59 protein-coding genes and 1 pseudogene (1 of these 60 cut by a window edge) are annotated in these 54,900 nt (G+C 73.7%); 34 read left to right on the forward strand and 26 right to left on the reverse strand.

Annotated features, from left to right (window positions below):
• Nucleotides 1-55 precede the first annotated feature (55 nt).
• Entirely contained in the window at nt 56-403 is a 348-nt protein-coding gene (locus NFX44_RS07860) for a co-chaperone GroES (RefSeq protein WP_262282837.1), read from the reverse strand.
• Between the two features lie 171 nt (nt 404-574).
• Here NFX44_RS07860 and NFX44_RS07865 point away from each other — a divergent pair, with 171 nt between their 5' ends.
• Nucleotides 575-1,855 carry an AI-2E family transporter gene (locus tag NFX44_RS07865; RefSeq protein WP_315974583.1) on the forward strand — a complete coding sequence of 427 codons (1,281 nt, stop codon included), beginning with the start codon at nt 575-577 and terminating at the stop codon, nt 1,853-1,855.
• Nucleotides 1,856-1,907: 52 nt separating this feature from the next.
• Here NFX44_RS07865 and NFX44_RS07870 read toward each other — a convergent pair whose 3' ends face one another.
• Nucleotides 1,908-4,046 carry an ATP-dependent DNA helicase gene (locus NFX44_RS07870; protein ID WP_262282839.1) on the reverse strand — a complete coding sequence of 713 codons (2,139 nt, stop codon included), beginning with the start codon at nt 4,044-4,046 and terminating at the stop codon, nt 1,908-1,910.
• A gap of 124 nt (nt 4,047-4,170) precedes the next feature.
• Between NFX44_RS07870 and NFX44_RS07875 the strand changes: the two genes are divergently transcribed.
• Nucleotides 4,171-4,677 (forward strand): DUF402 domain-containing protein, encoded by a 507-nt coding sequence (locus NFX44_RS07875; RefSeq protein WP_262282840.1) that lies wholly within the window; start codon nt 4,171-4,173, stop codon nt 4,675-4,677.
• Between the two features lie 7 nt (nt 4,678-4,684).
• Here the strand turns inward: NFX44_RS07875 and sigJ are convergent, their stop codons facing one another.
• Nucleotides 4,685-5,641, reverse strand: a complete 957-nt coding sequence (gene sigJ, locus NFX44_RS07880; protein WP_262282841.1) for an RNA polymerase sigma factor SigJ — start codon at nt 5,639-5,641, stop codon at nt 4,685-4,687.
• Nucleotides 5,642-5,754: 113 nt separating this feature from the next.
• Here sigJ and NFX44_RS07885 point away from each other — a divergent pair, with 113 nt between their 5' ends.
• From NFX44_RS07885 to NFX44_RS07895, 3 genes are all read left to right on the forward strand, one after another.
• Nucleotides 5,755-6,744 (forward strand): PPK2 family polyphosphate kinase, encoded by a 990-nt coding sequence (locus NFX44_RS07885; RefSeq protein WP_262282842.1) that lies wholly within the window; start codon nt 5,755-5,757, stop codon nt 6,742-6,744.
• Nucleotides 6,745-6,864: 120 nt separating this feature from the next.
• A complete protein-coding gene (locus tag NFX44_RS07890) occupies nt 6,865-7,491 on the forward strand; it encodes a DUF47 domain-containing protein (protein ID WP_148431186.1) in 627 nt (208 codons plus the stop codon).
• Between the two features lie 4 nt (nt 7,492-7,495).
• Nucleotides 7,496-8,500: an inorganic phosphate transporter gene (locus NFX44_RS07895; RefSeq protein ID WP_262282843.1), complete on the forward strand. Its 1,005-nt coding sequence runs from the start codon at nt 7,496-7,498 to the stop codon at nt 8,498-8,500.
• 43 nt (nt 8,501-8,543) lie between these two features.
• Here the strand turns inward: NFX44_RS07895 and NFX44_RS07900 are convergent, their stop codons facing one another.
• Nucleotides 8,544-9,512, reverse strand: a complete 969-nt coding sequence (locus NFX44_RS07900) for a Gfo/Idh/MocA family protein (protein WP_262282844.1) — start codon at nt 9,510-9,512, stop codon at nt 8,544-8,546.
• Nucleotides 9,513-9,572: 60 nt separating this feature from the next.
• A complete protein-coding gene (locus NFX44_RS07905; RefSeq protein WP_262282845.1) occupies nt 9,573-10,157 on the reverse strand; it encodes a DinB family protein in 585 nt (194 codons plus the stop codon).
• Between the two features lie 114 nt (nt 10,158-10,271).
• On the opposite strand from NFX44_RS07905, the gene NFX44_RS07910 reads away from it, so the two are divergent.
• Nucleotides 10,272-11,099, forward strand: coding sequence for an NUDIX domain-containing protein (locus tag NFX44_RS07910; RefSeq protein WP_262282846.1), 828 nt, complete (start codon nt 10,272-10,274; stop codon nt 11,097-11,099).
• A gap of 3 nt (nt 11,100-11,102) precedes the next feature.
• Here NFX44_RS07910 and NFX44_RS07915 read toward each other — a convergent pair whose 3' ends face one another.
• Nucleotides 11,103-12,059: a YafY family protein gene (locus NFX44_RS07915; RefSeq protein ID WP_262282847.1), complete on the reverse strand. Its 957-nt coding sequence runs from the start codon at nt 12,057-12,059 to the stop codon at nt 11,103-11,105.
• Between the two features lie 63 nt (nt 12,060-12,122).
• Here NFX44_RS07915 and NFX44_RS07920 point away from each other — a divergent pair, with 63 nt between their 5' ends.
• A complete protein-coding gene (locus NFX44_RS07920; RefSeq protein WP_262282848.1) occupies nt 12,123-13,316 on the forward strand; it encodes an epoxide hydrolase family protein in 1,194 nt (397 codons plus the stop codon).
• Nucleotides 13,317-13,393: 77 nt separating this feature from the next.
• Here NFX44_RS07920 and pstB read toward each other — a convergent pair whose 3' ends face one another.
• The 7 genes from pstB to NFX44_RS07955 all read right to left on the reverse strand — a co-directional run bounded on the left by pstB (nt 13,394) and on the right by NFX44_RS07955 (nt 20,538).
• On the reverse strand, nt 13,394-14,170 hold the full coding sequence (gene pstB / locus NFX44_RS07925; RefSeq protein ID WP_262282849.1) for a phosphate ABC transporter ATP-binding protein PstB: 777 nt from the start codon (nt 14,168-14,170) through the stop codon (nt 13,394-13,396).
• A gap of 20 nt (nt 14,171-14,190) precedes the next feature.
• Nucleotides 14,191-15,279: a phosphate ABC transporter permease PstA gene (gene pstA / locus NFX44_RS07930; protein ID WP_262282850.1), complete on the reverse strand. Its 1,089-nt coding sequence runs from the start codon at nt 15,277-15,279 to the stop codon at nt 14,191-14,193.
• Nucleotides 15,276-16,361 (reverse strand): phosphate ABC transporter permease subunit PstC, encoded by a 1,086-nt coding sequence (gene pstC / locus NFX44_RS07935; RefSeq protein ID WP_262282851.1) that lies wholly within the window; start codon nt 16,359-16,361, stop codon nt 15,276-15,278. Before pstC ends, pstA begins: the two co-directional genes overlap by 4 nt.
• Before the next feature lie 41 nt (nt 16,362-16,402).
• A complete protein-coding gene (gene pstS / locus NFX44_RS07940; RefSeq protein ID WP_262282852.1) occupies nt 16,403-17,506 on the reverse strand; it encodes a phosphate ABC transporter substrate-binding protein PstS in 1,104 nt (367 codons plus the stop codon).
• Nucleotides 17,507-17,805: 299 nt separating this feature from the next.
• Nucleotides 17,806-18,732 carry a mycothiol synthase gene (mshD, locus tag NFX44_RS07945; RefSeq protein ID WP_262282853.1) on the reverse strand — a complete coding sequence of 309 codons (927 nt, stop codon included), beginning with the start codon at nt 18,730-18,732 and terminating at the stop codon, nt 17,806-17,808.
• Nucleotides 18,733-18,798: 66 nt separating this feature from the next.
• Nucleotides 18,799-19,668, reverse strand: coding sequence for a polysaccharide deacetylase family protein (locus tag NFX44_RS07950; RefSeq protein ID WP_262282854.1), 870 nt, complete (start codon nt 19,666-19,668; stop codon nt 18,799-18,801).
• A 156-nt stretch (nt 19,669-19,824) separates the two neighbouring features.
• Complete coding sequence (locus tag NFX44_RS07955; protein WP_091267462.1) at nt 19,825-20,538, reverse strand: response regulator transcription factor; 714 nt, start codon at nt 20,536-20,538, stop codon at nt 19,825-19,827.
• 250 nt (nt 20,539-20,788) lie between these two features.
• On the opposite strand from NFX44_RS07955, the gene NFX44_RS07960 reads away from it, so the two are divergent.
• The 6 genes from NFX44_RS07960 (at nt 20,789) to NFX44_RS07980 (ending at nt 25,239) form a co-directional block, all read left to right on the forward strand.
• Nucleotides 20,789-21,835, forward strand: a complete 1,047-nt coding sequence (locus tag NFX44_RS07960; protein WP_262282855.1) for a hypothetical protein — start codon at nt 20,789-20,791, stop codon at nt 21,833-21,835.
• 82 nt (nt 21,836-21,917) lie between these two features.
• The gene (locus NFX44_RS07965; RefSeq protein WP_262282856.1) at nt 21,918-22,703 is read left to right on the forward strand and encodes a DUF2993 domain-containing protein; all 786 of its coding nucleotides are present in this window, start codon (nt 21,918-21,920) and stop codon (nt 22,701-22,703) included.
• Nucleotides 22,704-22,786: 83 nt separating this feature from the next.
• Entirely contained in the window at nt 22,787-22,864 is a 78-nt protein-coding gene (locus tag NFX44_RS33230) for an Ms5788A family Cys-rich leader peptide (RefSeq protein ID WP_311202345.1), read from the forward strand.
• Nucleotides 22,865-23,067: 203 nt separating this feature from the next.
• A complete protein-coding gene (locus NFX44_RS07970) occupies nt 23,068-23,916 on the forward strand; it encodes a sulfurtransferase (protein ID WP_262282857.1) in 849 nt (282 codons plus the stop codon).
• Between the two features lie 5 nt (nt 23,917-23,921).
• Nucleotides 23,922-24,245: a DUF1416 domain-containing protein gene (locus tag NFX44_RS07975; RefSeq protein ID WP_262282858.1), complete on the forward strand. Its 324-nt coding sequence runs from the start codon at nt 23,922-23,924 to the stop codon at nt 24,243-24,245.
• 133 nt (nt 24,246-24,378) lie between these two features.
• Nucleotides 24,379-25,239: a hypothetical protein gene (locus NFX44_RS07980; protein ID WP_262282859.1), complete on the forward strand. Its 861-nt coding sequence runs from the start codon at nt 24,379-24,381 to the stop codon at nt 25,237-25,239.
• A gap of 9 nt (nt 25,240-25,248) precedes the next feature.
• On the opposite strand, the gene NFX44_RS07985 is transcribed toward NFX44_RS07980, so the two are convergent.
• The 3 genes from NFX44_RS07985 to NFX44_RS07995 form a co-directional block, all read right to left on the reverse strand.
• Nucleotides 25,249-27,303 carry a glycogen debranching N-terminal domain-containing protein gene (locus tag NFX44_RS07985; RefSeq protein WP_262282860.1) on the reverse strand — a complete coding sequence of 685 codons (2,055 nt, stop codon included), beginning with the start codon at nt 27,301-27,303 and terminating at the stop codon, nt 25,249-25,251.
• On the reverse strand, nt 27,300-27,680 hold the full coding sequence (locus NFX44_RS07990) for an SCP2 sterol-binding domain-containing protein (RefSeq protein WP_262282861.1): 381 nt from the start codon (nt 27,678-27,680) through the stop codon (nt 27,300-27,302). Before NFX44_RS07990 ends, NFX44_RS07985 begins: the two co-directional genes overlap by 4 nt.
• An 85-nt stretch (nt 27,681-27,765) precedes the next feature.
• The gene (locus tag NFX44_RS07995) at nt 27,766-28,140 is read right to left on the reverse strand and encodes a DsrE family protein (protein ID WP_262282862.1); all 375 of its coding nucleotides are present in this window, start codon (nt 28,138-28,140) and stop codon (nt 27,766-27,768) included.
• 12 nt (nt 28,141-28,152) lie between these two features.
• On the opposite strand from NFX44_RS07995, the gene mtfM reads away from it, so the two are divergent.
• Together mtfM and NFX44_RS08000 are read left to right on the forward strand one after the other, a co-directional pair.
• On the forward strand, nt 28,153-28,257 hold the full coding sequence (gene mtfM, locus NFX44_RS33235; RefSeq protein WP_046570768.1) for a small membrane protein MtfM: 105 nt from the start codon (nt 28,153-28,155) through the stop codon (nt 28,255-28,257).
• A gap of 55 nt (nt 28,258-28,312) precedes the next feature.
• On the forward strand, nt 28,313-28,900 hold the full coding sequence (locus tag NFX44_RS08000; protein WP_262282863.1) for an FABP family protein: 588 nt from the start codon (nt 28,313-28,315) through the stop codon (nt 28,898-28,900).
• Nucleotides 28,901-29,018: 118 nt separating this feature from the next.
• On the opposite strand, the gene NFX44_RS08005 is transcribed toward NFX44_RS08000, so the two are convergent.
• The gene (locus NFX44_RS08005) at nt 29,019-29,867 is read right to left on the reverse strand and encodes an aminotransferase class IV (RefSeq protein WP_262282864.1); all 849 of its coding nucleotides are present in this window, start codon (nt 29,865-29,867) and stop codon (nt 29,019-29,021) included.
• A gap of 68 nt (nt 29,868-29,935) precedes the next feature.
• Between NFX44_RS08005 and NFX44_RS08010 the strand changes: the two genes are divergently transcribed.
• The 4 genes from NFX44_RS08010 (at nt 29,936) to NFX44_RS08025 (ending at nt 33,472) form a co-directional block, all read left to right on the forward strand.
• Nucleotides 29,936-30,364: a Fur family transcriptional regulator gene (locus NFX44_RS08010; RefSeq protein ID WP_262282865.1), complete on the forward strand. Its 429-nt coding sequence runs from the start codon at nt 29,936-29,938 to the stop codon at nt 30,362-30,364.
• Nucleotides 30,361-31,473, forward strand: coding sequence for a folate-binding protein YgfZ (locus tag NFX44_RS08015; RefSeq protein WP_262282866.1), 1,113 nt, complete (start codon nt 30,361-30,363; stop codon nt 31,471-31,473). The genes NFX44_RS08010 and NFX44_RS08015 overlap by 4 nt, the downstream gene beginning before the upstream one ends.
• 117 nt (nt 31,474-31,590) lie before the next feature.
• Complete coding sequence (locus NFX44_RS08020; RefSeq protein ID WP_262282867.1) at nt 31,591-32,418, forward strand: 3-keto-5-aminohexanoate cleavage protein; 828 nt, start codon at nt 31,591-31,593, stop codon at nt 32,416-32,418.
• Nucleotides 32,419-32,512: 94 nt separating this feature from the next.
• Nucleotides 32,513-33,472 carry an asparaginase gene (locus tag NFX44_RS08025; RefSeq protein WP_262282868.1) on the forward strand — a complete coding sequence of 320 codons (960 nt, stop codon included), beginning with the start codon at nt 32,513-32,515 and terminating at the stop codon, nt 33,470-33,472.
• 9 nt (nt 33,473-33,481) lie between these two features.
• On the opposite strand, the gene NFX44_RS08030 is transcribed toward NFX44_RS08025, so the two are convergent.
• Nucleotides 33,482-34,279, reverse strand: a complete 798-nt coding sequence (locus NFX44_RS08030) for an alpha/beta fold hydrolase (protein ID WP_262282869.1) — start codon at nt 34,277-34,279, stop codon at nt 33,482-33,484.
• Nucleotides 34,280-34,390: 111 nt separating this feature from the next.
• Between NFX44_RS08030 and NFX44_RS08035 the strand changes: the two genes are divergently transcribed.
• From NFX44_RS08035 to NFX44_RS08060, 6 genes are all read left to right on the forward strand, one after another.
• On the forward strand, nt 34,391-34,993 hold the full coding sequence (locus NFX44_RS08035; RefSeq protein WP_262282870.1) for a helix-turn-helix domain-containing protein: 603 nt from the start codon (nt 34,391-34,393) through the stop codon (nt 34,991-34,993).
• Complete coding sequence (locus tag NFX44_RS08040; RefSeq protein WP_262282871.1) at nt 34,990-35,697, forward strand: hypothetical protein; 708 nt, start codon at nt 34,990-34,992, stop codon at nt 35,695-35,697. Before NFX44_RS08035 ends, NFX44_RS08040 begins: the two co-directional genes overlap by 4 nt.
• Nucleotides 35,698-35,769: 72 nt before the next feature.
• Nucleotides 35,770-36,090, forward strand: coding sequence for a DUF2516 family protein (locus NFX44_RS08045; protein ID WP_262282872.1), 321 nt, complete (start codon nt 35,770-35,772; stop codon nt 36,088-36,090).
• The gene (locus tag NFX44_RS08050) at nt 36,087-36,974 is read left to right on the forward strand and encodes an alpha/beta fold hydrolase (protein WP_262282873.1); all 888 of its coding nucleotides are present in this window, start codon (nt 36,087-36,089) and stop codon (nt 36,972-36,974) included. Before NFX44_RS08045 ends, NFX44_RS08050 begins: the two co-directional genes overlap by 4 nt.
• Before the next feature lie 11 nt (nt 36,975-36,985).
• The gene (locus NFX44_RS08055; protein WP_262282874.1) at nt 36,986-37,723 is read left to right on the forward strand and encodes an alanyl-tRNA editing protein; all 738 of its coding nucleotides are present in this window, start codon (nt 36,986-36,988) and stop codon (nt 37,721-37,723) included.
• A 75-nt stretch (nt 37,724-37,798) separates the two neighbouring features.
• Entirely contained in the window at nt 37,799-38,713 is a 915-nt protein-coding gene (locus NFX44_RS08060; protein WP_262282875.1) for an SDR family oxidoreductase, read from the forward strand.
• Here NFX44_RS08060 and NFX44_RS08065 read toward each other — a convergent pair.
• Entirely contained in the window at nt 38,704-39,696 is a 993-nt protein-coding gene (locus NFX44_RS08065; protein WP_262282876.1) for a YafY family protein, read from the reverse strand. The genes NFX44_RS08060 and NFX44_RS08065 overlap by 10 nt on opposite strands.
• Before the next feature lie 102 nt (nt 39,697-39,798).
• On the opposite strand from NFX44_RS08065, the gene NFX44_RS08070 reads away from it, so the two are divergent.
• From NFX44_RS08070 to mca, 8 genes are all read left to right on the forward strand, one after another.
• Entirely contained in the window at nt 39,799-40,542 is a 744-nt protein-coding gene (locus tag NFX44_RS08070; protein ID WP_262282877.1) for an ABC transporter ATP-binding protein, read from the forward strand.
• Entirely contained in the window at nt 40,539-43,073 is a 2,535-nt protein-coding gene (locus NFX44_RS08075; RefSeq protein WP_262282878.1) for an ABC transporter permease, read from the forward strand. The genes NFX44_RS08070 and NFX44_RS08075 overlap by 4 nt, the downstream gene beginning before the upstream one ends.
• Before the next feature lie 62 nt (nt 43,074-43,135).
• The gene (locus NFX44_RS08080; RefSeq protein ID WP_262282879.1) at nt 43,136-44,359 is read left to right on the forward strand and encodes a sensor histidine kinase; all 1,224 of its coding nucleotides are present in this window, start codon (nt 43,136-43,138) and stop codon (nt 44,357-44,359) included.
• Complete coding sequence (locus NFX44_RS08085; protein WP_262282880.1) at nt 44,347-44,991, forward strand: response regulator transcription factor; 645 nt, start codon at nt 44,347-44,349, stop codon at nt 44,989-44,991. Before NFX44_RS08080 ends, NFX44_RS08085 begins: the two co-directional genes overlap by 13 nt.
• Nucleotides 44,992-45,015: 24 nt before the next feature.
• Nucleotides 45,016-45,810, forward strand: a complete 795-nt coding sequence (locus NFX44_RS08090; protein WP_262282881.1) for an EI24 domain-containing protein — start codon at nt 45,016-45,018, stop codon at nt 45,808-45,810.
• A 1-nt stretch (nt 45,811) separates the two neighbouring features.
• On the forward strand, nt 45,812-46,324 hold the full coding sequence (locus NFX44_RS08095; protein ID WP_262282882.1) for an O-acetyl-ADP-ribose deacetylase: 513 nt from the start codon (nt 45,812-45,814) through the stop codon (nt 46,322-46,324).
• Between the two features lie 148 nt (nt 46,325-46,472).
• The gene (locus NFX44_RS08100; protein ID WP_262282883.1) at nt 46,473-47,090 is read left to right on the forward strand and encodes a TetR/AcrR family transcriptional regulator; all 618 of its coding nucleotides are present in this window, start codon (nt 46,473-46,475) and stop codon (nt 47,088-47,090) included.
• A 53-nt stretch (nt 47,091-47,143) separates the two neighbouring features.
• A complete protein-coding gene (gene mca / locus NFX44_RS08105) occupies nt 47,144-47,998 on the forward strand; it encodes a mycothiol conjugate amidase Mca (RefSeq protein ID WP_262282884.1) in 855 nt (284 codons plus the stop codon).
• Here the strand turns inward: mca and NFX44_RS08110 are convergent.
• The 7 genes and pseudogenes from NFX44_RS08110 to NFX44_RS08140 all read right to left on the reverse strand — a co-directional run bounded on the left by NFX44_RS08110 (nt 47,991) and on the right by NFX44_RS08140 (nt 54,510).
• Entirely contained in the window at nt 47,991-48,896 is a 906-nt protein-coding gene (locus NFX44_RS08110) for a GNAT family N-acetyltransferase (protein ID WP_262282885.1), read from the reverse strand. The two genes, mca and NFX44_RS08110, sit on opposite strands and share 8 nt — an antisense overlap.
• Before the next feature lie 49 nt (nt 48,897-48,945).
• A complete protein-coding gene (locus tag NFX44_RS08115) occupies nt 48,946-49,953 on the reverse strand; it encodes a LacI family DNA-binding transcriptional regulator (protein ID WP_262282886.1) in 1,008 nt (335 codons plus the stop codon).
• A 19-nt stretch (nt 49,954-49,972) separates the two neighbouring features.
• Nucleotides 49,973-50,308 (reverse strand): annotated as a pseudogene (locus NFX44_RS08120) (family 1 glycosylhydrolase); the annotation flags it as partial.
• A 47-nt stretch (nt 50,309-50,355) separates the two neighbouring features.
• Nucleotides 50,356-51,189 carry a carbohydrate ABC transporter permease gene (locus tag NFX44_RS08125; protein ID WP_262282887.1) on the reverse strand — a complete coding sequence of 278 codons (834 nt, stop codon included), beginning with the start codon at nt 51,187-51,189 and terminating at the stop codon, nt 50,356-50,358.
• Nucleotides 51,186-52,175 (reverse strand): carbohydrate ABC transporter permease, encoded by a 990-nt coding sequence (locus NFX44_RS08130; protein WP_262282888.1) that lies wholly within the window; start codon nt 52,173-52,175, stop codon nt 51,186-51,188. Before NFX44_RS08130 ends, NFX44_RS08125 begins: the two co-directional genes overlap by 4 nt.
• A 71-nt stretch (nt 52,176-52,246) precedes the next feature.
• The gene (locus NFX44_RS08135; protein ID WP_262282889.1) at nt 52,247-53,557 is read right to left on the reverse strand and encodes an ABC transporter substrate-binding protein; all 1,311 of its coding nucleotides are present in this window, start codon (nt 53,555-53,557) and stop codon (nt 52,247-52,249) included.
• A 197-nt stretch (nt 53,558-53,754) separates the two neighbouring features.
• Complete coding sequence (locus NFX44_RS08140) at nt 53,755-54,510, reverse strand: maleylpyruvate isomerase family mycothiol-dependent enzyme (protein ID WP_262282890.1); 756 nt, start codon at nt 54,508-54,510, stop codon at nt 53,755-53,757.
• Nucleotides 54,511-54,580: 70 nt separating this feature from the next.
• Between NFX44_RS08140 and NFX44_RS08145 the strand changes: the two genes are divergently transcribed.
• A protein-coding gene (locus NFX44_RS08145) for a UDP-N-acetylmuramate dehydrogenase (RefSeq protein WP_262282891.1) crosses the window boundary here: on the forward strand, nt 54,581-54,900 show its 5' portion. The gene runs 772 nt beyond the window's last position; the window shows 320 of its 1,092 coding nt (coding positions 1-320); its start codon is at nt 54,581-54,583; its stop codon lies beyond the right edge, outside the window.

The raw sequence follows: 54,900 nt of genomic DNA on the forward strand, positions 1-54,900 counted from the left end.
CGCGGTCGTGCCTGGGGCTTCCCGCCGGGCGGCGGTGCAAACAGCGGGGCCGCGCCTACAGGTAGAGGCCGGTCGAGCCGGTCGGCTCCTTCTCCACCCGCTCGGCCGCCACGGCGTGCACGTCGCGCTCGCGGAGCAGGACGTACGCCCGGCCGTGCAGCTCGACCTCGGAGCGGTCGTCGGGGTCGAAGAGCACCCGGTCCCCGGAGACGATGGAGCGGACGTGCGGGCCGACGCCCACGGCGGTGGCCCAGGCCAGCCGCTTGCCGACGGCTGCGGTGGCCGGGATGACGATGCCGGCGGTGGAACGGCGTTCCCCCTCGCCGTTCTCGGTGCGCACCAGCACGCGGTCGTGCAGCAGGCGGATCGGCAGGCCGGCGTCGAGGCTCTGGTCGGCGGTCACGCGAAGACGCTACCGCGTGCCCGCCGGTCGATCCCGGTGTGGTTGGGCGGTGCGGCAGGGGGGCAATGTGTGGCGGTGTCGCCCTAGGGTGGGGCGGACGGACGTATCCTGTCCCCCCTGTGTCGTGGGCGGACCAGTTTGCGGGAGGTGCGCTTGAGCCGCTTCGAGCGGATGCGCGGACGGCTCCGCCGCGCGTACGAGTCCGGCCGCGAGTCGGCGCGGGCCCGGCGGGCGGATCCGGACCGGTCGGCGGACGAGTCGCGCCTCGCCTCGCCCTCCTCGCCGGGCCCGGCGGCGCCTCCGTCGGCGACCGTGGTGGGCGCGGAGCCCTCGGCCCCCGTGCACGGCTCGACGAGCAGCCAGGACGACGTGGAGGTGCCGCACGCGCTGCGGATCGCCGCGGCCTGGTGCTGGCGGCTCATCGTCGTCGGCATCGTCACCTGGTCGCTGCTCAAGATCGTCGGCACGATCCGCATCGTGATCATCCCGCTGGCGGTCGCGCTGCTGCTCTCCGCGCTGCTCGCCCCGGCGGTCGGCTGGCTGCTCCGGGCCCGCCTGCCCCGCTCGCTGGCCACCGGCGTGGTGCTGGTCGGCGGCCTGGCCGCGGTTATCGGCACGCTGACCCTGGTGGTGAACGAGTTCATCCAGGGCGTACCGGAGCTGAGCGAGAAGTCGTCCGAGGGCGTCCGGCAGATCCAGAACTGGCTCAAGACCGGCCCGTTGCACCTCTCCGACAGCCAGCTCAACCGCTACATCGACGAGGCGCAGAGCTGGATCAACGACAACACGGAGAGGTTCACCAGCGGGGCGCTCAACACCGCGGCGACCCTGGCCGAGGTGCTCACCGGCACGGTCCTGGTGCTCTTCGCGACCTTCTTCTTCCTCCGGGACGGCAGCAAGATCTGGCGGTTCCTGGTCCGGCTGCTGCCGGTGAACGCCCGTTGGAAGGTGGACGACGCGGGCCGGGCCTCCTGGTCGACGCTCGGCGCCTACGTGCGGGCCACCGTGCTGGTCGCCTTCATCGACGCCGTGGGCATCGGCATCTTCCTGGTCATCTTCGACATCCCGTTCGCGTTCCCGCTGGCCGCGCTGGTCTTCCTGGGCGCGTTCATCCCGATCGTCGGCGCCTTCCTGTCCGGCGTGGTGGCCGTGCTGGTGGCGCTGGTCGACAGCGGCCCGGTGACCGCGCTGATCATCCTGGGCGTGGTGATCGGTGTGCAGCAGGTCGAGGGGCACGTGCTCCAGCCGTTGATCATGGGCCGGGCGGTGGCCATCCACCCGCTCGCCGTGATCATCGGCATCGCCGCCGGGGTGGTGCTGGCCGGCATCGCGGGCGCGCTGGTCGCGGTGCCGCTGATCGCCGTGCTCAACACCGCGGTCCGCCGGCTGGCCGCGCGTACCGTGCCGGACACCCCGCCCGACGCCGTGGTGGTGGCCTCCCAGGCGCCCTGATCGGCCGAGCCCTGGACGCCCGCGTCGCCCCCGCCCGGGGGAGGCGCGGGCGTCAGCTCTTTCCGAGCCGTTCCAGCGCGCCCCGGGCCACGTCGGGGCGGGTGGTGTACCAGAACGGGGGCAGCGAGCGGCGCAGGAACGGGCCGTAGCCCCGGGCGGTCTCCAGCCGGGAGTCGAGCACCGCCACCACGCCGCGGTCGCCGGTGGCCCGGATCAGCCGCCCGACCCCCTGGGCCAGCCGGACGGCCGCGATCGGCACGCTCACCGCCGCGAAACCGGAGCCGCCGCCGGCGTCCACGGCCGCCGCCCGGGCCGCCGCGAGCGGCTCGTCGGGGCGGGGGAAGGGCAGCCGGTCGATCACCACGAGCTGGCAGGAGTCGCCCGGCACGTCCACCCCCTGCCACAGCGACATCACGCCGAACAGGCAGCTCTCCCGCTCCTCGCGGAACCGGCGGACCAGCAGCGGCAGCGACTCCTCGCCCTGGAGCAGCACCGGCAGGTCGGTGCGCGCCCGCAGCAGCTCCGCCGCCTGCTGGGCGGCCCGCCGGGAGGAGAAGAGCCCGAGGGTACGCCCACCGAGCGCGCCGACCAGCGCCAGCAGCTCCTCGCCGGCCGCCTCGGGCAGCCCGGAGACGCTGGGCCGGGGCAGGTGCGCGGCGACGTACAGGATGCCCTGCCGGGCGTAGTCGAAGGGCGAGCCGACGTCGAGCGACGTCCAGCCGGGGCCCTCGGTGGCCGGGACGGTGCCGATCGCCGCCCGGCTGCCGTCGGTGCTCGCCACCGGGGGTGTGGTGCCGGCGCGGCCGGCGGCGGCCGCCGTGGCCAGCGCGGCGGCGGCCGGGGACGGCGGGGCGGGCGGCGGCGCGTCCAGCCCCAGCGCCCGGGCCACCGTGTCGAACCGGCCGCCCAGCGCCAGCGTGGCCGAGGTGGCGACCACGGTGCGTTCGTCGTAGAGGTGGGTGGCGAGGGTGCCGGCGACCGAGAGCGGCGCGACCACCAGCGCCCGGCGGCTGCCGTTGTCCGGCTTCTCCACCCAGGCCACGTCGTGGTCGGCCTCCTCCAGCAGCCGCTGCGCGGTCTTCGACAGCTCGTCCAGCACGGCCTTGGCCTGCTGCTTGCGCACCGGGTCCGGGTCGTCGGCCTTGACGTCGCCGATCGCCTCCAGCGCGGCCCGGGTGGCGGCGTCGAGCAGGGTGCACGCCTCGCGCAGCGCGGGCGGCAGGCCGGCGGTGAGCCGCCCGGCCGGCGCCTCGGCCAGCCCCACGGCGAGCGCGTCGCCGGCCTCGGTGAGGCGTTCGGCCACCTCGGGGCGGAGCAGCGGCCGGGCCCGGCGGGCGGACCGGTCGATGAGCTGGGGTTCCAGCTCGGCCTGCGCCGCCGAGGAGACCCGGTCGGCCAGCTCGTGCGCCTCGTCGACCACGAGCAGCTTGTGCGGCGGCACGATGTGCCGGCCGGCGAGCATGTCGACGGCGAGCAGGCTGTGGTTGGTCACCACGATGTCGGCCTCGCGGGCGCGGGCCCGGGACGCCTCCGCGAAGCACTCCTGGCCGAACGGGCAGCGGGTGGCGCCCACGCACTCCCGGGCCGGCATCGAGATGCTCCGCCACACCTGGTCGTCCACGCCCGGGTCCAGCTCGTCCCGGTCGCCGGTGGCGGTCTTCTCGGCCCAGTCGCGCAGCCGCTGCATCTGCTTGCCGAGCCGGCCCGCCTCGCCGAGCCACTTCGTGCCGCCGGCGGGGCGCGGCGCGTCGAAGAGGGTGTCCTCGGGCTCCTCCTCGACCGAGCTGTCCAGCCGGGCCAGGCAGAGGTAGTGGTGCCGCCCCTTGAGCACGGCGAAGGTGGGACGCCGGCCGAGCACCGGCTCGACCGCGTCGGCCAGCCGGGGCAGGTCGTGGTCGACCAGTTGGGACTGCAGGGCCAGGGTGGCGGTGGAGACCACCACCGGGCCGTCCACCGTCAGCGCCGGGGCCAGGTAGGCCAGCGACTTGCCGGTGCCCGTGCCGGCCTGCACGAGCAGGTGTTCGCCGGAGGCGATGCTCCGCTCGATCGCCTCGGTCATCTGCTGCTGGCCGGGGCGGGCCGCGCCGCCGGGGACCGCGCCGACCGCGGCCGCCAGCAGCTCGCCGCCGCCGGGCCGGCCGCCCCGGCGCTTCTTCGGGACGGGGCCGGTGGCGGTGCGGGGCGCGGTCACCGTGCGACCGTACCCGCCTCCGCCGACAGGGGACCTGTCGCTCCGCCGCGTGGCGTGGCCGGCAGGTCGCGTCCGGTTACCCGCCGATCGCGTCGCGTGGCCGGAATCGGTTAGGGTGCCAGTCATGCCGAGCGACGTGGTCCGCGTGATCTACCGCAAGTACGACGGCAGCGCACACCGCGACTACCCGGCCCGCCGCCTCGCCGAGGACGACCTCGGCGTCTGGCTCGGCGTCCCGGCCGGCACCGAGTCGGTCTACCACGGCCGGCCCTCCGTGGAGCAGATCCCGTTCGTCCTGCTGGTGCCCCGGCAGGGCTGGTGGACCGGCATGTTCAACCCGCCCCCGCGCACCAGCGAGGTCTACTGCGACATCGCCACCCCGGCCCGCTGGGAGGGCGAGGAGACGGTCCACCTGGTCGATCTCGACCTGGATGTGGTGCGCCGGCGGGAGACCGGCCTGGTCGAGCTGCGCGACGAGGACGAGTTCGCCGAGCACCGGGCCCGCTGGGGTTACCCCGACGACGTGGTGGCCGAGGCGGAGGCCGCGGCCCGCTGGCTGCTCGGCGCGCTCGACGACGGCACCGAGCCGTTCGCCACCTCCTACCGGAAGTGGCTGGCCCTGGTGGTCTGAGCCGGCGTCAGTAGCGCGGCGGCCAGTCCTCGTCGGCGCCCACACCGTCCAGGTGGGCGACCTTTTCGGGGTTGAGCTGGTTGAATACGCCGGTGATCCGCCCCTCGTGCACGGCGAACGAGGTGATCATCCGCAGCGGCCGCCCGTCCCGGAACGCCGTCTCCGCCTGCCAGCCCAGCGTGCCGTCGACCAGGACGGGACGGGCGTGCAGCGGGCCGCCCCAGCGGGCGGCCTGACCGAAGAGGCCGAGGATGAACCGGCCCGCCAGCTCGGCGCCGACCACCGGCCGGCGGGCGGCCGGGAAGTGGCCGCCGCTGTCGCCGATCACCACCACGTCCGGGGCGAGCACCTCGACCAGCCGGTCCAGCTCGCCGGACTCGACCGCCGCCACGAACGCGGCGAGCACCTTGTGCTGCTCGGCCAGGTCGGCCGTGTGCCGGGGGACGTCCGGCGCGGTGACCGCGCGGCGGCCGCGCGAGGCGAGCTGCCGGGCCGCCGCCGGGGTGGTGCCGAGCACCTCGGCGACCGTGGCGAACGGCACGGCGAAGACGTCGTGCAGCACGAACGCCACCCGCTGCTCGGGGGTCAGCCGTTCCAGCACCACGAGCAGGGCGGTGCCGAGCTGGTCGGCCCGGACCGCCCGCTCGGCCGGGTCGGGGGCGAACCCGTCCGCGGCCGGCGCCGCGCTCACCACCGGCTCCGGCAGCCACTGACCGGGGTACGCCTCGCGGCGCACCCGGGCGGACCGGAGCACGTCGAGGCAGATCCGCGAGCAGGTGGTGGTGAGCCAGCCGCGCAGGTCACGGATCTGTTCCCGGGCGGCCGGGTCGCCGAGCGCGCCCGAGTAGCGCAGCCAGGTCTCCTGGACCGCGTCCTCGGCCTCGCTCCGGCTGCCCAGCATCCGCTGCGCGACCGCCAGCAGGTGCCCGCGTTCCGCCTCGAACTCCGCCGCCCGCTCGTGCACGTCGCACTCCTCCCGCCCGGGGCTCCATTCTCCCCGTACCTCCGGATGCCCCGCCGCCCCGCCGTGACATCGCTCGGGAGGCGGGGGCGGGCGGGGTGGGTGAGGATCGTGGGATGAGCGGTGTGGACGACGTGGTGCGACCCGAGGGCGGGTCGATGCGGGAGCTGCTCCGGGCCGGCCCGGGCGCGGTGGACCTGGCGGCGGTGGATCCCCGGTCGACACCGGGGCTGCCCGCGGCGGCGGGGCACGGCAAGCGGCGCAAGGAGTGGGCGCGCGGGCAGGTCGAGCTGCTCGGCGCGGAGCTCGGCCGGCAGCAGGAGATGCTGTACGCGGCCGCGAAGGGCGCCGCCGGCCCGGACAGCGCGACCAGCGCACCCACCCAGGCCGGCGCCCACCTGGCCGGCGACCGCCCGCGCCGGGTGCTGCTGGTGCTCCAGGCCATGGACTGCGGTGGCAAGGACGGCACGGTCAAACGGGTGGCCGGGGCCATGAACCCGCTCGGGCTGCACATCCGCTCCTTCGGCCCGCCGACTGAGGAGGAGCGGCGGCACGACTTCCTCTGGCGGGTCCGCCGGGCCCTCCCGCCGCCCGGCTACGTGGGCGTCTTCAACCGCTCGCACTACGAGGACGTGCTGATCGCCCGGGTCGAGCGCCTGGTCGACGAGGCCACCTGGCGGGGCCGCTACGACCTGATCAACGACTTCGAGCGGGAGCTGGCCGGCAGCGGGGTGACCGTGGTCAAGGTCATGCTGCACATCTCGCACGGCGAGCAGGGTGAGCGGTTGATGGAGCGCCTCACGGACCCGACGAAGTACTGGAAGTACAACCCCAGCGATCTGAACACCCGGGCCCGTTGGGACGATTACCAGGCCGCGTACGCCGAGGCGATCGAGCGCTGCGGCCCGGACGACGCGCCCTGGTTCGTGGTGCCGGCGGACCGGAAGTGGTACCGCGACTGGGCGGTGGCGCACCTGCTCAAGGAGACGTTCGACGGGTTGGATCTCGGGTATCCGCCTGCCGATTTCGACCTCGCGCGGGAGCGGGACCGGCTGCGGAGCGAGGGCGGGACGGGTGAAGGTGAACGGAAGGTGAACGAGCGGTGAATCGGGCCTGACCAGGGGTGGGCCGGGCGTTGCCCGGTTCCACGGGGTACCTAGCATGCGCAGAGCAGACGCCTTCCGGGGCGACGGCCACCCTTCCACCGACACGACGAGGTCCGTGCTGTGAAGTTTTCCTTCCGTCCCACCGAGGGCGCCTTCTACGAGCTCTTCACCAGGGCCGCGCAGAACCTGGTGAAGGGGACCGAGCTGCTCAACGAGCTGGGCCTGCCGGATGTTGAGGTCCAGTCGGTGAGCGAGCGGCTCACCGAGGTCGAGCACGACAGCGACCAGATCACCCACGAGCTCTACAAGAAGATCAACTCCACCTTCATCACCCCATTCGACCGGGAGGACATCTACCGTCTGGGCTCGCTGCTCGACGACGTGATGGACCACCTGGAGGCGGTCGGCAACCTGCTCTACCTCTACGGCCTGACCAAGCTGCCGTCGCTGCCCCGCGAGATGCACGAGCTGGTGAACGTCCTCGACCAGCAGGCCAAGCTGACCGCCGAGGCGATGCCCCGGCTCAAGTCGATGAAGGATCTTGAGGACTACTGGATCGAGTGCAACCGGCTCGAGAACGACGGTGACCAGGCGTACCGGATGCTGCTGGTCCGCCTCTTCAGCGGCGAGTACGACGCGCTCACGGTGCTGAAGATGAAGGAGGTGGCCGACGAGCTGGAGGCCGCCTGCGACGCCTTCGAGCACGTCGCCAACACCGTCGAGACCATCGCGGTCAAGGAGTCCTGATCCCGTGACCCCCGAACTCATCGCCGTGTTGGCGGTGATCGTGGTCGCCATGGCGTTCGACTACACGAACGGCTTCCATGACGCGGCGAACGCGATCGCCACCAGCGTGTCCACCCGGGCGCTGACCCCCCGGATCGCCCTCGCGCTGGCCGCCGTCGGCAACTTCGTCGGCGCGCACTTCGGGGCCGGGGTGGCCAAGACGGTCGGCGACGGCCTGGTCACCCTGCCGCCCGGGGTGGCCAGCCTGGGAGTGGTCTTCGCCGGCGTGCTCGGCGCGATCGCCTGGAACCTGATCACCTGGTACTTCGGCCTGCCGTCGTCCTCCTCGCACGCCCTCTTCGGTGGCCTGGTCGGCGCCACCCTGTTCGCCGCCGACGGCGTCGTGCAGTGGGGCAACATCGTCGAGAAGGTCCTCATCCCGATGGTGCTCTCCCCGGTGGTCGGCCTCGTGCTCGGCTTCCTGGTGATGCTGGCCATCCTGTGGCTGTTCCGGAAGGGGCAGCCCGGCAAGCTCAACCGGGGCTTCCGCTGGGCGCAGACCGCCTCGGCCGCCGCCATGTCGGTCGGCCACGGCATGCAGGACGCCGCGAAGACCATGGGCATCATCGTGCTGGCCCTCTACACGGGCGGCTACCAGGACAACAAGACGCACATCCCGCAGTGGGTGTTCTGGACCTCGGCCGCCATGCTGGCGGCCGGCACCTACGCGGGCGGCTGGCGGATCATCCGGACCCTGGGCCGGAAGATCATCGACCTGGGCCCGCCGGAGGGCTTCGCGGCCGAGACCGTGGCCAGCGCCGTGCTCTACTTCAACGCCCTGGTGCTGAAGGCCCCCATCTCCACCACCCACACGATCACCTCGGCGATCATGGGTGTGGGCGCGACCAAGCGGCTCTCCGCGGTCCGCTGGAACGTGGCCGGCAACATCGTGATCGCCTGGATCATCACGTTCCCGGCCTCCGCGGCCATCGCCTGCCTGGCGTACCTGCTGGTCCGCCCGCTGTTCTGAGCGCCTGACGCCTGAGGGGTCCCCCGCCGTCGCGGGGGACCCCTCACGCGTAGGAGACGCCGATCCGGTCCTTGATGTGGTCCAGCAGGCCCATCACCTCCAGGGTGGCGGCGTGCGGCACCAGCGGGCTCTCGATCAGCCCGGCCGCCAGGCAGCGCTGCACCTCGATCGCCTCGTGCTGGTAGCCGCCGCCCGTCAGGTCGGCGGGGATGGTCTCCGGCTCGGCGCCGAGCCGGTGCAGCACCGCGGCGCCGGGCCGGTAGAACGGCTCCGGCAGGTCGATCCGCCCGGTCGTGCCGGTGATCGCGGCGGTGATCGCCGTGGCCCCGACCATCCCGCAGCTCAGCGTGGCCACCGCCCCCGAGTCCCAGCCCAGGACGATGCCGGTGTTCTCGTCCACCTTCTCCGGGCTCAGCTTGGCCCAGGCCTGCACCTGCTGCGGCACGCCGAGCACCAGGTGGGCCAGGCTCAGCGGGTAGACGCCCAGGTCGAGCAGGGCGCCGCCACCCAGCGTGCGGGCCCGCATCCGGTGCTCCGGCGGGAACGGGCCGGCCGCGCCGAAGTCCGCCCGGATGTGGGTCACCTCGCCGATCGCGCCGTCCGCGATCAGCTCCAGCACCCGGAGGATCAGCGGGTTGGTCCGCATCCACATGGCCTCCATGAGGAAGAGGCCGCGGGCGCGGGCCGTCTCGACCAGCTCCGTGGTGGTGGCCAGGTCGAGCGTGCAGGGCTTCTCCACCAGCACGGCCTTGCCGCCGGCCAGGCAGGTGAGGGCCGCCTCGTGGTGTGCGGCGTGCGGCGTGGCGACGTAGACGACGTCAACGTCCGGGTCCGCGGCCAGTTCCGTCCAGGAGGCGTACGCCCGGGGGATGTCGTGCCGCCGGGCGAACAGCTCGGCGCTCTCCCGGGTCCGCGAGCCGACCGCCACCAGCTCGGCCCCGGGGGCCAGCCGCAGGTCCCCGGCGAAGCGGGCGGCGATGTTTCCGGTGGCCAGGATTCCCCAACGCGTCATGCCGGCACGCTATCCCGGACCGTCGCGCGGGCGGGACGAAGATCCACCCGTCGGGAAAGCTCAGTGCTGTGCGCCGGCGGCTGCTCGGGCGGCCGCCTCGATCGCCGCGCACCGCGCCGCCCAGGTCGCCCGGTCGGGTTCCAGGTGCGCGTACTCGGCTGCCGCACCCGTGGCGCCGTCGAGCTGCTCGCGCAGGATGTCGGCGTGGCCGGCGTGCCGGCTCGTCTCGCTGAGCACGTGGACCAGGATGTTGAACAGCTTCACGTTCGGGCGTGGCCACCAGGGCACATGGCCGGGCGCGTCGATGGCGAGAGCCTCGATCGTCGCGTCCGAGTGCTCCCACACCCGCCGGTAGCGCTGGATGATCTCCTCGCGCGTCTCGTGCTCGTTCGCCCACATGTCGGTGCCGTCGTCGTCGGCGTCCCACCGGGGCAGGGGCTCGGGGAACGGCCGGTCGAAGACCGCGCCGAAGTACCTGGCCTCCGTGATCGAGAGGTGCTTGACCAGGCCGAGAAGGTTGGTTCCGGTCGCGGTCAGGGGGCGGCGTACGTCGTACTCGGACACTCCGTCGAGCTTCCACAGCATCGTCCCGCGGATGTGGCGCAGGTCGCTGTGCAGATACTCCTTCGCGAACTCATCGATCATGGGTCACGACCCTGCCATGCGCGGTGGGCGACCGCAGTCCCGCGAACCGGTCCACCCGCGACGCCGGCCCGCCGCCGGAGGCATGATCCATTGGTCGGGAACTAGGCTCGGCTCATGACGATCGACGGCTTCGCCGCACCCCCCGCCCTGGTGGAGCACGCCCGCCGGTTCCGCGCCGAGGGTGGTGTGCCGGCCGTGCCACGGGTCGCCGCCACCGTGCTGCTGCTCCGCCCGGCCGGCGCCGACTTCGAGGTGTACCTGATCCGCCGGGTGGCCGCGATGACCTTCGGCGGGATGTACGCCTTCCCCGGCGGCGGCGTGGACCGCTCCGACTCGCAGGCGCACCTGGACTGGGCCGGCCCGGCGCCGGCCGGGTGGGGCGAGCGGCTCCACCTGGACCCGGCCGCCGCGCAGGCGGTCGTGTGCGCCGCCGCCCGGGAGGTCTTCGAGGAGGCGGGCGTGCTGCTGGCCGGCCCGGACGGGGGGACCGTGGTGGGGGACGTGAGCGGGGACGACTGGGAGGCGGCCCGGCAGGACCTGGTTGCCCGGCGTACCGGCTTCGCCGACCTGCTGGCCGGGAAGGGGCTCACCCTCCGGTCCGACCTGCTGCTGCCGTGGAGCCGGTGGATCACCCCGGAGTTCGAGCCGCGCCGCTTCGACACGTACTTCTTCGTCGCCCTGCTGCCGGACGGGCAGCGGACCCGGGACGTCTCCGGCGAGGCCGACCACACGTTGTGGCTGCGCCCGGCGGACGCCCTGGCGCGGGCGGAGGCCGGCGAGCTGACCATGCTGCCGCCCACGATGGTGACCCTCGGCGAGGTCGCCGCCGCCGGCGACCTGGCCGGCGTGGGCCGCGCGGCGGCCGGGCGCGACGCGGGCGCCCCGGTCACCCCGCATCTCGACCTCTCCGACGCCGAGGCGCCCCGCTTCCGCCTCTCCTGAGGGTCAGCCGGCGGCGCGGAGGTAGCGCTCCGCGAGGGAGCGCAGGAGGTCGGCCAGCTCGGGCGGGTCCTCGACGGTGAAGTCGAGGTCGAGCAGGCCGAGCCAGACCGCGATCGTCTCCAGCCGGTCGGCGCCCGTGTGCAGGAGGCAGGCCGCCTCGCCGGCCGGCTCGACGGTGCCGACGGCCGGGTTGATCCGGTCGGCCACCACCTCGGCGGGGGCGTGCACCCGGACACGTGCCCGGTGCCGCCACGCGGCCGACGAGACCCCCTGCCGCACGCGGTCCACCACGTCACCGGGCAGCTCGCGCGCCGCGAACCGCGGGCCGGTCGGGGTACGCGGGGTGAGCCGGTCCACCCGGAAGGTGCGCCAGTCGTCCCGCGCCGGGTCGAAGGCCACCAGGTACCAGCGCCGCCCCCAGTTGACCAGCCGGTACGGCTCGACGTCCCGCCGGTCCGCGGTCCCGTCGTGCCGGACGTAGTCGAACCGCAGCCGCTCCCGGTCCCGGCAGGCCGCCCCGATCGCGCTGAGCGTCCCGGCGTCCACGGTTGGGCCGGGCTGGTCGTGCGGCACGCGGACGGTGTGCGTGTGCAGGGCGGTGACCCGGCGGCGCAGCCGGTGGGGGAGCACCTGCTCCAGCTTGGCCAGCGCCCGCAGCGAGGTCTCCTCGATGCCGGCGACGCTGCCGCCGGCGGCGGTCCGCAGCCCGACCGCCACCGCCACCGCCTCCTCGTCGTCCAGGAGCAGCGGGGGCAGGGCCGCGCCGGCGCCCAGCCGGTAGCCGCCCACCGCGCCCCGGGTGCCGTGCACCGGGTAGCCCAGCTCGCGCAGCCGCTCCACGTCGTTGCGCACGGTCCGGGTGCTCACCGCGAGGCGCTCGGCCAGTTCGGCGCCGGTCCAGTCGCGCGGGGTCTGCAGCAGCGACAGCAGGCGCAGCAGCCGCGCCGAGGTCTCCAACATTTCCCGGATTCTGCCAGCGTATTAGGAACGGAGTGTTCCTAATAGCTTCCTACGCTCAGGGGCATGGCAGACAACACCGCGATCGTCCCGTTCCGTATCGACGTCCCGCAGGCCGACCTGGACGACCTCGCCGACCGGCTGGCCCGGACCCGCTGGGCCGAGGAACTGCCCGCCGATCCCGAAGCGGCGGCCGCCCCCGCCGGCCCGGTCCCGCCCGGCTGGGAGTACGGCGTCCCGCTGAGCTGGGTGCGGCGCCTGGCCGAGCGCTGGCGCACCACCTACGACTGGCGGGAGTGGGAGGCGCGGCTCAACGCGTACCCGCAGTTCACCACCGAGATCGACGGGCAGCGGGTGCACTTCCTGCACGTCCGCTCGCCCGAGCCGGACGCCACCCCGCTGGTCCTCACCCACGGCTGGCCGGGCACCGTCGCCGAGTGGTTGGACGTGATCGGTCCGCTGACCGACCCGCGGGCGCACGGTGGCGACCCGGCCGACGCCTTCCACCTGGTGATCCCGTCGGTGCCGGGGTTCGGCTTCTCCGGGCCGACCCGGGAGCGCGGCTGGAACCGCCACCGGGTGGCGCGCGCCTGGGCCGAGCTGATGCGCCGTCTCGGCTACGAGCGGTACGGCGCGGCCGGCAACGACCTCGGCGCGTTCGTGTCGCCGGAGGTGGGCCGGGCCGACCCGGAGCACGTGCTGGGGGTGCACGTCACGCAGGTCTTCTCCCTGCCGTCCGGTGACCCGGCCGAGCTGGCCGCCCTCACCGAGGAGGAGCGGGGCAAGGTGGCGTTCGCCGACTGGTTCGTGCAGCGCCGGGGCGGCTACGACAAGCTGCACTCGACCGAGCCGCAGAACGTGGCCCACGCGCTGGCCGACTCGCCGGTGGGCCTGCTCGGCTGGCTGGGCCAGCTCATGGGCGACCAGATCGACGCCGACCACGTCCTCACCAACACGACCATCTACTGGCTGACCAACACGGCCGCCTCGGCGGCCCGCTACTACTACGAGGACGCCGAGGCCGTGCACCCGACGCAGAAGGTCAACGGGCGGGGCACGGCGGCGCCGGAGCCGACGACGGTGCCGCTCGGCCTGGCCAACTTCGCCTGGGACTTCCAGTCGATCCGCACGCTCGCCGAGCGCGACCACAAGAACATCGTCAGCTGGCACACCTACGACCGGGGCGGCCACTTCGCCGCCCACCAGGTGCCCGACCTGCTGGCGGCGGACCTCCGGAAGTTCTTCGCCGCGCTGCGCTGAGCGGGAGCCGGTACGCGGACACACCGAGGGCCCCGGTCGGGATCGACCGGGGCCCCGCGGACCGGGACGGCAGCGGCTCAGCCGAAGCGGCCGGTGATGTAGTCCTCGGTCTTCTTCTGGCTCGGGTTGCTGAAGATCTTCTGGGTGTTGTCGTACTCGATCAGCCGGCCGGGGTCACCGGTCTTCTCGATGGAGAAGAAGGCGGTCCGGTCCGACACCCGGGCGGCCTGCTGCATGTTGTGCGTGACGATGATGATGGTGAACTTGTCCTTGAGCTGGAACATCAGGTCCTCGATGGCCAGCGTGGAGATCGGGTCCAGCGCCGAACAGGGCTCGTCCATCAGCACCACCTGCGGCTCGACCGCGATGGTGCGGGCGATGCAGAGCCGCTGCTGCTGACCGCCGGAGAGGCCGGCGCCCGGCTTGCCGAGCCGGTCCTTGACCTCGTCCCAGAGGTTCGCCGAGCGGAGCGCCTTCTCGGCGGCCTCCTCCAGGATCGACTTGCGCCGCACGCCGTTGAGCCGCAGGCCGGCCACCACGTTCTCGAAGATGCTCATGGTGGGGAACGGGTTCGGCCGCTGGAAGACCATGCCGATCATCCGCCGGACCGCCGTGACGTCGACGTCCCGGTCGTAGATGTCCTGGTTGTCGATCGTCAGGCTGCCCTCGACCCGGGCACCCGGGAGCACCTCGTGCATCCGGTTGACCGACCGCAGGAAGGTGGACTTGCCGCAGCCGGACGGGCCGATCAGGGCGGTGACCGTCTTCGGCTCGACGGTCAGGTTGATGTTCTCGATCGCCTTGAACCCGCCGTAGTAGGCGGAGACGCCGGTGGCTTCGATGCGCTTGGCCATGGTGGTGGTACCTCCGGGGTTCATCGGCCGAGCCGGTTACGACGGGCCAGCAACTTCGCCGCGACGGTCAGGACGAGGACGAGGGCGACCAGGGTCAGCGCCGCGGTCCACGCCCGTGCCGGCGAGTACTTCGAGGCCTCGCCGGCCTGCTGGTAGACGAAGAGGGCCAGCGACGACTGGTTGTTCTCGAACGGGTTGAAGTTGATCGCGGCACCGCCGCCGGCCACGAGCAGCACCGGCGCGGTCTCGCCGGCCGCCCGCGCGATGGCGAGCATGATGCCGGTGACGATGCCGGGCAGCGCGGTCGGCAGCACGACCCGCAGGATGGTCTTCCACTTCGGTACGCCGAGGGCGTAGGCGCCCTCGCGCAGCGGGGCCGGCACGAGGCGGAGCATCTCCTCGGTGGACCGGACCACGGTCGGCAGCATGAGCACGCTCAGGGCCAGCGCGGCGGCGAAGCCGGAGAAGCCCGGCCGGCCGTCGTTGAACCACGGCGACACGATCAGCACCCAGAAGGCCAGCACGAACAGGCCGGTGACGATCGACGGGATGCCGGTCATCACGTCCACGAAGAAGCGGATGGTGAAGGCGAACCGGCCCCGGCCGTACTCGACCACGTAGATCGCGCAGAGCACGCCGAGCGGGACGGTGACCAGCGTGGCGATGCCGACCTGCTCCAGGGTGCCGATGATGGCGTGGTAGGCGCCGCCGTTGGCGTCCCGGGCCCCGATGTTGTTCATCGAGGTGCCGAAGAAGTTGCCGTCCAGCCGCTCGGAGCCCTTGCTGACCAGCGTCCAGACCACCGAGGCCAGCGGCAGCACCGCCAGCACGAAGGCGGAGTGGATGAGCGCGCTCCAGGTCCGGTTGCGGGCGGCCCGGCGGCCCTCCACCGCGTTCGCGGCGGCGTAGAGGCCGGCCAGGTAAAGCAGCGCGCCGAGGACCACGACCAGGACCGGGCCGCCGATGCCGGCGCCGTAGACGATGCCGGCCGAGGCCAGCAGCGCCACCACGGCGATGACCGGCGCGGCGTACGCCGGAAGTCGCCGGGCCCGCAGCGTGAGCGGCTGGGCCGGGGGCTGCGGGCGGTGGGAGGTGACGGTGGTGGTCATGCGGCCGACTCCGTGAACTCGCGGCGGCGGTAGATGATCGCCCGCGCGGTGATGTTGACGATCAGCGTGATCGCGAAGAGCACCAGGCCGGAGGCGATCAGCGCGCCCCGGCCGGTGTCGTTCGCCTCAGCGAACCGGTTCGCGATGTTCGCGGCGATCGAGTTGCCGCCGCTCTGCAGCACGTTGAACGAGATGGCGTAGGTGGAGCCGAGGGTCAGCGCCAGGGCGATGGTCTCGCCGAGCGCGCGGCCCAGGCCGAGCATCACCGCGGCGATCACGCCCGGCCGGCCGTAGGGCAGGACGGCGGTGCGGACCATCTCCCAGCGGGTGGCGCCCAGGGCGAGGGCGGCCTCCTCGTTGGCGGTCGGGGTCTGCCGGAACACCTCGCGGGAGAGCGAGGTGACGATGGGCAGCACCATGATCGCCAGCACCACCGAGCCGAGCAGGATCGAGTTCCCGTACGGGCCGTCGCCGAAGATCGGGATCCAGCCGAAGTACCGGTGCAGCCAGGCCGACAGGTCGGCGACCGGCTGGGCGAAGTAGTCCCGGCCCCAGAGCCCGAAGACCACGCTCGGCACGGCGGCCAGCAGGTCGATGAGGAAGCCGAGGGTGCTGCCCAGCCGGCGCGGGGCGTAGTGCGACAGGTAGAGGGCGATGCCCAGCGCCACCGGCACCGCCATGAGCAGGGCGAGCAGCGCGGTGAGCACGGTGCCGAAGGCGAGCGCGCCGATGCCGAACTTCGGCGGATCGTCGTTCGGGAACCAGCCCTCGAAGGTCCAGAAGGACTCGCTGTTGTCCCGCAGCGCCGGCACGGCCTTGGCGACAAGGAAGATCGCGATGGCCGCGATGACCACCAGGACGGTGGTGCCGGCGGCCAGGGTCAGGCCACGGAACGCGCGTTCCGCGCCGAAGGCCCGGGCCCGGGGCAGCCCGCCGCCGCCACCCAGGCCGTTGTCGGGGATGCCAGGGATGCCGGAGGGCTCGGCCACACGCGCCGAGGCACCGGCGGGCCACTCGTGGCTCGTGGCCACGCGGGTCCCGCCGGTGCCGGCGTGCGCCGAGCGGTGAGGGGTGTCACCCATCTGCTCGCTCGCTTCGGTAGAGGGAGTGTGTGGTCAGTGCGTCAGGAGAGGCTCTTGACCGCGGTCTCGACCTTGGCGCGGACCGAGTCGGGCAGCGGGGCGTAGCCCAGCTCGACCAGGTCCTGCTGGCCCTCGGCGCTGGCGGCGTGGCTCAGCAGGCCCTTGACCAGCGGCAGCTTGTCGGCCGCGAGGCCCTTGCTGCAGACGATCTCGTAGGTGACCAGGACGATCGGGTACGCCCCGGCCTCCGTGGTCTTGTAGTCGATCGACATCTTGAGGTCGTTGCCCTGGCCCTCGATCTTGGCCCCGGCGATGGTCTTGCCCGCCGACTCGGCGGTCAGCTCGGCGAACTCGCCGGCGCCGTTCTTGACCTTGGCCTTCTTCAGGCCGCCGTTCTCGGCGTAGGACCACTCGACGTAGCTGATGGTGCCGTCGGTGCTCTTGACCTTGGCGGCCACACCGTCGGACTTGGCCGCGCCGACGCCGCCCGGGGCCTTCCAGGCCTTGGCGTTGCCGAAGGTCCAGTCGGACTCCGCGGTCTTCGACAGGTACTTGGTGAAGTTGTCGGTGGTGCCCGACTCGTCGGAGCGGTGCACCGCCTGGATCGCGGTGGACGGCAGCTTCGCGTCCGGGTTGTCGGCCTTGATGGCCGGGTCGTCCCACTTGGTCACCTTGCCGGCGAAGACCTTCGCCAGGGTGGCCGGGGTGAGCTGGAGGTTGTCCACGCCGCTGACGTTGTAGACGATGGCCACCGGGCCGATGACCATCGGCAGGTTGAGGGCCTGACCGCCGCTGCACTTGGCGTCGGCCTGCGGCTGCTCCTCCGGCTTGAGCGCGGAGTCGGACCCGGCGAAGTCGGCGGTGCCGGCGATGAAGGCCTGGATGCCGGCGCCCGAGCCGGTGGGCTCGTAGTTGATCGTGGTGCCCGCGCACTTCTGCTGGTACGCCTTGATCCACTCGGACATGGCGTTCTTCTGCGCGGAGGAGCCCTGCGCGTTCAGCGTGCCCTTGCCGCAGTCGACCGCGGCGGCGGAGCCGGAGGCGGAGGTGCCGGTCGGCTCGTTGTTGTCCGAGCCGCAGGCGCTGAGACCGAGCACCGCGGTAAGAGCGAGGCAGGCAATGGCGCCGTGCCGCTGGAGCTTCACCTGAGGGGTTTCCCTTCACGTCTTTGTCAGGTCGCCCGGTCTCCCGGGTGCCGGCGCTGACCGGCTGAAAGGAAAGGTAGAAGTGCCAGGTAGACGGTTCGCCGGTCGGAAATGAACGGAAGATGAACAGGCGCGGCCGGCCGGATGGCCGTCGCCTGAGGGCCCGTTGTCCATTTCGTGAACCCGCAGCCCACTATCGCCAATAATACGATTTTTCCGGGCAGCCGTTATCCGGCCAAAGCCACCGCGTGACGCGGCCGTGACCGCTGCCCGGAGGGGTGAGGAGGTGGCGCCGGGCGTCAGCCGAGGTGGTAGTTGACGTGCGCCGACCAGCGGGCGAAGCCGAGGCGCTCGTAGAGGGCCACGGCGGCACCGTTGGAGTCGTCCACGTAGAGCATCACCCGGTCCAGCCCTCGCCGGTCCCGCAGGTAGGACAGGCCGGCCGTGGTGAGCGCCCGGCCCAGGCCGCCGCGGTGCGCGGACGGGTCCACCCCGAGCACGTAGACCTCGCCGATCCGCGCCGAGCCCGGGCGATCGTGCACCTTGGTCCAGTGGAAGCCGAGCAGCCGGCCGGTGGCCGAGTCCTCCGCGAGCAGGAAACCGGCCGGGTCGAACCACGGCTCGGCGAGGCGCAGCCGCAGGTCGTCGGTGGTCCACCGGCCCTGCTCGGGGTGCTGGGCGAAGGCGGCGTTGTTGACCGCCAGCCAGGCGTCGTCGTCCTCGCCGGGGCGGAACGCGCGCAGCCGTACCCCGTCCGGCAGGGCGGGCTCGGGCAGCGCGGCGGTCAGCGGGCGGCGCAGCTGCCAGAGCACCCGGGCGCGGGTGAAGCCCAGGTCGACCCCGAGCGCGGCGGCCGACGGGTGGTCGCCGTGCGCCCAGGCGCGCAATGGCCCGGAGGCGGCGGCCAGCACGCCCCGGGCGAGGGCCCGCCCGGTGCCGCGTCGCCGGTACGCCGGATGCACCACCAGCTCGACGCCGATCCCCTCGGCGGGGTCGGTGGTGTCGAGGTGGGCGTACCCGGTCAGGGTGTCGTCGGCGGCACGGGCGGTGAGGTGCACGGCGGGTGCCTCGGGGTCACGCAGCCGGAGCAGCACGTGCTCGTCGAGCGGGTCGGCGCCGTCCGCGTCGCCGGCGGTGCGGGCCAGCGCCAGCACCTCGGCGACCTCGACCGGCGCCAGCCGGTCGGCGCGGGCGACACGGTCGGCGGTCGGCGTGGTGCTGCTCATCCCGCCACCGTAGCGGCCGGCGGGCCGTCGATCATGCCGGACGCGGGCACCGGGCGGTGGCGGTGGTCACGTGGTGCCGGTGGGCAGCGCCTCCAGCTGGAAGCGGTCCAGCAGCTCAGGGAGCAGGCGCTGCAACGCCTCGACCGTGCCGGAGCGATCGCCGCCCGCATCGTGCATCAGCACGATCGAGCCCGGGCCGGTCTGCGCCAGCACCGCGGCCTCGATCTTGGCGGCGCCCGGCGCCTGCCAGTCCGTCGGGTCCACCGCCCAGTGCAGCGGCGTCATGCCCAGTTCCTCGCAGGTCGAGACCACCGGGTACGTCCACTCCCCGCCCGGCTGCCGGAAGTACGCGATCCGCACGTCCGGCGCCGCCGCCCGGATCGCGTCGTTGGTGCGCACCAGGTCGTCGCGGATCGCGTCCTGCGAGCGCTTGCCCAGCGTGAGGTCGTGGTTCCACGAGTGGTTGCAGATGGTGTGCCCGTCGGCCACGATCGACCGCACCAGGTCCGGGTGGCTCTCCGCGTTCTCGCCGACGATGCAGAAGGTGGCCTTCACGCCGTATTCCTTCAGCAGGGCGAGCACCTGCGGCGTCCACCGTGGGTCGGGGCCGTCGTCGAAGGTCAGGGCGATCCGGGCCGAGCCGGTGGAGATCCGCGCCCCGTAGGGACCCTCGTTGTCGTCGGCCGGGCCGCCGCTGCCCGCGGCGCTCGGGCTGGCGTCGGGGCTCGGCTCGCCGTGGTCGCCGGCGGGCGGGCCGGGGAACTCGGTGCTGGGTGGCTGGTCGCCGTAGCGCGGGGCGTGGACGCTGGCCGCCACGCCGGCGCCCCGGTGCGGCTGGTCGGGCATGAGGCTGCGGCCGAGCGCGAAAGCGGAGCCGAGCAGCGCGGCCACCACCACCGTCACCATCCCGGCCGCGCGGAGCGTCGAGGCCGACATCAGCCCGCCCGGCCGTTCTTCGCCCCCGTGGTCACCACACGCACCGTCGCCCCCTTTGCCCGGCAGATCCCGGCAGTCAGAGTAGGGCTGACCGGGCAGGCAAATAGGGCAAAATGGGGTAGGCATCCCCGATGGGGGACGCGGCGGGAGCCTCGCTCAGACGGGCAGCGGGGCGGGCTCCGACTCCGGCAGCGAGCGCGACGGCGGCACGACGAACTTGTAGCCCACCTGGCGCACCGTGCCGATCATCGACTCGTACTCCGAGCCGAGCTTGGCGCGCAGCCGCCGGACGTGCACGTCGACCGTGCGGGTGCCGCCGAAGTAGTCGTAGCCCCAGACCTCACGGAGCAGCTGGTCCCGGGTGAACACCCGGCCCGGGTGCTGGGCCAGGAACTTCAGCAGCTCGAACTCCTTGTAGGTGAGGTCGAGCGGGCGGCCCTTCAGCTTGGCCGCGTAGGTGTCCGGGTCGATGGTCAGCTCGCCGGCCCGGATCGAACCGCCGGCGCCCGCCGTCGCGTTGCTCAGCCGGCCGACCGCGAGCCGCAGCCGGGCCTCCACCTCCGCGGGACCCGCGCCGGCCAGGATCACGTCGTCCACACCCCAGTCGGCGTTGAGCGCGATCAGCCCGGCCTCGGTGACGACCGCGACCAGCGGGACGCCCAGCCCGGTGGCGTGCAGCATCCGGCAGGTCGCGCGGGCCTCGCTCAGCTCGGCGCGGGCGTCCACCAGGACGGCGTCCGGGGTCGGGCCGGAGACCAGCGTGCGGACGTCGCGCGGCGCGGTGCGGACCGAGTGCGGCAGCAGGTCGAGCGCCGGCAGCACCGCCGATGGTTCACCTGCGCGCGCGGTCACCAGCAGCAGGAGCTCCACACGATCACCTCCGTCCCGGCGGCCCTCCGGCCGCGCGCGACCAGCGGCACTCCGTGACGGGTGACGCTGAGAATTTGCGTGGGTCCCGGCGTCGCTGACGGGCGGGTAACGGCTTGAGCGTAACCGATCGCCCGGCCGTCACCTCCGTACCCTTTCCTGTTTGTCTGGTCTGCCCCTGATCGCGGCTCAGGTTTTAACGTTGCCGAAACCGTGACTCCGCCCGACCGGCCGGGTCTGGCACGATCGGTGCGTGTTTCCCTCCACCTCGCCCGACACCGGCCGTGAACCGTGGCCCGACGACGCGGCCTCCGGGCCCGCCGGCCCCGCCCGTGGCTACCCGCCGGCCCCGCGCACCGGCCCGGCCGACGACAGCGGCGGGCGGGAGCGGAAGGGCCCCCGCCGGCTCCGCAAGAGCGGGCCGGGCCGGCGCCCCGACGACGAGCCCGAGGAGGTGCCCGAGGAGGAGGTGCCTCCGGTCCCGGTGCGCCGCCCGCTCGCGCTGACCGTCGCGGGCTTCGCCGCGCTGCTCGGCGTGGGCCTGGTGCTCGGCGCGCAGACCGCCGGCCCCGGGCACCGGCTGCCCTTCGCGTTCATCATCTTCGGCGTCCAACTGCTCTTCGTGCTGGCCTGGACCATGGCCATGCGGCCGCCCGCGCTGCTGGTCGTCGCGCTGGTCAGCGCCGCCGCGGCGGGGATCGCCGACGCCGCCGCGGTGCAGTCGGACATCGCCGGCCTGGCCCCCCTCGGCTACGCGGCGGCCGCCGGCCTGGTGCTCGCCGTGCTCGGCCAGCTCTTCCGCCGGGTGGACCGGGTCCGGGTGACCGACTCGCTGGGCGGCACCCTGCTGATCGTCGTGGGGGTGGTCGCCTTCGCCACGCTGATCGTGCTCAGCCGGATCCCGAAGGGCACCCAGGCGATCACCGTCTGCCTCACCGCCACCGGGGTGGCCCTGCTGGTGGCGAGGCTGACCGACGCGGTGGCCCCCTGGCCGCGGCTCGCCCCGCAGGTGCCCCGCGGCGCCGCCGGCGTGGTCGCCGGGGCCATGCTCGGCACCCTGACCAGCGCGGTGCTCGGCAGCTACCTGGTCGGCTTCACCCCGACCAGCGCCGCGCTGGTCGGCCTGGTCACCGCCGGCACCGCCGTCCTGGCCGACCTCGCCGTGGGGTACGCCGAGGCGGGCCGGCTGATGGCCGGTGAGCCGCCGACCATGTGGGTGGCCCGGCACATGCAGGGCCCGCTCGGCGGCTTCGCGCTCGCCGCGCCGGCCGCGTACGCCATGTGCGTGCTCTTCCTCTGAGCCCCGCGGTTGGGGCGACGGCGCCTCGGGTAAGTACCGTTGCGCCGCGAGAAGCGGTGATGCGGCGAAGTCAGGAGGCGGCGTGGCAGAGGCGTACCCGGCGAACGAGGGCCGACCCCGGCGGCGGGGCCGGAAGGTGCTGGTCGGTTTCGTCGTCCTGCTGCTGGTCCTGGCCGGGCTCCTGGTGGTCGCCGACCGGGTGGCCGCCGGCGTCGCCGAGCGCGCCATCGCCGACCAGGTGAAGAAAGAGGTCGCCAAGCAGGACGCGCAGTCCTCGGCGCCCCAGGTCGAGGTCGGTGGCTTCCCGTTCCTCACCCAGGTGCTCGCCGGGAAGTACGAGCGCATCTCGATCGTGCTGACCGACGTGCAGGGCAAGGTGCAGGGCGACGCGGTCAGCGTGCCGCGGCTGGACGTGGACGCGCGCAACGTCAAGGCGTCGCTGGACACCCTCCGCTCCGGCCAGGGTGACGTGGTGGCCGAGACCGTCGACGGCCGGGGCACGGTGACCTACGACAGCCTGGCGAAGCTGCTCGACCGCCCCGGGCTCACCCTCGGCGAGCGGAACGGCAAGCTCGCGGTCACCGCGCCGGTGGACATCCTCGGCGCCAAGCTGACCGTGAACGGCACCGCCGACGTGACGGTCGCGGGCGGCAAGGTGGCCCTGCGCTTCAACGACGTGACCGCCGAGGGCCTGCCCAACCTGCCGCTCGCCAAGACGCTGCTGGCCAACTACGCCAAGGGCATCTCGGTCGACGTGCCCCTGCCGGAGCTGCCCTTCCAGCTCAACGTGCGCAAGGTGGAGCCGAGGCCGGAGGGCCTCGTGGTCGACGCCGACGCGCGGAACGTGCCGATCAACTCCGCCGGCTGAGGCGCCGCACGCCACCCCGGCCGTGTCCCGGATGCTGGTCGGCCCGGTGGCAGCCTGCGGGCCGACTGGTAGTCTCCCTGTCCATGGGGACGCTCCTCACCAAACGGCGCGCGGTCGACCTGTGCCGCGTGGCCACCTGCCTGTGTCGCCCCGTCATCTGACGGCGGGGCTGTCCTCGGCCGCTTAGCGGCCACCGGCACACAGGGTCCGCGTACCCTCCGGTTTCCCCCTCTTCGCCCGGCAGCGGCGCCGTCGCACGTACCCGTGATCCGTTCCTAGCTCTGGGTCCCGCGCGTGGTGCGACAATCACCAACTTCGATCTCCGCGCGCTGGCTCACCATCCATCCTCACAGGGAGTGATCTGATGAGTCGCGACACCGCACTCGTCTCGGCCGAGTGGGCCGAGAAGAACATCGACGCCCCGGGCGTCGTCTTCGTCGAGGTCGACGAGGACACCTCGGCCTACGACACCGGCCACATCGCGGGCGCCGTCAAGCTCGACTGGCGCACCGACCTCCAGGACCCGGTGCGCCGGGACTTCGTCAACCAGGACCAGTTCGCCGCGCTGCTCTCCGAGCGGGGCATCGGCAACGACGACACCGTCATCCTCTACGGCGGCAACAACAACTGGTTCGCCGCGTACGCGTACTGGTACTTCAAGCTCTACGGCCACCGCGACGTCAAGCTGCTCGACGGCGGCCGCAAGAAGTGGGAGCTGGACGCCCGCCCGCTGGTCACCGACCCGGTGCGGCGCCCGGCGACGCAGTACGTCGCGCAGGCGCCGGACACCTCGATCCGCGCCTTCCGCGACGAGGTCGTCGCCGCGATCGGCACCAAGAACCTGGTCGACGTGCGCAGCCCCGACGAGTACGCCGGCCGGCTGCTCGCCCCGGCCCACCTCCCGCAGGAGCAGGCTCAGCGGGCCGGCCACGTGCCGACCGCGATCAGCGTCCCGTGGTCCAAGGCGGCCAATGAGGACGGCACCTTCAAGTCCGACGACGAGCTCCGCCGGATCTACGCCGACGCGGGCCTGGACGACGGCAAGGAGACGATCGCCTACTGCCGGATCGGCGAGCGCTCCTCGCACACCTGGTTCGTGCTCCAGGAGCTGCTCGGCCACCGCAACGTGAAGAACTACGACGGCTCCTGGACCGAGTACGGCTCGCTGGTCGGCGTGCCGGTCGCGCTCGGCGACGAGCCCGGGGAGGCCTGATCCCCATGACCGCTCCCACCGCCGCGGGCTGCGCCGCCCCGGACCAGGCCGCCCCCCTCCCGGCCAGCCTGGACCTGGAGAAGGAAACCGTCATCACCGGCCTGGTCAAGGCCGAGTCCGGCGAGGCCGTGCCGGGCGCGTACGTCCGGCTGCTCGACTCGACGGGCGAGTTCACCGCCGAGGTGGTGACCTCCCCGGCCGGCCAGTTCCGGTTCTTCGCCGCGCCGGGCAGCTGGACCCTGCGGGCGCTCTCCCGGCACGGCAACGGCGACACCGCCGTCACCGCCGCCCGCGGGATCAACGAGGTGACCGTCACGGTCGCCGCCTGACCCACGCTCTGATCGTGGCCCGCCGTCCCGTGGAGGATGGCGGGCCACGAGCCGTTCCGGCGCCCGGCGGGCTGATCGCCGGGTGTGCCGAGGCGCGGCCCGGTCGGTCGTCGCGGCGTGACACCATGGCCCGGTGAGTGAGGCCGTCCAGGCGGGCTACGCGCCGCCGACCCGTCCCGACCAGCCGGCCCCCGGCCGGCGTCGGCTGCGCTGGCTGGTGGCCGCCACGGCGGCGTGGGCGGTGCTGCTCGCCGGTCTCACCTGGTGGTCGGTGCGGCACGACCCGCCGACCGTGAAGGAGCAGCGCTCGCTGGACCAGGCCGGTCCCGTGGTGGACCGGGCACTCGGCCGGCTGATCGCCGCGGTCGGCCGGGACGGGGTGCCGGCGCTCCTGCCGGACCGGATCGAGCGGGGCTGCCGGGTCACGCCCCTGGACGACGGCGCCGAGCTGGAGCGCGGCGTGGCGGTCGTGCTGGCCGGCGACGACGTACGCCAGCTGCTCCAGCGGGTGGCCGACCGGCTGCCGCCGGACTGGCGGGCGGGCGTCTCGGCGTTCGACGGCGAGCCGCGGCTGCGCGCCGACGCGGGGGAGTTCGTCACCGTCGAGGGCCGGTCCGCCGGGCCCGGCCGGGTGGTGCTCACCGCGGCCACCGGCTGCCGTCCGGTCGGGGCGGGCTACCGGCCCCCGGCAGCCGACGCCGCGGCCGAAACCGCGGAGGCGGGCCGGGCCGTGGGCCGCTGGGGCGGCGCGGGCGGTCCCGTCCAGGTGCTCGCGGCGCCCTGCCCCGGAGGCGGAACGGCCCGCACGGCCCGGGTCGAGACGGCCGGCGGGCCGGCCGGGACCCCGCTCGCGGCGGCCTTCCCGGACGTGGACGGCTCCCTGGTGCTCCGCGACTCCGCCGAGGAGTACGCCCTGCGCGGCAGCTTCGCGGTGCTCGCCGAGCGGGTCGACGACCGGGTGCGGGTGGCGATCACGAGTCCCTGCCCGGCCTGACCCGGGCGGTCAGTGCCCGTGGCGCTGGTCGTACGGCTCGCGACTGCGCCCCAGGGCGTCCACCCGGCCCCACCGGCCGGGGATGTCCAGCAGCTCCACCCGGCCCATTCCCCCGGGAACGGCGGGATCGATGATCAGGTGCTCGCCCTGCGGCTCCAGGCCGAGCATCACCCGCAACAGGAGCAGCGGGGTGCCGGCCGACCAGGCCTGCGGGCTGCACGCGGTCGGGTACTCCACCGGATAGTCGGTGAGTCCGCGCTCGTAGCCGGCGAACGCCTCGGGGAGCCGCCCGTTGAAGAATCGGGACGCGCCGAGCATCGCGTCGCAGATCTGCCCGGCCTCCTCCCGGAAGCCGTACTTCCACAGACCCCAGGCGATGATCGAGTTGTCGAACGGCCACACCGTGCCCACGTGGTAGCCGATGGGGTTGTAGCGGCCCTGGTCGTCGGCGAGGGTCCGCACGCCCCAGCCGGAGAAGAGCCGCGGCCCGAGCAGGTGCCCGGCGATCGTCGCCGCGCGGGACTCGTCGACGATGCCGCTCCAGAGCAGGTGGCCGATGTTGGAGCTGAGCGCGTCCACGTGCCGCCCGTCCGGGTCCAGGGCGAGCGCGTAGTACTCCCGCCCGGGGATCCAGAAGTCCCGGTTGAAGCGCTCCTTCAGCGCCGCGGCCTCCCGTTCCAGCCGGTCGGCGTACGCCGGGTCGTTCCAGAAGGTCCGGGCCAGGCGGGCGCCCCGCAGCTTGGCGTCGTACGCGTAGCCCTGCAGTTCGCAGGTGGCCCGGGGGAAGGGCGGCAGCCGGCCGTCGGAGTAGGAGATCGAGTCCCAGGAGTCCTTCCAGCACTGGTTCGCCAGGCCGGTCTCCGGGTTGCGGGTCATGTACCAGACGTAGCCCGTGCCGAGCAGGTCCCCGTACGTGTCGAGCCAGGCCAGCGCGCCCCGCGTCTCGTGTTCCAGCTGCCTGACCAGCTTCGCGTCCCCGGTCCACCGCTCGTACTCGTCGAGCAGGATCACGAAGAGCGCCGTGGTGTCGGCCGAGCCGAAGTACGGCGAGTGCGGCTGCTCCTCGAAGCCGGCGGTCTCGCCGTAGCGCAGCTCGTGCAGGATCTTGCCGGGCTCCTCGTCCCGGAAGTCGTCCACCCGGCTGCCCTGGAGACCGGCCAGCATGAGGATGGTCGGCGGGACCAGTTCCGGCAGGAACGGCAGCACCTGGAGTGAGGTGAAGATGCTGTCCCGCCCGAACAGGGTCATGAACCACGGCAGGCCGGCGGCGAGCAGCCGCACGCCGAGCGCGATCGACTCGTACCGGAGGGCGGCCAGGTCGTTGAGGCTGCGCCGGTACGCCCCGGCCAGCGGCTGGCAGTCGCAGCCCAGCTTCGGGGCCCGCGCGATCAGCGCGTTCTGCTCGGCGTTGATGGCTCCCACCGAGCGCTGCCCGCCGAGCGGCAGGGTGGACCGGATGTCCTCGCCCCGGGCCCCGTAGATCTTCGTCGCCACGTGCAGCCGGGTGGTCCACTCGCCGTGCGGCCCGACCCGGAGTCGGAAGGTCATCCCCTCCCGGTCGACCTCGGTGGGCGCGCTGCTGTCCACCACCGCCTCCCGGTGGAACCCCTCCCGCCGGTAGGTGAGCCGCAGCTGGTTCTCGCCGACCGTGGGTGTGGTGCGCCCCTTCTTCTGCCGCCGGTGCTTGATCTCGAACAGGTCGGCGAAGTCGGAGCCGATGTCCAGCCGGAGAATGAACTCCACCTCCTGCCCGGAGTGGTTGAGCAGGGTCAACTCCTCCTCGAAGCTGCCGCCGATCGACCGGCTGCGGATCATCGAGACCTTGGCGTCCAGGTAGTGCGTCGGCTCCCCGGGCACCAGGAAGAACCGGGTCCGGTACGACAGGGAGTCGTCCATCGAGAGCGCGTGGAGGCGTTGCCCGTTGAGGGTGAGCAGCCAGGTCGAGATGAACCGGGTGTCGAAGGAGAACAGCCCGGTGGGGAAGTCGAACGACGGCTCGATGTCGCCGCGCCGGTCGCTGACCAGGAAGGTGTTGCCGTCCAGGATGCTGACACGTTCCTTCATATCGACCGCCGGACCTGTTCGCGGGCCGTCTCCCGGGGGTCCCGGACACCGGGCGGATCGGGGAAGAACCGGCGGAACAGCAGGAAGAGCACGACCTGGCCGCTGAACGTGGCCTCGTTGCGCAGCACCGCCGCCATGCCGGCCTCCCGGCCCGTGACCAGGCCCTCGAACAGGTCGGCGCTGACCGTGAAGACGGCGTCGGCCGGCAACTGCTCCCGGGTCACCCGGACGCTCCCGGGTGCCATTTCGAGAAACCAATGCTCGGTGCGGTTGCCGGTGGTCAGGTCCAGCTGCAGGCGGCCGCGAGTGGGCCCGCGCAGCACCGCCGGGGCACGCGCCGGCAGGGATGCGAAGAACCGCTCGATCGCCTCGCCCACATCAGGATCGTAGGCAGCGGCCGGACATGTCGGGCAAGGATCGGCAGTCCACGCGGAACGGACATCCGCCGCGCGGCCGGATCGGTCAGTAGACCAGGGCCTGGGCGCCCTCGGCCATCGCCTCCTCGACGAAGACCGCCGCCCCGGCGATCCGGACGCCGGGGATGACGTCGTCCGGGCCGATGTCGCGACGGGCCGCGCACTGCGTGCAGGCGGTCACCCGGCCGGTGGTCAGGATGACGTGCAGCAGTTCGGCCAGCGGCGCGGAGTGCGGCAGCTCGAATTCCTGCGCGCGCCCGGGCAGCGCGAACCAGGTCGACTCCCCGGTGAGCCAGAGCGACACGTCCACCCCGGCGGCCGCGGCGGTGGCGGCGACCGTGAAGGCCTGGGCGCAACGCTCCGGGGCGTCGGCTCCGGCGGTGGCCTTGACGACGAGAGTGCGGGCCATGACGCCCAGCATAGGATGGCCGGGATGGTTACCGAGATCGGGTTCGTCAGCCTGCTGGTCGCCGGATTGGGCGCGCTCGCCGGTGGCCTGGTCTACCTTGCCGTACGCATCTCGAGAGGAAAATGGTGAGCGCGAGGAGTGAGCCGGGTTTGCGAGCCCCGCAGTCGCGAACGAAGGTGGCGCGGTGAGCGAGAACCCGCTTCAGCCGCCGTGGCTGAACGCGCCGCCGGTCGACCCGTACCCGTACGAGGAGAGCCACGACCTGCGCGTCGGCCCGAAGCTGCACCGGAGCCTGGACGGCCTGCTGCCGTACATCGGGGTGTGGCGCGGGCGGGGTCGCGGCGGGTTCCCCACCATCGAGGACTTCGACTTCGCGCAGGAGATCCGGATCAGCCACGACGGCCGGCCGTTCCTGTTCTACGAGTCCCGCGCCTGGATCCTCGACGAGCAGAGCCGCCCGGTCCGCCCGGCCGGCCGTGAGGTGGGCTGGTGGCGTCCGGTGCTGGACGGCGACCGGGTCACCGACGAGCTGGAAGCGCTCATGACCACGCCCACGGGCGTGATGGAGCTGCACATCGGCAAGCGCACGGGCACCCAGATCGAGTTCGCCACCGACGCGGTGGTCCGCACGGCCACCGCCAAGGAGGTCACCGCCGGCGCCCGCCTCTTCGGCATCGTGGAGGGCGCCCTCCTGTACGCCCAGGAGATGGCCGCCCTGGGCCACCCCCTGAGCCCCCACCTGTCCGCCCGCCTGACCCGAGTAGCCGGCTAACCCCACCCCCACTCCCACCTCCGTCCGGCCCCGCCCGTTGATCATGAAGTTATTGCCCGTCGCCTCGGCGTGTCGGCGCAATAACTTCATGATCAACACTGCCGGGCGGGGTCGCCGGTCAGGGGTGGGGGAAGCCCAGGAGGGTGAGCAGGGGTGTGGTGTGGGGGGAGCGGGGGCGGGGGGAGCTGTCCAGGGAGGTCACCTCGGCCAGACCGCGGAGGGATGACGTCAGCCAGATGGCGTCGGCCGCGTGCAGGTCGGCCGGGGTGGGTAGGCGTTCGGCTGCCGTGAGGCCCAGCTCGCCCGCGTGGTCCATGAGCCAGTGGGCGGTCACGCCGGGGAGGACGCCGGTGGTCGCCGCCGGGACCGTGCACAGGGTGCCCCCGCTCAGCCAGACCACGTTCGCGGTGGGCGCCTCCAGCACGTAGCCGTCGTTGGAGACCCAGAGCACGTCGTCCACCCCGGCCCGCTCGGCCCAGCGGCGGGCCGCGGTGCTCAGCGCGTACGAGGTGGACTTCACACCGGCCGGGAGCCAGCCCAGCTCGGGGCGGGACCGGGCGGCCACCCCGAGCGGCAGGGTGGCGACCGTCACCCCGTCCCGCCGGGCCCGCCGCGCGGCGGCCGGCACCTCGCCCAGCGTGGCGTAGACCGTCGGCGGCCCGCCGCCCTCCGGCCCCCGGGTGCAGACCAGCCGCAGCGCGCCCTCGACCTCCGGGGGCCAGCCCGCGCGGACCGTGTCCAGCAGCTCGACCAGCACGTCGGTGGCGGGCAGGGCCAGCCCGATGGCCGCCGCGCCGGCCCGCAGCCGGGCCAGGTGGGCGTCGCGCAGCCAGGGCTCACCACCGCGCAGGTGCATCGTCTCGAAGAGGCCGTCGCCGTGCAGCACGCCCCGGTCGTCGCCACGCAGCACCGCCGCGTCGGCCGGCACGACGCCCCGGCCCGGCACGGCCACCCGCGTCGCCACCACGAGCGCAGCGTAGTGGCGTACCCCCGGCGGCGGGCGGACCGGCGCGGCGGCCGAACTATGATCGGACGGTGTCCGAATCCTCGCTCGCGGAACTGCTCCGCTCCCGTGGGCTGCGGCTGACGGCGCAGCGGCAGTTGGTCCTCCAGGCCGTCCTGGACCTGGGGCACGCCACGCCGGAGCAGGTGCACACGGCGGTGCGCGAGGTGGCCGCCGGGGTCAACATCACCACCATCTACCGGACGCTGGAGCTGCTGGAGCGCCTCGGCCTGGTGACCCACACCCACCTGTCGCACGGCTCGCCGACCTACCACGCGGCCGGTGAGCACCAGCACGTCCACCTGGTTTGCCGGGAGTGCGGTGCGATCGACGAGATAGACCCCGAGCTGCTCCGGCCGCTGGCCGACCAGCTGGCCGCGCAGCGGGGATTCCAGGTCGACATCGGGCACGTGGCGCTCTTCGGCGTCTGCGGCCAGTGCGAGGACGGGGAACGCAAATGATCGACATCGCGGGCGCGGTGGCCGCCGAGGCCATCGACGAGGAGACCCGGGAGCAGCCCGAGCCGGCCCACCGGGCGGCGGGGGTCGGCCCGGTGGCCGCCCACTACGGCGACCCGATGCGCGAGCAGCGCATCCTGGCCACCGGCGTGGGTCTGGTCGACCGCTCGCACCGGGGCGTGATCGCGGTCCCCGGCGAGGAGCGGATGACGTGGCTGCACACGCTGACCAGCCAGCACCTGGCCGCGCTGCGGCCGTGGCAGGGCACCGAGCTGCTGGTGCTCTCGCCGCACGGGCACGTCGAGCAGCACGCCCTGGTCGCCGAGGACGGCGAGACCACCTGGCTGGACACCGAGCCCGGGATGACCGACGGCCTCCTCTCCTACCTGGAGAAGATGCGGTTCTTCAGCAAGGTCGACCCGCGCGACGTCACCGCCGACCACGCGCTGCTCTCGCTGGTCGGGCCGGAGGCCACCGGCGCGCTCGACACCCTCGGGGTCACCGGTCTGGCCGCGCCCGACGTGGTCGCGGTGCCGGGTCCGAAGTTCCGTTCCGGCGAGCTGCCGTCCCGGCCCTCCGTCGTGTACGACGTGAAGCCGCTGGCCGTCGGCGGCTGGGCCCGGCGGGTGGCGCTCGGCGTCGACCTGCTGGTGCCCCGCGCGGCCATGGCCGGGGTGGTCGACGAGCTGCGCGGCGCCGGTGTGCCGGTGGCCGGGCTGTGGGCGTACGAGGCGGTGCGGGTGGCCGCCCGGCAGGCCCGGGCCGGGGTGGACACCGACCACCGGACCATTCCCGCCGAGGTCGGCCTGATCGGGTCTGCCGTGCACCTGGACAAGGGCTGCTATCGCGGCCAGGAGACGGTGGCCCGGGTGCACAACCTGGGCAAGCCGCCCCGCCGGCTCGTCCTGCTGCACCTGGACGGGGTGACCACCGACCAGCCGCCGGCCGCCGGCACGCCGGTGACGCTGGACGGCCGGGCGATCGGCTTCGTGGGCACCGCGGTGCACCACTTCGAGCTGGGCCAGATCGCCCTCGCCGTGGTCAAGCGGAACGTGGCCGAGGATGCCCGGCTGATGGTGGGGGAGACGGCCGCCGCCATCGACCCGGCGTAAGGGATGCCGCTCAGGGGGCGGCAAAGCGGAAAATCTTCTGCTTCCGGCCGTCGTCGCGGCCGATTCTGCTGATTCCGGCTGTCGACCGGAGGGGAGTCGGCGGTCTAGGATCCCGGCATGACCACAGGGACGTTGATCACGGTTGCCCCCACCGGCGCGGAATCGGCCAAGGCGGAGGTGCCGGCGCTGCCGGTGACCCTCGACGAGCTGCTGCTGACCGCCAAGGAGTGCGAGGCGCTCGGCGCCGCCGTGATCCACGTCCACATCCGCGACGACGAGGCGAAGCCCACCCTCGACCAGGGCCGGCTGCGGGAGACCGTGGCGGCGCTGCGGCAGAGCACCGACCTCATCGTGCAGCTCTCCTCCGGCGGCGCGGTGACCGACCCGGAGGCCGCCCGGCTGGCGGTGCTCGACGCCGGCCCCGACATGGCCTCCTGCACCATGGGCACGGTCAACTTCGGCGACGACGTGTTCCTCAACCGCTGGGAGTTCATCGTCGACCTGCACACCCGGATGCAGGACAAGGGTGTCGTCCCCGAGTACGAGATCTTCGAGCTGGGCCACCTCACGGCGCTCCAGCGCCTGCTCGGCAAGTACGGCCTGCCGCACGGCGGGCACGTGCACGTCGACTTCGTGATGGGGGTGCCGGGTGGCATGCCGGGCACCACGGCCACCCTGGTGGCCGCCCAGCAGATGCTGCGCGACCTGCCCGAGGGCACCACGTTCTCGGCCACCGGCATCGGCCGCACCACCATCCCGGTGCTGCTGGCCTCGCTCTCGGCCGGCGGTCACCTGCGGGTCGGCATGGAGGACACGGTCACCTACGCGAAGGGCCGGCCGGTCGAGTCCAACATGCAACTGGTCGCCCGCGCGGTCGGGTTCGCCCAGCTCGCCCAGCGCCCCCCGCTGACCACCACCGAGGCCCGGGCGCTGCTCGGCCTGTAAGCGACGACCGGCCCGCCACCCCTGTACGCCCGCGGCCGACGTCCCTGGTCACCCCGGTGCCGGCCCGGTCGAGCCCGTCGGTACCGTCCACTGCGTGGGAAAGACGTACGAGGGCGGCGTGCCGCTCGCCGAGGTGGTCCGGTCCGGGTTCGTGGAGGGCTTCCACCGGGGGTCCGTGGCGGTGCTCGACGCCGCCGGCGCGCCGGTGTCGGGGGCGGGGGACGCCACCTCGCCGGTCTTCCCGCGGTCGTCCAACAAGCCGATGCAGGCGATCGGGATGCTCCGGGCCGGCCTGCCGCTGACCGACCCGGCCGACGTGGCGCTGGTGTCGGCGAGCCACGCCGGCGAGGAGTTCCACGTCGAGCGGGTCCGCGCCCTGCTGCGCAGCGCCGGCCTGGCCGAGGAGGCGCTGCACTGCCCGCCGGACCTGCCGGTCGGCGAGGCGGCCCGGGAGGCGGTGCTGCGTGCCGGGGGTGGCCCGTCCCGGGTCCTGATGAACTGCTCCGGCAAGCACACCGGCATGCTGCTCACCTGCCTGGCCGCCGGCTGGCCGCTGGACGGCTACTGGCGGCCGGAGCACCCGCTCCAGCAGCGGCTCACCGCCGCGATCGAGGAGTTCACCGGGGAGCGGGCGGCGGCCGTCGGGGTGGACGGTTGCGGCGCCCCGGTGCTCGCCGTCTCGCTGACCGGGCTGGCGCGCGCCTTCCTGCGGCTGGTCTCCGCCGAGCCGGGCACCGTCGAGCGGACGGTGGCCGACGCCATGCGGACGTACCCGGAGCTGGTGGGTGGCACCCAGGCCGACGACACCCGGCTGATGCGCGGCGTACCCGGACTGCTGGCCAAGGTCGGCGCGGAGGGCGTGATCGCGGCGGCCGTGCCGGAGGTCGGCGCGGTCGCGCTCAAGATCGACGACGGGGCCGGGCGGGCCCGGATGCCGGTGCTGGTGTCGGCGCTGCGCCGGCTCGGCGTCGACGCCCCGGTGCTGGCCGAGTACGCCGAGATCCCGCTGCTCGGCGGCGGCCTGCCGGTCGGGGCGGTCCGCCCGGTCTGGTGACCCGGGCGGTCAGGGGAGGAAGTCGAGCAGCGCGGCGTTGACCGGCTCGGGGCGCTCCAGCGGCAGCAGGTGACCGGCGTCCGGCACGTCCGGCAGCCGCACGCCCCGGGGGGCCTCGGCGGCGATCCGGTCGGCCAGCCGGCGGATGTCGGCCAGGTCGTCCGCGCCCGCGGCGGCCAGCACCGGCATGCGCAGCTCGGCCAGCCGGTCGATCGCCGGCGGGTCCAGCTCGCCCGCCTCGACCGCGCTGAGCGCCTGCTCGGCGGCGAGCGCCCGGCGGTCCATCTCCTCGGCGAACCGGATCAGCTCGGGGTCGACGGCGGCCGGCTCGCGGGTCGGGCCGACCACCCAGAACCGCACCTCGCCGGCCGCCGTCGCCCCGAAGTCCTCCGGGTCGACGTCGCCGACCAGCTGCTCCCAGAGCTGCTCGGTCTCCTCGGACCACTCGTTGCCGGAGACCGGGGCGCCGAAGAGGGCCAGCGCGGCGACCCGGTCCGGGTACGCCAGCGCGGTGTCCACCGCGACCTTGCCGCCGAACGAGCAGCCCACCAGCGCGGCCTGCGTCACGCCCAGCGCGTCGAGCAGGCCGATCACGTCGTCGTGGTGCGCGAACGGGGCGGGGGGCAGCTCGGAGTCGCCGTAGCCGCGCAGGTCGACGGCGATGACCCGGTGCCGGGCGGCGAGCGCGGGCACCTGGTTCCGCCACATCCGCCGGTCGGCGATGCCGGCGTGCAGCAGCACCACCGGGCTGCCGCTGCCGGCCTCGTCGTAGGCGAGCGAGGAACCGTTGACTTCGATCTTGGCCACGGGGGAACCGTACGGACGCGACAGTCCACGCGCAACCGGCTATCGGTGACGTCGCTAACTCTGGCAAGCGTTTTGCTTGCAGCAGCTAGCAGCCCGGGCTAGCGTGGAGTCATGGCCACCAGCAAGGACCTTCCCGACGTCGGCGGGTTCATTCGCGACCTGCGCCGCAACGCGAAGATCTCGCTGCGGCAGCTCGCCGAGCAGGCCGGCGTCAGCAACCCGTACCTGAGCCAGATCGAGCGCGGCCTGCGCAAGCCGAGCGCCGAGGTGCTCCAGCAGCTCGCCAGCGCCCTGCGTGTCTCCACCCCGGCCATGTACCTGCGGGCCGGGCTGCTGGACGACAAGGAGGGGCAGGGCGTGCTCGCGGCGATCGCCGTCGACCCCGAGCTGACCATGGCCCAGAAGCAGTCGCTCACCCAGATCTACGAGACGTTCCGCCGGGAGAACGCGCGCCTCGCCGAGGCGACCGCGACGGCCCAGGCGGCAACCGAACCGGCCGAACCGGCCACCGCGCCGGAGGCTCCGGCCACCGTCGCGCCGACCGCGACCGGTCCCACGACACCGGACGGCACCCCGACCGAGGCGGTCCTCGAGTCGGTCGCCGTCACCGAGGCGGGCCACGCCCCCGCCCCGACCACCGCCGTCCCCCAGAAGAAGACCACCCGCGGGGTGGTCCGGAAGGCCGCCGGTGCGGCCGAAGAGGAGCAGTCATGAACCCCCAGCCGAAGACCAACCGCATCCCGGCCCCCGTCTACGCCGCCGCCGGCGCCGGTGAGCTGGCCCTCCAGCAGCTGCGCAAGCTGCCCACCGTGGTCGGTGACCTCGGCACCCGCGTCGTCGCCGACCTCGGTGGCAAGGCCGTCGTCACCGGTTTCGAGCTGCGCCAGAAGGCGACCGAGACGCTGCGGACCGCCAACCTGACCGCCACCGGGCTGCGGGAGAAGGCCGGCTCGGCCGACCTCGACCTGGACAAGCTCCGCGAGGCCGCCAACCTGGACAAGCTCCGGGAGACCGCCAACCTGGACAAGCTCCGCGAGGCCACCAACCTGGACAAGCTCCGGGAGGCAGCCGGCCGCAACGCCGCCGCCGTCCTGGCCGGTGCGCAGGCCGCGCAGGAGCGCGCCCTGACCGCGTACGCCGAGCTGGTCGCCCGCGGTGAGCGGGTGGTCGGCGCGGGCGTGCTGGAGGCCGCCGACACGGTGAACGCCGACATCGAGGCGACCGAGGCCGTCACCACTCCGGCCGCGCCGGCCGCCCCGCCGGCCGAGGTGCCCACCCCGGCCGAGGTGGCCGAGGTCGTCGAGGCCAAGCCCGCCGCCGTGAAGCGGACCCGGGCCACCAAGGCGACCGCCGCCAAGGCCACCCCGTCGGCGAAGCTGCCGAAGACCACGAAGCGGACCCGCCCCGCCGCCGAGTGAGTCGAACCTGGACCGAGACCCCGGACGCCGTCCTGTCGGACGTTTCCGGGGTCTCGGCATAAGCTTGCCGACATGGCCTACGCCGCGCCGCTCTTCTTCGACGACGTCCGCCTCGTGATCGAGCTGATCCTGCTCGTGTTCGCTCTGGTCATCGAGGCTGTCTCCCTGGTGCACGCGATCACCCAACGCTCCGACGCGTTCGCGGCCATCGGCACCCTTCCCAAGGGCGGGTGGATCGCCATCCTGGCGGTCTGCATGGTGCTGACCCTGCTCGGCGTCGGTGGTGGCGTGCTGAGCATCTTCGGCCTGATCGGCATCGCGGCGGCGCTCATCTACCTGCTCGACGTCCGGGTCGGGCTGCGCGACCTGCACGACGGCCGAGGCTCCTGGTGAGAAGTTTCCGCTGGCCACCGCCGCCCGACGGCGGCCCGCGCACCTGGGGCCCCGGCCCCGGCGCGCCCCGCACCGGCCGGCCGGCCCTGCCGGAGCCGGAGACCGAGCTGGTCACCACCCCGCACGGCGTACGCCTGGAGCGGCTGGTCACCGGCACCGGTGACCCGGTCACCGTGTTCGCGCACGGGCTGGGCAACGGGATCGCCACCACCCGCCCGTTCGGCAGCGGGGTCACCGGCCGGCGGCTCTTCTTCCAGTTCCGCGGGCACGGCCGGTCCGACTCGCCGCCCGGTCCGTGGAGCTACCTCGACCTGGCCCGTGACCTCCGTGCCGTCGCCGACCTCGGCGGCGCCACCCGTGCGTTCGGGGCCAGCCTCGGCGCCGGGGCGCTGTGCCGCCTGCTCGCCGAGAGCCCGGAACGCTTCGAGAAGCTCGTCTTCTTCCTGCCGGCCGTGCTGGACACCCCGCGCGGCGAGGTGGCCCGGGCCCGGCTCACCGACCTGCTCGACGCCGTGGCCGACGGGGACGCCTCCGCGCTGGCCGACGTGGTGTCGCTGGAGCTGCCGCCCTCGGTCCGCAACACCCCGGCCGGCTGGGCCTACCTGCGGCAGCGGCTCGACCAGCTGCTCCGGGACGGGCTTGCGCCGGGCCTGGCCGGCCTGCCCGAGCAGGCCCCGCTGCGCGACGCCGGGGTGCTCGCCGGGGTCACGGCGCCGGCCCTGGTGATCGGCTGCGCGGGCGACGACCTGCATCCGGTCGCTGTCGCCGAGCAGTTGGCCGCCGCGCTGCCCCGGGCCACCCTGCACGTCTACGACCGGCCGGGCGTGCTCTGGACGGAACGCGCCGACCTCCGGGAGCGGATCTCGACGTTCCTCAACGGGTAACGTCGGCGGGCATGGGCGTCACACACCACGGCCGCACCCACCGCCTCGACCTCGCCGACCCCACCCTGCGGGAGTGGCGGTGCACGGTGCTGGCGGCCGATCCCGAGCAGGGCATCGTGCTGGACCGGTCGGCCTTCTATCCGGGTGGCGGCGGGCAGCCGCCGGACCACGGGGTGCTGCTCTGGCGGGGGGTGCAGACCCGGATCGTGGGCACCCGCAAGGGCGACGACCTCTGGCTCGTCCCGGCCGAGGGTGACCCGGTGCCGCCGGTCGGCACCGCCGTCGCCGGCGCGATCGAGGACACCCGGCGGACCATGCTGATGCGCACCCACTCCGGCCTGCACGTGCTCTGCGGGGTGGTGTTCCGCGACTTCGGCGCGCTGGTCACCGGCGGGAACATGGAACCGGGCGAGGCCCGGATGGACTTCAACCTCCCCGAGGTGCCGCCGGACTTCAAGGCCCGCATCGAGGACCTGGTCAACGCCGAGGTCGCGGCGGACCGGTCGGTCGCCGTCCGGGTGCTGCCCCGGGCGGATGCGCTGGCCCTGCCGGACATCATCCGTACCCAGTCGAACCTGATCCCGCCGGACGAGCAGGAGGTGCGGATCGTCGACATCGTCGGGCTGGACGTGCAGGCCGACGGGGGCACCCACGTCGCCTCCACCGCCCAGATCGGCAAGGTCCAGGTGGTCAAGGTGGAGAGCAAGGGCCGCGCCAACCGCCGGGTGCGGGTGCGCCTGGTCGACTGAGGCCGTTCGGAACGGTTCGCGTGACGCCGACGAATCCGGACCTCCGCTGTCAGGTATCGGTGCCACGGTGGTCACATGACGACACCGCTGACAGGGAAGATCGCGCTCGTTGCCGGCGCGACCCGGGGCGCCGGGCGGCAGATCGCCGTCCAGCTCGGCGCCGCCGGGGCCACCGTCTACGCCACCGGCCGTTCCACCCGCGAGCGCCGCTCCGAGATGGGCCGGCCGGAGACCATCGAGGAGACCGCCGAGCTGGTGACGGCGGCCGGCGGCACCGGCATCGCCGTCGCCGTCGACCACCTCGATCCCGAGCAGGTCCGTAGCCTGGTCGCACGGATCGAGGCCGAGCAGGGCCGCCTCGACGTGCTGGTCAACGACATCTGGGGCGCCGACGCGCTGATCACCTGGGAGAAGCCGGTCTGGGAGCAGCCCCTCGACGCCGGCTTCCGCACCCTCCGGCTGGCCGTAGACACCCACATCATCACCAGCCACTTCGCCCTGCCGCTGCTGATCCGCAACCCCGGTGGCCTGGTCGTCGAGATCGGCGACGGGACCAAGGAGTACAACGACACCGAGTACCGGCTCTCGGTCTTCTACGACCTGGCCAAGGTTTCGGTGAACCGGCTCGCCTTCAGCCAGGCGCACGAACTGGCGCCGCACGGTGCCACGGCCGTCGCGCTCACCCCCGGCTGGCTGCGCTCGGAGGCGATGCTGGAGCACTTCGGCGTCACCGAGGCCACCTGGCGCGACGGGGCGACGAAGGACCCGCACTTCGTCATGTCGGAGACGCCGGCCTTCGTCGGGCGCGCGGTGGCCGCCCTGGCCGCCGACCCGGACCGGGCCCGCTGGAACGGGAAGTCCGTGGACAGCGGCGGGCTGGCCCAGGTGTACGGCTTCACCGACCTCGACGGCACCCGCCCGCACTGGGCGCGCTATTACGACGAGGTGGTCCGGCCCGGTAGGCCGGCGGACGACACCGGCTACCGCTGACCGTCCTCCGGCTCCCCGGCGTAGAGGGCGGCCGCGCGGCGGGCCGCCTCGGCGCACCGGGCCCGCAGCTCCGGCGGGTCGAGCACCTCCACCTCGGGGCCGAGCGCCAGCAGTTGGGCGTACGCCACCTCGACCGACTCGACGGGCAGCCGGAGCACCACCCGGCCCTGCCCGTCGGGCGGGCCGGCGGCGGCGACCGCCTCGGCGTGGACGAACGGGGCGTCGACCAGGTGCCGCAACGCGCGCAGCCCGGCCGGGGTGAGCCGCACGGTGACCTCGGCCCGGAGGATGTCCCGCAGGAACGCCTCGGCCTGCTCCCGCCAGTACGCCGGGAGGTCGAAGCCCTCGTCCCGATCGAAGCCCTCGTCGCTCACCTCGACGCCGACCACCCGGTCCACCCGGTACGTCCGCCACCCGTCGCCGACCCGCCCGACCAGGTACCAGACGCTGTTCTTCAGCACCAGCCCGTACGGCGCGACCGACCGGGTCACCTCCCGCTCGCCGCGCCGGTAGCGCAGCTCGACCCGCCGGTCCTGCCAGACCGCCCGGGCCAGCTCGGCCAGCCACGGCGGCGGGGCGGACTCCCGGAACCAGCCGGGCACGTCCAGGTGGAACCGCTGGCCGGTGCGGGCGGGCGCGTCCCGCAGGCTCGGCGGCAGCGCGGCGAGCACCTTCAGCTCGGCGCCGGCCACCGCGTCGGCCAGCCCCATGTCGCCGGCCGGGCCGGGCAGCCCGGCCAGGAAGAGCGCCTCCGCCTCGTCCCGGGTCAGCCCGGTCAGCCGGGTCCGGTAGCCGCCGAGCAGGCGGTAGCCACCGGCCCGGCCGCGGTCGGCGTAGACCGGCACCCCGGCGGCGGAGAGCGCCAGCACGTCCCGGTAGACCGTGCGCTCGGAGACCTCCAGCTCGCGGGCCAGTTCGGCGGCGGTCATCGTCTCCCGCGACTGGAGCAGCAGGATCAGCGAGATGAGCCGGGACGCGCGCACCCGCCCATCCTGCCCGGCCTCCGTCGCGGTAGGGCTGTCCCCACCCCGAAGATACGAGGTGACCGTGTGTTGCCCGGACCGCCCGGTGACGAGGCTGGGGACATGCGAAATCACGGAGCTGGCGGGCCGGTCGTCGAACTGGCCGATGTGGTGCGGAGCTATGCCGGCGGCAGCGGGACGCCCGCGCTGGCCGGTGTCACGGTCGCCTTCGCGGCCGGAACGTTCAACGCGGTCATGGGACCGTCGGGGTCGGGGAAGTCCACCCTTCTGCAGTGTGCCGCCGGCCTGGACCGGCCGGACGGGGGGCAGGTCCGCCTCGCCGGGCAGGAGCTCGGGACGCTGCGCGAGCCGAAGCTCACCCAGGCCCGCCGCCGACGGGTGGGCTTCGTGTTCCAGTCGTACAACCTGATGGAGTCCCTGTCGGTGTGGCAGAACGTGCTCCTGCCGCAGCGGCTCGCCGGAACCCGGCCCGATCGGGCGTGGGCCCGTGAGGTGCTGCACCGGGTCGGCCTGGCCGGGCGGGAGGACGACCGGCCCGGGCAGCTCTCCGGCGGGCAGCGGCAGCGGGTCGCGCTCGCCCGGGCGCTCGCCGCCCGACCCGAAGTGATCTTCGCGGACGAGCCGACCGGAGCCCTCGACCTCGGCGCCGGCCGGGAGGTGCTCGCGCTGCTGCGCGAGGCGGTGGACGACCTGCGTACCGCGGTGGTGATGGTGACCCATGACCCGGCGGCGGCCGCGTGGGCCGACCGGGTCGTCTTCCTCGCGGACGGCCGGGTGGTCAGCGAACTGGCCCAGCCGACGGTGGAGACGGTGGCCGCGCGGATGACGGCGGTGACGGCCGCATGATCCGCCTCGCGATCGGAACGCTGCGCCGCCACCGGGGCGCGTACCTGGGCACCTTCCTCGCCGCGCTGCTCGCCGTGGCGCTGCTGGCCGGGGCCGGCCTGCTGCTCTTCTCGGTGCTCACCGCCACCCCGCCGGCCGACCGGTTCGAGGCCGCCACGGCGGTGGTCTCCGGCGCCCGCGAGGTCACCCTCACCACGACGAGGGAGAAGCACAAGAAGGGCAAGACCAAGACGAAGACCAAGACCAAGACCGAACGGCTCAGCGGCGCGGGGACGCTTCCCGCGGACCTCGCGCCCCGGCTGGCCGCGCTGCCCGGGGTGGCCCGGGTGGTCCCGGATGCCCCCTTCCCCGTCGAACTGGCCACCGCCGCCGGGCCGCTGCGCGGCGCCGACGCCGCCCCGGTGATCGGCCACGGCTGGTCGTCGGCCGCGCTGACCCCGTACCGGCTGCGGGCCGGACACCCGCCGGCGGCCGGCGAGGCGGTCGTGGACGGCGACCTCGCCGCCCGGGGCGGCCTCACGGTGGGGGACGAGCTCCGGATCACCACCCGCACGGGAGTACGCAGCCTGCGGCTGGCCGGCATCGCCGCCCCGGCCGGGCGGGACGCGCTGCCCGCCCAGGGGGCGCTCTTCCTCGCCGACGGTGCGGTGGCCGAGGTCTCCGGCCTGGCCGGTCCCACCGCGGTGGCGGTGCTCGCCCAGCCGGGCGCCGATCAGGCGGCCCTGCTCGCGGCGGTCCGGGCCCGCGCCGGGGACGCACCGGTGCTGACCGGGGCGGACCGGGTCCGCGCCGACCTGCCCGGGGCGCTGCCCGACTACATCGGACCGATCTCCGTCTTCGGTTTCACCATCGGCATCACCGCCTTCGCCGCGATCTTCGTGCTCACCGGCACGGTGGCGCTCGGGGTCCGGCAGCGGCTGCGCGAGCTGGCGCTGCTGCGCACCATCGGGGCGACTCCGCGCCAGCTACGGCGGCTGCTCGGGGTGGAGAGCCTGGTCCTCGCCGCCGTCGCCGCGCTGCCCGGGCTGCCGCTCGGCGTGCTCGTCGCGCACCTGGTGGCGGCCCGGTTCCGGCACCTCGGGGTGGTGCCGGCCCAGTTCACCGTGCGGGTCAACCCGGTGGTGCTGTTGCTCGCCGGGTTCGCCGGGGCGCTGGTCACCCTGGTCGCCGCGCGATTCGCCGGCCGCCGGGCGGTCCGGATCGCGCCGGCCCAGGCGCTCACCGAGACCGTCGTCGCGCCGCGCGGCGGGATGCTGGCCCGGGCCGCCGTCGCCCTGGTCGCCACGGCCGGCGCGGTCGCCGTGCTGACCTTCGTGCCGCTCGGTGGTCCGTTCGGCATGGGCATGGCCTTCATCTCCTCGGCGCTGCTGCTCTGCGCGGTCGCCGCGGCCGGCCCGCTGCTGGTCCGCCTGGTCGCCGCGGTGCCCCGGCGGCTCAGCGCCGGCACCGGAGCGGCCGGCTGGCTGGCCGCCGCCACCACCCGCGCGGAGGTCCGCCGCACCGCCGCCGTGGCCGTGCCGCTGGTGCTGATGTTCGCGATCAACGCGCCGCTGCTGCTCAACGGCGAGTTGCTCACCCGGCTGGCGGGCGACCAGCAGTCGGCGCGGCTCGCCGGGGCCACCACCCTGGTCACCGGAGCGACCGGCCTACCGCTGGACACCGCGGCGCGGGTCGCCGCACTGCCCGGCGTCACCGGGGCGGTGGCGACCGTGCCCACCCGCGTGGTGCTCGCCCAAGGAGGCAAGCCCCAGGACTACGCCGCGCAGGGCCTGCTGCGCACCGGTGCCGACGGCGCGCTCGACCTGGCGGTCGAGTCCGGCGCACTGGCCGGTGACGGCACGTTCGCGGCCAGCACCGACCTGGCCGACGCGTACGGCTGGCGGCTCGGCGACGAGGTGCCGCTCTGGCTCGCCGACGGGGAGCGGGTAATCCTGCGGCTCTCGGCCCGCTACGCCCGGCATCGCGGCTTCGGCGAGCTGACCCTGCCGGCCGGCCTGGTCGCCGCCCACGATCCGCGCGGCCTGGTGACCATGGTCGCCCTGCGGCACTCCGACGGCGCGGTGGCCGAACGGATCCGGCAGCGCTGGCCCGACCTGCGGGTGGTGCCGACCGCGGCGGCGACCCGTACCGACGACGGCAACCAGCAGGGCGCGTGGGAACTGCTCGTGGTGGTCTCGCTGGGCTTCGTGGCGATCGCCGTGGTGAACACGTTCGCCATCTCGGCCGCGGCCCGCCGGCGGGAGTTCACGGACCTGCGGCTGGCGGGCGCGACCGCCCGGCAGGTGCACCGCCTGGTGGACCGGGAGGGGCTGATCACGGTGACCGCCGGGCTGGCCCTCGGCATCGCGGTCACCAGTGCGGTGGTGGTCCCGTTCAGCGTCGCTCAGGACGGGGTGTTCCGGCTGGTGGTGGCGCCCGCGACGTACCTGCTCCTGCTCGCCGGGGTCGCCGGCCTGGGGCTGGCCGCGGGCGCAATCCCGGTCCGGTTCGTGCTCCGGCGGCGCGACCTGCCGGCCCTCGGGGACCGGTGACCCTCCGCTCCCGGGCCGCCGCCGGCACGTCGGCGGCGGCCCGGGCCGCTACGATCCGCCGGGTGACGACGGCGACCGCCCGGAGCGTGGCGTACCTGACGGCCGGGATCCTCGCCGGTGCGGCCGGATTCGCCTGGACGGTGGCCGCGCTGCTCACCGTCGGCCTGCTCTCGGTGACCCAGCTCGGCGGCCCGGTGTTCCTCGGCGCGGCCTGGCTGACCCGCCGGCTCGCCACCGTCGAGCGCCACCGGGCCGGCTGGGTGCTCGGCCGGCCGGTGGACGAGCCGTACGAGCCGGCCACGCCCGGCACGGTGCATGAGCGGGTCGCCGCCGTGGCCCGCCAGCGGGCCACGTGGCGGGACCTGGCCTGGCTGGTGGTGTGCTTCCCCGTCGGGCTGGTCACCGGGGTGGTGGGGACGGTCCTGGCCACCGTGCCGGTGGCTGCCGTCCTCGCGCCCGCCTGGCTGTGGGCGGTGCCGAACGGGAACGCGCCGTGGCCGCTGCGGCCCCTGCTCACGACCACGCCGGGCCGGTTCGCGCTCGCCGCGGTCGGACTCCTGGTGCTTCCGGTGGCGGCCTGGCTGCTCCGCGTGCTCGCGCAGGGCGTGGCATCCGGCGCGCGGGCCCTGCTGGCGCCCGGCGCGCACCTGCGTCTCATCAACGAGGCGGCCCGGCTCGCCGAGACCCGCGCGCGGGTCGTCGACGCGCAGGCCGCCGAGCTGCGGCGGATCGAGCGCGACCTGCACGACGGTGCGCAGGCCCGGATCGTGGCGGCCGGCATGACGCTGGCCCTGGCGGCCCGGAAACTGCGGGCCGGCGGCCCCGCGGTGTCCGACGTGGACCTGGCCCGGTCCCAGCTCGACGAGGCCCTGGCGGAACTCCGCCGGCTGGTCCGGGGGATCCACCCGCCGATCCTCACCGACCGGGGCCTGCACGCCGCCCTCGCCGCCCTGGCCGCCGACAGCCCGCTCGACGTCCGGTTGTCCGGCGATCCGGACGCACGCCATCCGGCCGCGGTGGAGTCGGCGGCCTACTTCGTGGTCGCGGAAGGGCTGGCGAACGCCGCCAAGCACGCCGACGCGTCCCGCTGCACCATCGTCCTGGCCCCCGGCACGGGCACGCTGACGGTGAGCCTGACCGACGACGGAAAGGGCGGCGCCGACCTCGCGGGCAGCGGATTGGACGGGCTGCGCCGCCGGGTCGAGGCGCTGGACGGCACGTTGACCCTCACCAGTCCACCGGGCGGTCCCACCGTCCTGCACGCGGAGCTGCCATGCGCATCGTGATCGCCGAAGACCTGCTGCTCCTCCGGGACGGGCTGGTGCGACTGCTCACCGACACCGGACACGAGGTGGTCGCCGCGGTCGACAACGCCGACGAACTGCTCGACGCCGTCGAGCGGCACCGGCCCGACCTGTCCCTGGTGGACGTCCGGCTGCCGCCCGGCTTCCGGGACGAGGGGCTGCGGGCAGCGCTCCGGCTGCGGGCCGGCGGGCGGGACACCCGGGTGCTGATCCTGTCGCAGTACGTCGAGCGGGCGTACGCCGCCGAACTTCTGGCCGACGGTCGGGGCGGGGTGGGCTACCTGCTCAAGGACCGGGTGACCGCGCTGGACGACTTCCTGGACGCGGTGGACCGCGTGGCGGCCGGCGGGACGGTGATGGACCCGGAGGTGGTGCGCCAGCTCTTCACGCGCAACAGCCGACGGTCCGGCGTGGATGCGCTGACCCCGCGGGAACGCGAGGTGCTGGGGCTGATGGCGCAGGGGATGTCGAACTCGGCGATCTGCGCGGCCCTGGTGCTCGCCCCGGTGAGCGTCGAGAAGCACATCACCAACATCTTCGCCAAGCTCGACCTGCCGCCGGCCGACGACGCGCACCGTCGGGTCCGGGCCGTGCTCGCGTACCTCAACGGGTGATCCGCCGGACTAGGCTCTCCGGTCGTGGACGCACCCCGCCTCGCCGCGCCCGTGACCGGCGCCGTCACCCGCTTCCTCGCCGGCGCCGGCCTGCTGCTGCGTGGTCTCGGCCTCTACGTCCGCAGCCCCGGCCTCATGCTGTTCGGTATCGTGCCGGCCCTGATCTCCGGCGTGCTCTTCGTGGCCCTGTTCGCCACCCTTCTCTACTTCGTGGACGACCTGGCCGCGCTGGTCACCCCGTTCGCGGACGACTGGTCGGAGACCTGGCGGAGCCTGGTCCGGGTGGTGGCCGGGTTGGCCGTCGTCGGGCTGGCCGGCCTGCTCGGGGTGCTCACCTTCACGGCGGTCACGCTGGCCGTGGGCGACCCGTTCTACGAGAAGATCTCCGAGCGGGTGGAGGACCGCCTCGGCGGCACACCCGGCGCGGTCGAGGTGCCGTTCTGGGCCTCGCTGCGGCGCAGCATCCTCGACTCGTTGCGCCTGGTGGCCATCTCCGCGCTGGTCGGCGTACCCCTCTTCGTGGCCGGTTTCATCCCGGTGGTCGGGCAGACGGTGGTCCCGGTGGTCGGCGCCCTGGTGGGCGGCTGGTTCCTCGCCCTGGAACTGGTCGGCGCGCCGTTCTACCGGCGTGGCATGCGACTGCCGGAGCGGCGGTCGTTGCTCAGGGCGGACCGGCCGACCACCCTGGGCTTCGGGGTGGCGGTGTTCCTCTGCTTCCTGATCCCGCTCGGGGCGGTGCTGGTCATGCCGGCCGCCGTGGCCGGGGCCACCCTGCTGGCCCGTCGGGCGCTGGGGCAGTCCGTCGTCGAGGAGGGGTGACATGGAAACTGTCCTGATCGAGGGGGACATCACCGCGCAGCAGGTCGACGCCATCGTCAACGCGGCGAACTCCTCGCTGCTCGGCGGCGGGGGCGTGGACGGCGCGATCCACCGCGCGGGCGGCCCGGCCATCCTGGAGGAGTGCCGGGCGTTGCGCGCCTCCCGCTACCCGGACGGCCTGCCCACCGGCCAGGCGGTCGCCACCACGGGCGGCCACCTGCCGGCCCGCTGGGTGGTGCACACCGTGGGGCCGGTCTTCTCCCCGCGCGAGGACCGGTCGGTGCTGCTGCGCGACTGCTACGCCAACTGCCTCCGGATCGCCGACGGCCTGGGCGCGGCGCGCGTCGCCTTCCCGCTGATCTCCGCCGGCATCTACGGCTGGCCCGTCGAGGACGCGGTGGCCCAGGCGCTGGCCGCGCTGCACGCGGCCACCCCGACGTACGTCGTCGAGGCGCGGCTGGTGCTCTTCGGCGCCGACACCTACGCGACCGCCGTCCGGGTCGCTGCGGGCTGAGCCGGGCCCGCCGCGGGGCGGGCCCGGCAACGGGTTCACCAGGTGATGCGCAGGTTCATCGCTGCCTCCCTCCGGTCCGGTCGTACGCTACGGACCGCAGTTTTTATGCTCAACCTAATTTTAGGTCGAGCACATGTATGCTGTCGGGGTGAGTGAGAGGCTGCGCGACCGCAAGAAGCGGCTGACCCGGCAGGCGATCTCCGACGTGGCGACCCGGCTGTTCCTGGCCCGCGGCTACGAGCGGGTCACCATCGCCGAGATCGCCGAGGCGGCCGGGGTCGCGAAGATGACCGTGACGAACTACTTCCCGCGCAAGGAGGACCTGGCCCTCGACATCGCCGACGACTTCGTCGCCCTGCTGGCGGCGACCGTCGCCGACCGGCCCGCCGGGGAGCGGGTACTGGCCGCCCTCCAGAGGCGGTACGCGGAAGCGGTGGCCCGGCGAGACGCCCTGGTCGGCTTCGCGGGAGAGCCGTTCGTCCGGCTGATCGAGGACAGCCCGGCGCTCACCGCCCGCCTCCGCGAGCTGCACGAGCTGCGCGAACGGGCCCTCGCCGCCCGGCTCGCCGCCGAACGCGGAACCGGCGCGGACGACGTGCCCGTGCGGGTGCTCGCGGCGCAGCTCGCCGGGGCCTACCGCGTGCTGTTCGGCGAGGCGTTCCGGCTGATCCGGGCCGGGCGCGGCGAGGACGAGGTGGCGGCGGCCCTCGCCGTGGCCGGAACGCGCACCTTCGCGCAGCTGGCCGCCGGCCTCGACCGGAGCTGACGAGACTCGACCGGAGCTGACGAGACTCGACCGGAGCCGACGAGAGGAGTCCGATGTCCACCCCGTTGCGGCTGCTGGCCGTGCACGCCCACCCCGACGACGAGTCCAGCAAGGGCGCCGCCACCCTGGCCCGGTACGCCGCCGAGGGGGTGGACGTGCTGGTGGCGACCTGCACCGGCGGCGAGCGCGGCGACATCCTCAACCCGGCCGAGGACCGGCCGGAGGTCCGCGCGGACCTGGGCCGGGTCCGCGCGGCGGAGATGGCCGCCGCCGCGGCCGTGCTCGGCGCGCGGCAGCGGTTCCTGGGCTTCGTCGACTCCGGACTGCCCGCCGACGGGGCCGAGTTACCCGCCGACGCGTTCGCCCGGCTCCCGGTCGCCGTGGCGGCGGCTCCCCTGGTGGCGCTGGTCCGCGAGCTCCGGCCCCAGGTGATCGTCAGCTACGACCCCAGCGGCGGCTACCCGCACCCCGACCACCTGATGGCCCACCGGGTGGCCCGGCACGCCTTCGACGCCGCCGCCGACCCCGCCGCGTACCCGGGAAGCGGCCCGGCCTGGGCGGTGGCGAAGCTCTACTACCTGCTCTCGTTCAGTCGCTCCTGGTTCCAGGTCCTGCATGACGCCACGCGCGCCGCCGGGCTGCCCTCGGCCATGGCGGAGGTGCTGCGGGAGCTGCCGGAGAACCTGCCCGAGCCCCGGGTGACGACCCGGGTGGAGTGCGCCCGGTACTTCGCCACCCGTGACCGGGCGCTGCGGGCGCACACCACCCAGACGGACCCGGCCCACCCGTTCTTCGCCCACTCGCGGGAGATCGAGCGGCGGGCCTGGCCCACCGAGGACTACGAGCTGGCCGAGGCCCGGGTGCCGGTCTCGCTGCCGGAGGACGACCTGTTCGCCGGGGTCAGGTGAGGTCGCGCACGCAGGACCACTGGCTGCCGACCGGCCGGTAGCCGAGCCGGGCGTTGATCGCCAGCATCGGCCCGTTCGCCTCGTCGTTCGAGGTGTACGCGGTGCGTACCCCGGAGGTCGCGGCCCGGTGCAGCGCCGCCTGCTTCGCCAGCCGGGCCAGCCCCCGGCCACGATGCTCCGGGACGGTGCCGGTGAAGTCCGACCACATCCGGTCGCCGTCCCGCTTGACCAGGCTGACGGCGGCCAGCGTGCCGTCCACCTCGGCCAGCGTGCTGGCGCCCTTGTCCAGGCCCACGTTCTCCCAGACCTCGTGGTGCCAGGTGTCGTAGCCGAGCGCGTCGGTCGGGACGTCGCCCGGCTCGTCCCGCGATGCCTCGGCGTCCACCTGGTGGATCCGGCGCGGGTCCACCTCGGCGGCCGACAGCAGCCGCACGCCGGGCGGCGGCTCGGGCATCGGCGGGGCGGGCCGGAGGTCCAGCGCCGAGTAGCGCAGCTCGCGGCTGGGCGTGAAGCCGTGCCGTCGGGCGAACGGCAGGGACTCGGGCTGCGACCAGGTGAGCAGCCGCTTCGCGCCGAGCAGGCGCAGGTGGTCGAGAGCGGCCGCCAGGAGGGCGGTGCCGAGCCCCCGGAGCCGGTGCGCGGGGTGGACGTGCAGGGTGGAGACCTCCCCGACGTTCGCCGCCGAGGTGGCGCTGTTCCGATACGCCGACACCCAGCCGACCACCTGCCCGTCCACCTCCGCCACCCAGGCCGCCCAGTCCTCGCCGGGCGGCGGCTGGGCGATCATGCGGCGGGTCGACTCGACGCCGCGCACCAGGTACGGGTGGACGACGGTGCGCAGCGCCACGACACCGGGCGCGTCCTCGGGGCGGGCAGGTCTGATCAGGTCCTCGGTCATCCGGCCGACCCTAGGGCCGGCGACCCCCGCTGGCGACGGGTTTACCGGCTCAGGCGGAGTCGCGGACGACCAGCTCGGTGGGGAGCAGCAGAGCCTGCTCGACCTGCTCGCCCGCGGCGATCCGGAGCAGCTGCCGGGTCATCGCCCGCCCCAGCTCCACTATCGGCTGCTTCACGGTGGTCAGCGGCGGCTCGGTGTACGCCGCCGTCTCGATGTCGTCGAACCCGATCATCGCCACGTCGTCCGGCACCCGCCGGCCGGCCTCCCGCAGGGTGCGCAGCGCGGCGTGCGCCATCAGGTCGGACGCCGCGAACACCGCGTCCAGCTCGGGGTCGGTGGCGAGCAGTTGCCGCATGGCCGCCGTGCCCGACTCCCGGGTGAAGTCGCCGTACGCGATCAGCTCCGGCAGGCCGGCCGCGGCGACCGTCTCCCGGTAGCCGATCAGCCGCTCGATGCCGGCGACCATGTCCTGCGGCCCGGCGATGGTGGCGATCCGCCGCCGACCGTTCGCGATCAGGTGACGGACCGCCTCGGCCACCCCGCCGACGTGGTCGACATCGACGTACGGCACCTGGGCGCCGTCCAGCGGGCGGCCGCTGCACACGACCGGGATGCCGAGCTCGGCCAGCCGCCCGGGGAGCGGGTCCTCGCCGTGCAGGGAGGCGAACAGCACGCCGTCGACGTGCCGCCCGGTGGTGTAGCGCTCGACCCGCTCGTGGCCGGCCGGCGAGCCGGCCAGCATGAGCACGAGCTGCTTGTCGGCCGCCTCCAGCTCCTGGGCCGCGCCGCGGATGATGCCGGGGAAGACCTGGTCGTCGGAGAACACCCGGGTCGCCGCCTCGGGCAGGACCAGCGCTATCGAGTCGGTGCGCTGGGTGACCAGGCTGCGGGCGGCGAGGTTCGGGACGTACCCCAGTTCCGCCACGGCCCGGCGGACCGCCTGCTGGATCGGTTCGGCGACGGTCGTGGAGCCGTTCACCACCCGGGAGACCGTGGCCCGGGACACCCCCGCCCGTCTGGCCACCGCCTCCAGGGTCGGTCGCTGCGCCGTCGTCATCCCCGTCACCACCGCCTCGTCACAGCCCGTTCCGGGAGATCACCTCCTGGTACCAACGGGCACTCTCCTTCGGTGTGCGCCGCCGGGTCAGGTAGTCGACGTGGACGATCCCGAACCGCTTCCGGTAGCCCTCGGCCCATTCGAAGTTGTCCAGCAACGACCATACGAGATAACCGCGCAGGTCGACGCCGCGGGCGACCGCGTCGTGCGCGGCGCGCAGGTGCCCGTCGAGGTGGGCGATCCGGTCGGTGTCCGCCACCCGGCCGGTCCCGTCGGTGTCCCGGTCGGGGAAGGCCCCACCGTTCTCCGCGATGATCAACGGTAGCCCCGGGTGATCGGTGGCGACCCGCTCCAGCGGCGGTGGCCGCCCCCAGACGAAGCCCGCGGGGAACCGGAGTTCCGTCATGCCTTCACGGCGCCTTCCATGATCCCGCCGATGATCTGGCGGCCGAACGCGACGAACACCAGCAGCAGGGGCAGGGTGGCGATGGCCGTCCCGGTGAACACCTGTGACATGTCCTGGTAGTAGCCGTCGGACAGGGCCCGCAGCGACAGCTGCACGGTCGGGTTCTCCGGATCGTTGAGCACCGCGTACGGCCACAGGAAGTCGTTCCAGGTGGTCATGAAGGTGAGCAGGCCCAGCACGGCGGCGGCCGGGCGCAGCGCGGGCAGCACCACGTTCCAGTAGATCCGCGCGGTGTTGCAGCCGTCCATCCGCGCGGCCTCGATCAGCTCGGTGCTGACGGCCTGGCCGGCGTACTGGCGCATCATGAACACGCCGAACCCGGTGACCAGCGCGGGCACGATGACCGCCGGTAGCCGGTCGTTCCAGTTCAGCTTCGTCATCAGCAGGTAGAGCGGGATCACGCCGAGCTGGGTGGGCACCATCATGGTGGCCACGATGACCAGCAGCAGCGCGTTGCGCCCGCGGAAGCGCAGCTTGGCGAAGGCGAACCCGGCCAGGGTGGAGAAGAAGACCACGGAGACGGTGACCGTGCCGGCCACGATCGCCGAGTTGATCAGCCCGGTGAGGAAGTACGCGTCGGTGTTGGTGAACAGCCGGGCGATGTTGGCCCCGAGGTTGCCGCCCGGGGTGAGCGGCGGCGGGATCTGGCCCATCGCGTCGCTGGTCCGGCTCGCCACCACGAACATCCAGTAGATCGGGAAGATCGACATCAGGGCCGTGACGGCCAGCGCCAGGTAGGTGAGCCGGCCGGCCGACCAGAGGCGGGTCATCGGGAGTCCTCCTTGCGCGCGCCGCCGCCGAGCCGGCGGAGGAGCAGGACGTTGACGGCCGCGACCACCGCGATGAGCGCGAAGAGCAGCCAGGCGATCGCCGAGCCGTAGCCGAAGTTGTAGTGCGGCGCGAAGGCGTTCTCGAACATGTACATGGTCACGGTCTGCGACTCGCGCAGCGGCCCGCCGCGGATCGCGTTGGTGCCCGAGTTGAACAGGCGGGGCTCGGTGAAGAGCTGGAGGCCGCCGATGGTGGAGATGATGACCGCGAAGATGATCGTCGGCTTGAGCAGCGGCACGGTGATCGACCAGAACTGCCGGGCCCGGCCGGCGCCGTCGATGGCCGCGGACTCGTAGAGGTCGCGCGGGATGGCCTGCATGGCGGCCAGGAAGATCAGCGCGTTGTAGCCGGTCCACCGCCAGTCGACCATGGCGGAGATGGCCACCCAGGAGGCGAGCCGGTTGGCCTTCCAGTCGATCGCGTCGACGCCGACGTGGTCGAGCAGCCAGTTGATCATGCCGAAGTCGCGGCCGAAGAGCACCGCGAAGACGATCGCCACCGCGGCCGTCGAGGTGACGTTCGGGATGAGCACCGCCATCCGCCAGGTGGTCCGGGCCCGGAGCTGCCGGTTGAGCAGGTTGGCCAGCCAGAGCGCGAGCAGCAGCTGCGGGACCGTGGAGATGACGAAGATGCCCAGGGTGTTGACCACCGAGTGCCAGAAGTCCGGGTCCGCCAGCAACTCGCTGTAGTTGTCGAGCCCGACGAACGGGTGGTCGGCGCCGAGCAGGTCCCAGTCGTGCAGCGAGACCCAGAAGGTGTAGGCCAGCGGGTAGATCCCGAAGACGCCGAAGAGCAGGAAGAACGGGGCGATGTACAGGTAGGGCGAGTACCTCGTGTCGAACCGGCTGAGCCGGACGCCCCTCCAGGGGCGGGTGGTGCCGGGCGCCGGTGCGACCGGCGGGCGGGCGTCGAGCTGGACTGCCATGGCCCGGGACTCCTTTCCGCCGTGCGGGCGGCACCCCGTCGACCGGGGACCGCCCGCACGCCTGGCTCGGGTTACTTGGCAGCGGCCTTCTTGGCGTTTCCGACCGCGTCGGCCCAGCCCTGCTCCGGGCTGCGCTTGCCCAGCTCCACCGAGCGGACGGCGTTCTCCACCTCGGTGCGGACGGCCTGGTTCTTCGGGCCCATGTAGACCGGCTTCAGGCTCTTGGCGCCCTCGGCGAAGATCCTGCCGACCGGTGCCGCCGAGAAGTACGCGTTCGTCGAGTCGACGATGGCCGGGTCCGCCAGCGCCTGCGGCGAGGAGGGCAGCGGTCCCTTGGCCTTGAACGCGCCGATCTGGCCCTTGGCGCTGGTCAGGAACTTCGCCAGCTCGATCGCCTCGGCCTGGTGCTTGCCCTGCTTCGGCACCGCGAGGAAGGAGCCGCCCCAGTTGCCGCCGTTGCCGGGGACCTGGGCGATGTCCCACTTGCCCTTGGCGCCCGGGCCGGCGTTGCCCTCGATGACGCCGGTCATCCAGGCCGGGCAGGCGACGGTGGCGAACTTCGACTGCTTGAACGCGGAGACCCACTCCTCCGACCACGACCCGTACCGGCCGGACAGGCCGGAGTCGATGATGTCCATGGTGGTGTCGTACGCCTGCCGGACCGCCGGGTTGCTGTCGACGACCAGCTTGTCGCTGGTGTCGTAGTAGCTGTAGCCGCTGGTGTTGCCGGCGGTCTGGAGCAGGATGGTGTTGAACGTGTTGGTCGCGGCGTCGAGGAACGAGGCACCGGTGTTCTTCGCCTTGAACTGCTCGCCGACCTTGATGTAGTCCGGCCAGGTGGGCCAGAGCTTCGAGACCGCCTCGCGGTCGGTGGGCAACCCCGCCTTGGCGAACAGGTCCTTGCGGTAGCACATGGCCATGCCGCCGACGTCGGTGCCGAGGCCGACGAGCTGCTTGCCGTCGGCGGTGAGCCCCTGGTTCCACTTCCAGTCGAGGAAGTTGCCCTTCAGGTCGGCGGCGCCGTGGTCGAGCAGGTTCACGAAGTTCTGCGGGTTGGCCTTGTACTCGACGAGCAGGCCCTCCTCGATGGCGACGATGTCGCCCGCGCCCTTGCCCGCGGCGAGCCACTGGGTGAGCTTCGGCGAGTACTCGTCCAGGTTGCTGCCCGTGCCCCGCTCGACGATCTTCACGTCGGGGTGGCTGGCCATGTACTCCTTGTAGAGCTCGTCGTAGCCGAACTGGCCGAAGACGTCGACGGTGAGCGTGACCGGGCCACCGGCGGCGGCCTCGTCGTCACCGCCCCCGCAGGCGGTGGCGCCCAGCAGGGCGGTGGTGGCGACCAGGGCCACCGCGGCCAGGCGGCGGCGGGTGAAGGTGACCATCTCTTATCTGACCCCTCTAGGTGTATCGGGTGGTGGCGGGCGGTTCCGGTACTCAGAGAGCGCTCTCACGACAGGGTGGTGGCTGCCCCGGACGGTGTCAAGAGAGCGCTCTCAGAGGGTCCGGAAAAAGGCGGAGAGTGGCGCTCCGGTGGGAAACGCCGCTCTCCGCCCGATGTCCGCACGACCCCCCGGCGGGGTCAGCCCACCCGCAGCCCGTCGAGCAGGCGGCGGTCGCCGGCCACCCCGAGGGCGTCGAAACTGATCCGGCCCATCACCGCCAGCAGCAGGTCACTGGCGGTCCCGGTGAGCTGCGCCCGGGCGTGGTGCTCGTCGTGGTCGAGGATCGTCGCGGTGTCCAGCAGGGCCATCCCCTCGCCGCGCAGCCGCAGGTACCACTCCTGGGCGGCATCGGTCGCGGTCAGCTGGACCACCCCGTGCCACTGACCCGGCTGGATCCGCCGGCCCGCCGGCAGCCAGGTGTCCAGCACCTCGCTCACCCCGTCGGCCGCGAGCTTGGCCTCGATCGGCTCGCCCGCGCCGATCGCGAGCTGGGCGTCCCAGCGGTGCACCGCGGTCTCGTGCGCGGCCCGGCGCGGCCAGAAGGCAGCCTTCTTCGGCTGCGGGGCGAAGTTCCACGCCGGGGCCTCCGGATCCAGCGTCTCGAAGAGCGCCAGAAGCCGCTCGTACTCCTGCCCGTACCACTGGGCCGGCGTGAGGCCGGCCGGCGGCTCCGGGTCGTGCCGCTCCGGGCGGCTGGTCGTCCCGGCGGTCACCACCGTGCGGGCCCAGACGTACATCCTCGTGAGGTGACGGGCGAGGTCGGAGACTGTCCAGCCGGGACAGGACAGCACCGGTGTGTCGGGGGGTGCCTCCGCGACGGCGGCGGCGAAGGCGGGACCCTCCGTCCGCAACGCGCCGATCCAGAAGTCCTTCGTGCCGTGCAGTCTGCTCATCGCAATCCTCCCGGGGGTGACCGGGCCACCAGTGGGTGCCGCGGCTACCCCTCAGCCTAGGGTGAGAGGCGTGTCAGACGTCTACGCCGAACCGACGACCCGAGCCGACCCGACCGACCCGGCCACCCTGGCGCGTTACACCACGCTGCGCCTCGGCGGCCCCGCGGGGCGGCTGGAGATCGCCACCAGCGCCGACGAGATCGTCCGGAAGGTCCAGGAGGCGGAGGCGCGGGAGCAGGCCGTCCTGCTGCTGGCCGGCGGCAGCAACGTGGTGATCGGCGACCAGGGCTTCCCGGGCGCCGTCGTGCTGATCCGCTCCCGGGGCTTCCAGGTGGTCGCCGAGGACGCCGACACGGTCACGGTACGCGTCGAGGCCGGCGAGCCCTGGGA

It is taken from the genome of Micromonospora sp. MA102, assembly GCF_025460765.1.
GTDB lineage: Bacteria > Actinomycetota > Actinomycetes > Mycobacteriales > Micromonosporaceae > Micromonospora > Micromonospora halotolerans.

Bases quoted from the DNA above. Each gene is read 5' to 3' on its own strand.
- NFX44_RS07865 (WP_315974583.1), top strand. From the start codon at position 575: ATGCGCGGACGGCTCCGCCGCGCGTACGAGTCCGGCCGCGAGTCGGCG.
- NFX44_RS07875 (WP_262282840.1), top strand. From the start codon at position 4,171: ATGCCGAGCGACGTGGTCCGCGTGATCTACCGCAAGTACGACGGCAGC.
- NFX44_RS07885 (WP_262282842.1), top strand. From the start codon at position 5,755: ATGAGCGGTGTGGACGACGTGGTGCGACCCGAGGGCGGGTCGATGCGG.
- NFX44_RS07900 (WP_262282844.1), bottom strand. From the start codon at position 9,512: ATGACGCGTTGGGGAATCCTGGCCACCGGAAACATCGCCGCCCGCTTC.
- NFX44_RS07905 (WP_262282845.1), bottom strand. From the start codon at position 10,157: ATGATCGATGAGTTCGCGAAGGAGTATCTGCACAGCGACCTGCGCCAC.
- NFX44_RS07910 (WP_262282846.1), top strand. From the start codon at position 10,272: ATGACGATCGACGGCTTCGCCGCACCCCCCGCCCTGGTGGAGCACGCC.
- NFX44_RS07915 (WP_262282847.1), bottom strand. From the start codon at position 12,059: ATGTTGGAGACCTCGGCGCGGCTGCTGCGCCTGCTGTCGCTGCTGCAG.
- NFX44_RS07920 (WP_262282848.1), top strand. From the start codon at position 12,123: ATGGCAGACAACACCGCGATCGTCCCGTTCCGTATCGACGTCCCGCAG.
- pstB (WP_262282849.1), bottom strand. From the start codon at position 14,170: ATGGCCAAGCGCATCGAAGCCACCGGCGTCTCCGCCTACTACGGCGGG.
- pstA (WP_262282850.1), bottom strand. From the start codon at position 15,279: ATGACCACCACCGTCACCTCCCACCGCCCGCAGCCCCCGGCCCAGCCG.
- pstC (WP_262282851.1), bottom strand. From the start codon at position 16,361: ATGGGTGACACCCCTCACCGCTCGGCGCACGCCGGCACCGGCGGGACC.
- mshD (WP_262282853.1), bottom strand. From the start codon at position 18,732: ATGAGCAGCACCACGCCGACCGCCGACCGTGTCGCCCGCGCCGACCGG.
- NFX44_RS07950 (WP_262282854.1), bottom strand. From the start codon at position 19,668: ATGTCGGCCTCGACGCTCCGCGCGGCCGGGATGGTGACGGTGGTGGTG.
- NFX44_RS33230 (WP_311202345.1), top strand. From the start codon at position 22,787: ATGGGGACGCTCCTCACCAAACGGCGCGCGGTCGACCTGTGCCGCGTG.
- NFX44_RS07970 (WP_262282857.1), top strand. From the start codon at position 23,068: ATGAGTCGCGACACCGCACTCGTCTCGGCCGAGTGGGCCGAGAAGAAC.
- NFX44_RS07975 (WP_262282858.1), top strand. From the start codon at position 23,922: ATGACCGCTCCCACCGCCGCGGGCTGCGCCGCCCCGGACCAGGCCGCC.
- NFX44_RS07985 (WP_262282860.1), bottom strand. From the start codon at position 27,303: ATGAAGGAACGTGTCAGCATCCTGGACGGCAACACCTTCCTGGTCAGC.
- NFX44_RS07995 (WP_262282862.1), bottom strand. From the start codon at position 28,140: ATGCTGGGCGTCATGGCCCGCACTCTCGTCGTCAAGGCCACCGCCGGA.
- mtfM (WP_046570768.1), top strand. From the start codon at position 28,153: ATGGTTACCGAGATCGGGTTCGTCAGCCTGCTGGTCGCCGGATTGGGC.
- NFX44_RS08015 (WP_262282866.1), top strand. From the start codon at position 30,361: ATGATCGACATCGCGGGCGCGGTGGCCGCCGAGGCCATCGACGAGGAG.
- NFX44_RS08020 (WP_262282867.1), top strand. From the start codon at position 31,591: ATGACCACAGGGACGTTGATCACGGTTGCCCCCACCGGCGCGGAATCG.
- NFX44_RS08035 (WP_262282870.1), top strand. From the start codon at position 34,391: ATGGCCACCAGCAAGGACCTTCCCGACGTCGGCGGGTTCATTCGCGAC.
- NFX44_RS08040 (WP_262282871.1), top strand. From the start codon at position 34,990: ATGAACCCCCAGCCGAAGACCAACCGCATCCCGGCCCCCGTCTACGCC.
- NFX44_RS08045 (WP_262282872.1), top strand. From the start codon at position 35,770: ATGGCCTACGCCGCGCCGCTCTTCTTCGACGACGTCCGCCTCGTGATC.
- NFX44_RS08055 (WP_262282874.1), top strand. From the start codon at position 36,986: ATGGGCGTCACACACCACGGCCGCACCCACCGCCTCGACCTCGCCGAC.
- NFX44_RS08060 (WP_262282875.1), top strand. From the start codon at position 37,799: ATGACGACACCGCTGACAGGGAAGATCGCGCTCGTTGCCGGCGCGACC.
- NFX44_RS08070 (WP_262282877.1), top strand. From the start codon at position 39,799: ATGCGAAATCACGGAGCTGGCGGGCCGGTCGTCGAACTGGCCGATGTG.
- NFX44_RS08075 (WP_262282878.1), top strand. From the start codon at position 40,539: ATGATCCGCCTCGCGATCGGAACGCTGCGCCGCCACCGGGGCGCGTAC.
- NFX44_RS08085 (WP_262282880.1), top strand. From the start codon at position 44,347: ATGCGCATCGTGATCGCCGAAGACCTGCTGCTCCTCCGGGACGGGCTG.
- NFX44_RS08095 (WP_262282882.1), top strand. From the start codon at position 45,812: ATGGAAACTGTCCTGATCGAGGGGGACATCACCGCGCAGCAGGTCGAC.
- mca (WP_262282884.1), top strand. From the start codon at position 47,144: ATGTCCACCCCGTTGCGGCTGCTGGCCGTGCACGCCCACCCCGACGAC.
- NFX44_RS08110 (WP_262282885.1), bottom strand. From the start codon at position 48,896: ATGACCGAGGACCTGATCAGACCTGCCCGCCCCGAGGACGCGCCCGGT.
- NFX44_RS08115 (WP_262282886.1), bottom strand. From the start codon at position 49,953: ATGACGACGGCGCAGCGACCGACCCTGGAGGCGGTGGCCAGACGGGCG.
- NFX44_RS08125 (WP_262282887.1), bottom strand. From the start codon at position 51,189: ATGACCCGCCTCTGGTCGGCCGGCCGGCTCACCTACCTGGCGCTGGCC.
- NFX44_RS08130 (WP_262282888.1), bottom strand. From the start codon at position 52,175: ATGGCAGTCCAGCTCGACGCCCGCCCGCCGGTCGCACCGGCGCCCGGC.
- NFX44_RS08135 (WP_262282889.1), bottom strand. From the start codon at position 53,557: ATGGTCACCTTCACCCGCCGCCGCCTGGCCGCGGTGGCCCTGGTCGCC.
- NFX44_RS08140 (WP_262282890.1), bottom strand. From the start codon at position 54,510: ATGAGCAGACTGCACGGCACGAAGGACTTCTGGATCGGCGCGTTGCGG.